Origin of the sequence: Mesorhizobium sp. NZP2234, from assembly GCF_013170765.1 — a bacterium.
In the GTDB taxonomy this organism is placed as follows: Bacteria; Pseudomonadota; Alphaproteobacteria; order Rhizobiales; family Rhizobiaceae; genus Mesorhizobium; species Mesorhizobium loti_D.
Genome location: NZ_CP033364.1, coordinates 3,849,795 through 3,906,703 on the forward strand (window position 1 = coordinate 3,849,795; position 56,909 = coordinate 3,906,703).

At 63.5% G+C, this 56,909-nt stretch carries 51 protein-coding genes and 1 riboswitch (2 of these 52 cut by a window edge); of the genes, 28 read left to right on the forward strand and 23 right to left on the reverse strand.

What is annotated here, in order from left to right; genetic code table 11:
- Positions 1-1,053, forward strand: the 3' portion of a protein-coding gene (locus EB230_RS19035) for a DUF2336 domain-containing protein (protein WP_056572265.1). 72 nt of this gene lie to the left of the window's left edge; only the last 1,053 of its 1,125 coding nucleotides appear in the window; its start codon lies beyond the left edge, outside the window; the stop codon is at positions 1,051-1,053.
- Here the strand turns inward: EB230_RS19035 and EB230_RS19040 are convergent.
- Positions 1,050-3,119 carry an FUSC family protein gene (locus EB230_RS19040; RefSeq protein WP_172373581.1) on the reverse strand — a complete coding sequence of 690 codons (2,070 nt, stop codon included), beginning with the start codon at positions 3,117-3,119 and terminating at the stop codon, positions 1,050-1,052. The two genes, EB230_RS19035 and EB230_RS19040, sit on opposite strands and share 4 nt — an antisense overlap.
- Positions 3,120-3,165: 46 nt before the next feature.
- Positions 3,166-5,223 carry a DNA topoisomerase IV subunit B gene (gene parE / locus EB230_RS19045; RefSeq protein WP_056573387.1) on the reverse strand — a complete coding sequence of 686 codons (2,058 nt, stop codon included), beginning with the start codon at positions 5,221-5,223 and terminating at the stop codon, positions 3,166-3,168.
- A 236-nt stretch (positions 5,224-5,459) separates the two neighbouring features.
- On the opposite strand from parE, the gene cpaB reads away from it, so the two are divergent.
- The 10 genes from cpaB to EB230_RS19095 all read left to right on the forward strand — a co-directional run bounded on the left by cpaB (position 5,460) and on the right by EB230_RS19095 (position 15,624).
- Entirely contained in the window at positions 5,460-6,386 is a 927-nt protein-coding gene (cpaB, locus tag EB230_RS19050) for a Flp pilus assembly protein CpaB (protein WP_246738815.1), read from the forward strand.
- Between the two features lie 30 nt (positions 6,387-6,416).
- Complete coding sequence (locus EB230_RS19055) at positions 6,417-7,862, forward strand: type II and III secretion system protein family protein (protein ID WP_056572259.1); 1,446 nt, start codon at positions 6,417-6,419, stop codon at positions 7,860-7,862.
- Between the two features lie 6 nt (positions 7,863-7,868).
- Positions 7,869-8,138, forward strand: a complete 270-nt coding sequence (locus EB230_RS19060) for a hypothetical protein (RefSeq protein WP_056572257.1) — start codon at positions 7,869-7,871, stop codon at positions 8,136-8,138.
- Between the two features lie 35 nt (positions 8,139-8,173).
- On the forward strand, positions 8,174-9,388 hold the full coding sequence (locus EB230_RS19065; protein ID WP_056572255.1) for a response regulator/pilus assembly protein: 1,215 nt from the start codon (positions 8,174-8,176) through the stop codon (positions 9,386-9,388).
- The gene (locus tag EB230_RS19070; RefSeq protein WP_056572253.1) at positions 9,385-10,806 is read left to right on the forward strand and encodes a CpaF family protein; all 1,422 of its coding nucleotides are present in this window, start codon (positions 9,385-9,387) and stop codon (positions 10,804-10,806) included. Before EB230_RS19065 ends, EB230_RS19070 begins: the two co-directional genes overlap by 4 nt.
- A gap of 5 nt (positions 10,807-10,811) precedes the next feature.
- Entirely contained in the window at positions 10,812-11,777 is a 966-nt protein-coding gene (locus EB230_RS19075; RefSeq protein ID WP_056572251.1) for a type II secretion system F family protein, read from the forward strand.
- Between the two features lies 1 nt (position 11,778).
- Positions 11,779-12,744 (forward strand): type II secretion system F family protein, encoded by a 966-nt coding sequence (locus EB230_RS19080; protein WP_056572249.1) that lies wholly within the window; start codon positions 11,779-11,781, stop codon positions 12,742-12,744.
- Positions 12,745-12,820: 76 nt separating this feature from the next.
- Positions 12,821-13,648 carry a hypothetical protein gene (locus EB230_RS19085; protein WP_056572247.1) on the forward strand — a complete coding sequence of 276 codons (828 nt, stop codon included), beginning with the start codon at positions 12,821-12,823 and terminating at the stop codon, positions 13,646-13,648.
- Positions 13,649-13,807: 159 nt separating this feature from the next.
- Positions 13,808-14,281, forward strand: coding sequence for a tetratricopeptide repeat protein (locus EB230_RS19090; protein WP_056572245.1), 474 nt, complete (start codon positions 13,808-13,810; stop codon positions 14,279-14,281).
- A gap of 167 nt (positions 14,282-14,448) precedes the next feature.
- Entirely contained in the window at positions 14,449-15,624 is a 1,176-nt protein-coding gene (locus EB230_RS19095; protein ID WP_056572243.1) for a GGDEF domain-containing protein, read from the forward strand.
- 12 nt (positions 15,625-15,636) lie between these two features.
- Here the strand turns inward: EB230_RS19095 and gcvP are convergent, their stop codons facing one another.
- Genes gcvP through gcvT form a run of 3 tightly spaced genes read right to left on the reverse strand, consistent with a single transcriptional unit; the run spans position 15,637 to position 19,940 of the window.
- The gene (gene gcvP, locus EB230_RS19100) at positions 15,637-18,447 is read right to left on the reverse strand and encodes an aminomethyl-transferring glycine dehydrogenase (protein ID WP_172373583.1); all 2,811 of its coding nucleotides are present in this window, start codon (positions 18,445-18,447) and stop codon (positions 15,637-15,639) included.
- 18 nt (positions 18,448-18,465) lie between these two features.
- Entirely contained in the window at positions 18,466-18,834 is a 369-nt protein-coding gene (gene gcvH, locus EB230_RS19105; protein ID WP_056572239.1) for a glycine cleavage system protein GcvH, read from the reverse strand.
- A gap of 5 nt (positions 18,835-18,839) precedes the next feature.
- On the reverse strand, positions 18,840-19,940 hold the full coding sequence (gcvT, locus tag EB230_RS19110; RefSeq protein WP_172373586.1) for a glycine cleavage system aminomethyltransferase GcvT: 1,101 nt from the start codon (positions 19,938-19,940) through the stop codon (positions 18,840-18,842).
- A gap of 149 nt (positions 19,941-20,089) precedes the next feature.
- Positions 20,090-20,177: riboswitch (glycine riboswitch) on the reverse strand.
- 183 nt (positions 20,178-20,360) lie between these two features.
- Between gcvT and EB230_RS19115 the strand changes: the two genes are divergently transcribed.
- The gene (locus tag EB230_RS19115; RefSeq protein ID WP_172373588.1) at positions 20,361-21,362 is read left to right on the forward strand and encodes a hypothetical protein; all 1,002 of its coding nucleotides are present in this window, start codon (positions 20,361-20,363) and stop codon (positions 21,360-21,362) included.
- Here EB230_RS19115 and EB230_RS19120 read toward each other — a convergent pair.
- The 7 genes from EB230_RS19120 to EB230_RS19150 form a co-directional block, all read right to left on the reverse strand.
- Complete coding sequence (locus tag EB230_RS19120) at positions 21,359-21,796, reverse strand: GNAT family N-acetyltransferase (protein WP_172373590.1); 438 nt, start codon at positions 21,794-21,796, stop codon at positions 21,359-21,361. The genes EB230_RS19115 and EB230_RS19120 overlap by 4 nt on opposite strands.
- Positions 21,796-22,587: a molybdopterin-binding protein gene (locus EB230_RS19125; RefSeq protein ID WP_172373593.1), complete on the reverse strand. Its 792-nt coding sequence runs from the start codon at positions 22,585-22,587 to the stop codon at positions 21,796-21,798. The genes EB230_RS19120 and EB230_RS19125 overlap by 1 nt, the downstream gene beginning before the upstream one ends.
- Before the next feature lies 1 nt (position 22,588).
- Entirely contained in the window at positions 22,589-23,470 is an 882-nt protein-coding gene (locus EB230_RS19130; protein WP_246738816.1) for a cytochrome b/b6 domain-containing protein, read from the reverse strand.
- Positions 23,471-23,567: 97 nt separating this feature from the next.
- Positions 23,568-24,245 carry a DUF1345 domain-containing protein gene (locus tag EB230_RS19135; RefSeq protein ID WP_172373595.1) on the reverse strand — a complete coding sequence of 226 codons (678 nt, stop codon included), beginning with the start codon at positions 24,243-24,245 and terminating at the stop codon, positions 23,568-23,570.
- Between the two features lie 30 nt (positions 24,246-24,275).
- Positions 24,276-24,743: a YaiI/YqxD family protein gene (locus EB230_RS19140; RefSeq protein ID WP_056572226.1), complete on the reverse strand. Its 468-nt coding sequence runs from the start codon at positions 24,741-24,743 to the stop codon at positions 24,276-24,278.
- A gap of 62 nt (positions 24,744-24,805) precedes the next feature.
- Complete coding sequence (gene gfa, locus EB230_RS19145) at positions 24,806-25,375, reverse strand: S-(hydroxymethyl)glutathione synthase (RefSeq protein WP_056572223.1); 570 nt, start codon at positions 25,373-25,375, stop codon at positions 24,806-24,808.
- 67 nt (positions 25,376-25,442) lie between these two features.
- Positions 25,443-26,570: an S-(hydroxymethyl)glutathione dehydrogenase/class III alcohol dehydrogenase gene (locus EB230_RS19150; protein ID WP_172373597.1), complete on the reverse strand. Its 1,128-nt coding sequence runs from the start codon at positions 26,568-26,570 to the stop codon at positions 25,443-25,445.
- 199 nt (positions 26,571-26,769) lie between these two features.
- On the opposite strand from EB230_RS19150, the gene EB230_RS19155 reads away from it, so the two are divergent.
- The 3 genes from EB230_RS19155 to EB230_RS19165 all read left to right on the forward strand — a co-directional run bounded on the left by EB230_RS19155 (position 26,770) and on the right by EB230_RS19165 (position 33,299).
- Positions 26,770-28,782, forward strand: a complete 2,013-nt coding sequence (locus EB230_RS19155; protein ID WP_172373599.1) for an acetyl/propionyl/methylcrotonyl-CoA carboxylase subunit alpha — start codon at positions 26,770-26,772, stop codon at positions 28,780-28,782.
- Positions 28,783-28,900: 118 nt separating this feature from the next.
- Positions 28,901-32,428, forward strand: a complete 3,528-nt coding sequence (gene dnaE / locus EB230_RS19160) for a DNA polymerase III subunit alpha (protein ID WP_172373601.1) — start codon at positions 28,901-28,903, stop codon at positions 32,426-32,428.
- A gap of 67 nt (positions 32,429-32,495) precedes the next feature.
- A complete protein-coding gene (locus EB230_RS19165) occupies positions 32,496-33,299 on the forward strand; it encodes a potassium channel family protein (RefSeq protein ID WP_056573384.1) in 804 nt (267 codons plus the stop codon).
- A 25-nt stretch (positions 33,300-33,324) separates the two neighbouring features.
- On the opposite strand, the gene EB230_RS19170 is transcribed toward EB230_RS19165, so the two are convergent.
- Positions 33,325-34,206, reverse strand: a complete 882-nt coding sequence (locus EB230_RS19170; RefSeq protein WP_056572211.1) for a DMT family transporter — start codon at positions 34,204-34,206, stop codon at positions 33,325-33,327.
- Between the two features lie 183 nt (positions 34,207-34,389).
- On the opposite strand from EB230_RS19170, the gene EB230_RS19175 reads away from it, so the two are divergent.
- Positions 34,390-34,896, forward strand: a complete 507-nt coding sequence (locus EB230_RS19175; RefSeq protein WP_172373603.1) for a hypothetical protein — start codon at positions 34,390-34,392, stop codon at positions 34,894-34,896.
- A gap of 4 nt (positions 34,897-34,900) precedes the next feature.
- On the opposite strand, the gene EB230_RS19180 is transcribed toward EB230_RS19175, so the two are convergent.
- The gene (locus EB230_RS19180) at positions 34,901-36,229 is read right to left on the reverse strand and encodes a DNA polymerase IV (protein WP_172373605.1); all 1,329 of its coding nucleotides are present in this window, start codon (positions 36,227-36,229) and stop codon (positions 34,901-34,903) included.
- A 66-nt stretch (positions 36,230-36,295) separates the two neighbouring features.
- Here EB230_RS19180 and EB230_RS19185 point away from each other — a divergent pair, with 66 nt between their 5' ends.
- Both EB230_RS19185 and EB230_RS19190 read left to right on the forward strand, forming a co-directional pair.
- Positions 36,296-36,883, forward strand: a complete 588-nt coding sequence (locus tag EB230_RS19185) for a GNAT family N-acetyltransferase (RefSeq protein ID WP_172373607.1) — start codon at positions 36,296-36,298, stop codon at positions 36,881-36,883.
- Between the two features lie 84 nt (positions 36,884-36,967).
- Positions 36,968-38,524 (forward strand): hypothetical protein, encoded by a 1,557-nt coding sequence (locus tag EB230_RS19190; protein WP_172373609.1) that lies wholly within the window; start codon positions 36,968-36,970, stop codon positions 38,522-38,524.
- A gap of 98 nt (positions 38,525-38,622) precedes the next feature.
- Here EB230_RS19190 and EB230_RS19195 read toward each other — a convergent pair whose 3' ends face one another.
- A complete protein-coding gene (locus tag EB230_RS19195; protein WP_056572203.1) occupies positions 38,623-39,276 on the reverse strand; it encodes a hypothetical protein in 654 nt (217 codons plus the stop codon).
- Positions 39,273-39,572 carry a DUF3572 domain-containing protein gene (locus EB230_RS19200; protein WP_172375127.1) on the reverse strand — a complete coding sequence of 100 codons (300 nt, stop codon included), beginning with the start codon at positions 39,570-39,572 and terminating at the stop codon, positions 39,273-39,275. The genes EB230_RS19195 and EB230_RS19200 overlap by 4 nt, the downstream gene beginning before the upstream one ends.
- A gap of 201 nt (positions 39,573-39,773) precedes the next feature.
- Here EB230_RS19200 and EB230_RS19205 point away from each other — a divergent pair, with 201 nt between their 5' ends.
- The 3 genes from EB230_RS19205 (at position 39,774) to EB230_RS19215 (ending at position 43,725) form a co-directional block, all read left to right on the forward strand.
- Positions 39,774-40,190, forward strand: coding sequence for a response regulator (locus EB230_RS19205; protein ID WP_274534579.1), 417 nt, complete (start codon positions 39,774-39,776; stop codon positions 40,188-40,190).
- 33 nt (positions 40,191-40,223) lie between these two features.
- Positions 40,224-41,597 carry a PleD family two-component system response regulator gene (locus tag EB230_RS19210; RefSeq protein ID WP_172373611.1) on the forward strand — a complete coding sequence of 458 codons (1,374 nt, stop codon included), beginning with the start codon at positions 40,224-40,226 and terminating at the stop codon, positions 41,595-41,597.
- 631 nt (positions 41,598-42,228) lie between these two features.
- On the forward strand, positions 42,229-43,725 hold the full coding sequence (locus tag EB230_RS19215) for an FAD-dependent monooxygenase (RefSeq protein ID WP_246738817.1): 1,497 nt from the start codon (positions 42,229-42,231) through the stop codon (positions 43,723-43,725).
- A 52-nt stretch (positions 43,726-43,777) separates the two neighbouring features.
- Here the strand turns inward: EB230_RS19215 and EB230_RS19220 are convergent, their stop codons facing one another.
- Positions 43,778-44,725: a GlxA family transcriptional regulator gene (locus EB230_RS19220; protein ID WP_172373612.1), complete on the reverse strand. Its 948-nt coding sequence runs from the start codon at positions 44,723-44,725 to the stop codon at positions 43,778-43,780.
- A gap of 88 nt (positions 44,726-44,813) precedes the next feature.
- Between EB230_RS19220 and EB230_RS19225 the strand changes: the two genes are divergently transcribed.
- From EB230_RS19225 to ugpC, 7 genes are all read left to right on the forward strand, one after another.
- Positions 44,814-45,515 (forward strand): DJ-1/PfpI family protein, encoded by a 702-nt coding sequence (locus EB230_RS19225; protein WP_172373613.1) that lies wholly within the window; start codon positions 44,814-44,816, stop codon positions 45,513-45,515.
- A 123-nt stretch (positions 45,516-45,638) separates the two neighbouring features.
- Entirely contained in the window at positions 45,639-46,373 is a 735-nt protein-coding gene (locus EB230_RS19230) for a FadR/GntR family transcriptional regulator (RefSeq protein ID WP_172373614.1), read from the forward strand.
- Positions 46,370-47,557 (forward strand): PLP-dependent transferase, encoded by a 1,188-nt coding sequence (locus EB230_RS19235; RefSeq protein ID WP_172373620.1) that lies wholly within the window; start codon positions 46,370-46,372, stop codon positions 47,555-47,557. The genes EB230_RS19230 and EB230_RS19235 overlap by 4 nt, the downstream gene beginning before the upstream one ends.
- Positions 47,558-47,586: 29 nt before the next feature.
- Positions 47,587-48,864, forward strand: coding sequence for a sugar ABC transporter substrate-binding protein (locus EB230_RS19240; RefSeq protein ID WP_172373630.1), 1,278 nt, complete (start codon positions 47,587-47,589; stop codon positions 48,862-48,864).
- A gap of 187 nt (positions 48,865-49,051) precedes the next feature.
- Positions 49,052-49,975 carry a sugar ABC transporter permease gene (locus tag EB230_RS19245; RefSeq protein ID WP_056572190.1) on the forward strand — a complete coding sequence of 308 codons (924 nt, stop codon included), beginning with the start codon at positions 49,052-49,054 and terminating at the stop codon, positions 49,973-49,975.
- A complete protein-coding gene (locus tag EB230_RS19250; RefSeq protein ID WP_056572187.1) occupies positions 49,975-50,823 on the forward strand; it encodes a carbohydrate ABC transporter permease in 849 nt (282 codons plus the stop codon). The genes EB230_RS19245 and EB230_RS19250 overlap by 1 nt, the downstream gene beginning before the upstream one ends.
- Positions 50,824-50,827: 4 nt before the next feature.
- Positions 50,828-51,895, forward strand: coding sequence for a sn-glycerol-3-phosphate ABC transporter ATP-binding protein UgpC (ugpC, locus tag EB230_RS19255; protein WP_172373632.1), 1,068 nt, complete (start codon positions 50,828-50,830; stop codon positions 51,893-51,895).
- Between the two features lie 103 nt (positions 51,896-51,998).
- Here the strand turns inward: ugpC and rpmG are convergent, their stop codons facing one another.
- From rpmG to rnr, 6 genes are all read right to left on the reverse strand, one after another.
- Positions 51,999-52,166, reverse strand: coding sequence for a 50S ribosomal protein L33 (rpmG, locus tag EB230_RS19260; protein WP_006201775.1), 168 nt, complete (start codon positions 52,164-52,166; stop codon positions 51,999-52,001).
- A 154-nt stretch (positions 52,167-52,320) separates the two neighbouring features.
- Positions 52,321-52,779 carry a hypothetical protein gene (locus tag EB230_RS19265; RefSeq protein WP_172373634.1) on the reverse strand — a complete coding sequence of 153 codons (459 nt, stop codon included), beginning with the start codon at positions 52,777-52,779 and terminating at the stop codon, positions 52,321-52,323.
- Between the two features lie 92 nt (positions 52,780-52,871).
- Positions 52,872-54,050 carry an MFS transporter gene (locus EB230_RS19270; RefSeq protein WP_172350319.1) on the reverse strand — a complete coding sequence of 393 codons (1,179 nt, stop codon included), beginning with the start codon at positions 54,048-54,050 and terminating at the stop codon, positions 52,872-52,874.
- A gap of 78 nt (positions 54,051-54,128) precedes the next feature.
- Complete coding sequence (locus tag EB230_RS19275; protein WP_172373636.1) at positions 54,129-54,869, reverse strand: NUDIX hydrolase; 741 nt, start codon at positions 54,867-54,869, stop codon at positions 54,129-54,131.
- 75 nt (positions 54,870-54,944) lie between these two features.
- Positions 54,945-55,379, reverse strand: coding sequence for a DUF983 domain-containing protein (locus EB230_RS19280; RefSeq protein ID WP_056572178.1), 435 nt, complete (start codon positions 55,377-55,379; stop codon positions 54,945-54,947).
- Positions 55,379-56,909: the 3' portion of a ribonuclease R gene (gene rnr, locus EB230_RS19285; RefSeq protein WP_065005644.1), read on the reverse strand. Its footprint extends 776 nt past the window's final position; the window shows 1,531 of its 2,307 coding nt (coding positions 777-2,307); the start codon falls outside the window, past its right edge — the gene reads right to left on this strand; the stop codon is at positions 55,379-55,381. Before rnr ends, EB230_RS19280 begins: the two co-directional genes overlap by 1 nt.

Genomic DNA, 56,909 nt, shown 5'->3' on the forward strand with positions numbered 1-56,909 from the left:
GCGCTGGCCCGGGCTTATGTCAATTCCGAATTGCCGTTCGAGGATCGCTGCGCCGCGGAGGCCGCGCTGACGCTGCTGCTCGACGATGCATCGTCGAAAGTGCGGCTGGCAATGGCCGAAGCGCTTTCCATGAGCCACCACGCGCCGCTGCAGATCATCAGCGCGCTGGCTTCCGACCAGCCCGAGGTCGCCGGTGTCGTGCTGGCGCGCTCGCCGCTGCTCACCGACGCCGATCTGATCAACCGCGTGGCGGCGAGCCAGAAGGCAACGCAGAAGCTGATCGCGGACCGTCCGCTCGTCTCGATGGCACTGTCGGCGGCCATTGCCGAGATTGGCGAGGCGGAAGCCTGCGCGGTGCTGCTGGCCAACAGTGGCGCCCACATTGCTTCCCTCAGTTTCCGCCGCATGGCGGAACGCCACGGGCATCTGCCTCTGGTGCGCGAGGCGCTGATATCGGATGCACGCCTGCCTGCCGACTGCCGGCATATGCTGCTGATCAAGCTTGGCGAAACATTGAAGACATCGCCACTGGTCATGGCATTGATGGGCGCCGCGCGTGCCGACCGCGTCATGCGGGATGCCTGCGTCAAAGCATCGGTGACGCTGATCGAGGGCACGCGCCAGGAAGAACACGCGGCGTTGATCGAGCATCTCAGGCTGCGCGGCGATCTCACCGCAAGCTTCCTCATCCGCACCATCGCGCATGGCAAGGTCGATTTCTTCGGCTCGACTCTGGTGGCACTCGGCCAGCAGTCTGAACAGCGCGTGAGAGCGCTGTTGGCGGGCGGGCACGATGTCGCCTTGCAAGCCTTGTTTCGCAGCGCCGGCCTTGCCGCCGCCACGCATGCGATCATCCTGCGCGCGCTGAAAATCTGGCGGGAAGTCGCCAATGGCAAGCGCGTTGCCGGCGTGCAGGAAGTCAGCTGGCTGATGCTCAAGGAATTGGGTGGGCAATCGGCGGAAGGCGATCTCGCCGCTTTGGTCAAGTCGATCCATCTTGACGCCCTGCGCGAGAATGCACGCGGCCATGCGCTGGCGATCGCCGCGGCCTAGCCTTTATCCCTGGCGAAGAAATCCGGGAAATCCTCCATCGCCGCGGCGATAATGCGCAGTGATGCCGCGATCTGCAGCGCGTCGCTGTTGGCGTTCCGCTGGGCTATGCCCGCCGCATATTGCCGGGCCACGGCGACAGTCGCCGTCTGCGGGTCACCTGGCGCGCGGAAAAGCAGCTCGCGCGCCAGCCCCCTCAGGAAGTTGGCGACCGAAAGCGCGGTCTCGGACGGGATGGCGTGGTTCTGGCTTGCGCTGCGCAACCGCAGGATTTCCAGACCGACCGTGACCGCGGCGACGCCGCCACCCAGAACTGCTTCGCCCTTCCTGCCGGAATTCTGCACCAGCGGCATCAACTGGTTGACCCGGTCATAGGCGAGACTCTCGAAGGCCGATCGCCTCGGCACGCGCTCGTGCAGGCAAAGCCGGGCCAGATCCTCGCGCATGGCCCGCACGATGCGGTTGGCCGCGAGCCACGGGTCGGCGGGGAGCACGACGATGAAGACCCCGATCGCCAGCAGGATGCCGACCAGGATCGATGCCGAGCCGGCAAGGAAGGGGCCAGGGGCATAGGTCATCGCCTGATGCGGACTGAGGAAGGCGAGAAAATTGATGGCGAAGGCGGTCGCCACGCCGACATAGCGCGGATTGGCCATGGCGAGCGCCGCCGGCACCAATATGGGAACGACAAAAAGCGTGAACCAGCCGAAACCGGGCAGCGCGGGGAGCGCGATCTGGCCGACGAGAAAGGCAAACGGCAACGCGAGCAGTGTGCCCTTGAAGAAGCCCCAGGATACCTGCACGGGGTCGGGGCGGGCGGCAAACAGGCTCGATACGACGGCAACCAGAATGACGGTGCCGGCCGCTTCCGACCATTTCGTCGTCAGCCAGAATGCGGCGACCAGCAATGTGGCAAGGGCCGCGCGGACGGCGTTACGCGCGGCGCCGGGATAGTCGCGATGCACCACAAGGGCGGGTTGCCGGCTGGCGCGGCCTTGACGGCGCGCGGCTGGCGAGCGCAGCGCGTCCAGACCGCGCAGCACCTGCTTCAGCGCCTCGGCGAAATCGGCGGCGATGGTGAGGCGGGTGATGGTGCCGACCCTGTCGTCACCCTGGTCGACCGGGGCATCGGGCATTTGCCTGGCCTTGGCCGAGATCGCGTCGAGCCGTGCCACCCAGGGCGCGGTATCATCCAAGGCGCCGGGTTTGGCCGCCAGTTCACCGACAAGCACTTGCAATTCCGAGCGTACCGGAATGAGCGCGGCGTTCTTTGGAGCGGCGTGTGAATGCAGCGCACGTGCGGCCGAGAGCGCCGAGAGCAGCTGTCCTATGGTGCGCCGGACCGGATGGGCGCGGGGCGCGAAGCTCGGCGCCTCGAGCCTGGCATAGGCGCGCATCTCGCCAAGCGTCTGGGTGTCGGCGACGAGCTTGCGGTGCAGTCCGATGAGCGTTGCCCGATCGCCGCCGGAGAACGCACCGCCGGCATAGATGGCGAGGTCGAGAATGCAGCGTTTCAGCCGCGAGATGATGGCGTCACTGGCCAGTTTCGGCAGGATCAGCCGGCTGGTCAGGCCGGCGCAGACGATACCGAGTACGATCTCGGCGCAGCGCGCGACTGCAAGATCGACGACAAGGTGCGGTTGCCCGAAGGCAGGCAGGCCGATGATCATGGCCGTGTAGCCGGCCAGGGCCGCGCCATAGGCTTCCGGGTTGCGCAGCAGTGAGGAGACGAAGGTGCAGATGCCGATCCAGACGGCCAGCACCGTCACCAGCACCCAGGGGCCCGTACCAAAGATCGTGGTGATGCCGATCGCGGCGACGCCGCCGGCGAGCGTGCCGAGCAGGCGGTAAAAACCTTTCGCCAGCACCATGCCGGCAACGGGCTGGGCGACGATGAATACCGTCATCATCGCCCATTGCGGGTGGTCGAGCCGCAGCGCATAGGCGGCGAGAAGCGCGATAAGGCCGGCCGAAACGGTGCGCAGGGCGAAAATCCAGTCCGAGCGCGTCGGCTGTGTCAGTCCGGCCAAGCTTGTCTCGAAATAAGCTTTCAGCCGTGCCCGGGTCACATGCTCGTCTCCGCAACTGGAGCCCGTGTTATGGACCGGGTGGCGCTCAGATATCCAGCACTTCCGTCTCCGCGAATTCGGCACGCTCCTGGATGAAGCGGAAGCGGGCTTCCGGCTTGGTGCCCATCAGCGCGTCGACCGCGTCCTTGGTCGCGGCCTCGGCGTCGATCACGTCGACCCTGAGCAGCGTGCGCTTCCTCGGGTCCATGGTGGTCTCCTTGAGCTGCGAGGCCATCATTTCGCCCAAGCCCTTGAAGCGGCCAAGCTCCACCTTGCCGCGTCCGGTGAATTCGGTGCGCAGGAGCTCGTCCTTGTGCGCGTCGTCGCGGGCATAGGCGACCTTGCCGCCTTGCCTGATCGAGTAAAGCGGCGGCACCGCCAGATAGAGGTGGCCGCCACGCACCAGCGCCGGCATTTCCTGGTAGAAGAAGGTGATCAGCAGCGAGGCGATGTGGGCACCGTCGACGTCGGCGTCGGTCATGATGATGACGCGGTCATAGCGCAAATCCTCGTCGCGGTACTTCGAGCGTGTGCCGCAGCCAAGCGCCTGGATCAGGTCGGATATCTGCTGATTGGCGGCGAGCTTGTCGTTGCCGGCGCTGGCGACGTTGAGGATCTTGCCACGCAGCGGCAATACGGCCTGGCTGGCACGGTCGCGTGCCTGCTTGGCCGAGCCGCCAGCCGAGTCGCCTTCGACGATGAACAGTTCGGCACCAGCGGCCGCGTTCTGCGTGCAGTCGGCGAGCTTGCCCGGCAGGCGCAATTTGCGCACCGCGCTCTTGCGCGACACTTCCTTTTCCTGGCGCCGGCGCACCCGCTCGTCGGCGCGCGCGATTACCCATTCCAAGAGCTTCGAGGCTTCCTGTGGATTGTCGGCCAGCCAATGGTCGAATGGATCGCGGATCGCGGTCTCGACAATGCGAATCGCCTCGATCGTCGCCAGCCTGTCCTTGGTCTGGCCAACGAACTCAGGCTCGCGGATGAACACCGACAGCATGCCCGCCGCCGAGATCATGACGTCTTCGGAGGTGACGATCGAGGCGCGCTTGTTGCCGACAAGATCGGCATAGGCGCGCAAGCCCCGGGTCAGCACGTTGCGGAAGCCGGCCTCGTGGGTGCCGCCTTCGCCGGTCGGGATGGTGTTGCAGTAGGAATTGATGAAGCCGTCGCCGCCGAACCACGTCACCGCCCATTCGAGCGAGCCATGGCCGCCTTGCTTTTCGCTTTTTCCCGCGAAGATTTCGCGGGTGACCTGAAAGTCGTCGCCGAGCGATGCCTTTAGATAGTCCTTCAGGCCGCCAGGAAAATGGAACTCCGCCTTGGGCGGCGTCTGGTCCTTTTCCTTGATCAGCGAGGGATCGCAGGTCCAGCGGATTTCCACGCCACCGAACAGATAGGCTTTCGAGCGCGTCATGCGATAGAGCCGCGCCGGTTCGAACGCCGCGCCCTTGCCGAAGATCTGCTCGTCGGGATGAAAGCGGATTTTCGTTCCGCGCCGGTTGTGGATCTCGCCAAGCTGCTCCAGGCCACTTACCGGAATGCCGCGCGAAAAGCGCTGGCGGTAGAGCTGGCGGCCACGCGCGACCTCGACCTCGAGATGATCCGACAGCGCGTTGACCACGGAAACGCCGACACCATGCAGACCGCCGGAGGTTTCATAGACCTTTGAGTCGAATTTGCCGCCCGAATGCAGCGTCGTCATGATGACTTCGAGCGCCGGCTTCTTGAATTTCGGATGCGGGTCGACCGGGATGCCGCGGCCATTGTCGGTAACGGTCAGAAACCCGTCGGCCGAAAGCTCGACATCGATGAAGGTGGCATGGCCGGCAACCGCCTCGTCCATCGAATTGTCGATGACCTCGGCGAACAGATGGTGCATCGCCTTGTCGTCGGTACCGCCAATATACATGCCTGGCCGGCGACGCACCGGCTCCAGGCCCTCGAGCACCTCGATATCGGCGGCGCTGTAACCCTCGCTGCCATCCTTGGTCGCTGGCGTGCGCTTGGCCGCAGCCTGCACAAGGGGATCCGCCGGGCGCGCCGGTGTGCGAACCGGCTGCGGCTGCTTGTCCATGTTGCCGAAGAGATCGTTGTTGTCGTCCATGCCTGCCATAGGGTCCGGTGCTGCGAATCACCCGCCGATACTGCCACGCTTTTCAGCGCCAAGCGACGGAGGTTCCTGTTACGTTCGGGGATTGACCCCTCTTACCTTAAAACCATTCGATAACCAAGCGGGCGGAAATAGGTCCGATACCGCTGGCCGGGATTCCTGTTTCTTTAACAAAGCGGCCTAGCGTGAGCCCAACATAACAAGAAACGACGGGCATCAGGGGTTTCGGCGTGAGGGGCAAGGCCATAACGATGATCGGCATCGCCGCCGTTTTCGGCGCGATATCGATCTTTGCCGCGGATTTCTGGGTCAAAAGCCAGGCCAGAGCCGACGCCGAGGAGAAGACGGCGTCGATCGCTGCTCCGGCTCCGCCAAGGATCGAGTTCAAGACCATCGTGGTGGCGAACGCGCCGTTGCGCTACGGCATGGAAATCGACCGTGCAAAGCTGATCGAAATCCCGTGGCCGCAGGATTCCCTGCCGCAGGGTGCTTTTGCCACCATCGACGGGTTGCTTGGCAAAGGCAGCCGCGTCGTGCTGTCGCCGATCGAGGTCAACGAACCCGTGTTGCTGACCAAGTTGTCGGGGCCAAACGGCCGCGCGACGCTCTCCAACATGCTGACGCCGGGCATGCGCGCGGTCACCATCCGCACCGACGAGATTGCCGGTGTCGGCGGCTTCGTCACGCCGGGCGACCGCGTCGATGTCGTGCTGACGCGCGATGCCGGCGAAATCCAGGAGGTCGCCAAGAATGCGCAAGGGGCGGCCGGTTCGACCATCACGTCCGAGATCGTGGTTGCGGACGCCAAGGTGCTGAGCGTCGGGCAGGGCGCCGACGAGCGCCAGACCGCGCCGCAGGTGGCCAATTCCGTGACCATCGAGGTGACGACCGAGGGCGCGCAGAAAGTGGCGCTTGCCCGCACCGTCGGCACGCTGTCGCTGTCGCTGCGCTCAGCCAGCGAAGGCGGCGACGGCAAGAATGGCGTCACCACCATCTCTTCCTTCGGCGGATCGGTAGCGGCCAAGGCTCAGGCCGCGGCCGGCTCCTTGTTCGATGCAGTGACCAAGGAGCCGGAGAAGCCGAAATTCAAGACGGTCATCGTGACGCGCGGCACGAAGGCCGAGGAATATCAGGTTCCTGCGCGGGACCAGAAGTAAAGGCCGGTGGGGACCGGTCGGGACGGGGCAATGTTGATGCGTACCCTATATCGAATGGCAGGCCGGTTGCGCTTCGTGCGCACCCTGGGGATGGCGGTTGCCCTGGCTGCAAGCGGGATGCTTGGCTTGCCCGGCGCGGCCAGGGCAGGCAATGACGTCGTCTATGTCTCGGCGACCAAGAATGCGTCGATCAAGGTCGCCAAGGGGAAGCCCAGGACGATCGTGACGAGCGCCGCTTTCTACCAGATTGTCATCGGCGATCCGGAGATCGCCAACGTCAATCCGCTGACCGACAAATCCTTCTATGTGCTGGGCAACAATCTCGGTACGACCGGCATCGCTTTGTTCGACGAGAACAAGCAGCTTGTCGGCACCGTCGACATCGAGGTGACGCTCGACACGGATCAACTGGCCAGCACCATACGCGCCAGCGTGCCGGACGCCAAGATCAAGGTCGGTTCGGCCAATGGCCGTGTCGTGCTGTCGGGCGAGGCGGATGACGCTGTCGCCGCGGACAAGGCAAGCAAGATCGCCAGCCGCTTTTCCGGCAATGAAGAAGTGATCAACTCCGTCAACATCTCGTCCTCGCAGCAGGTCCAGCTCAACGTCCGCTTTGTCGAGATCAATCGTCAGGCAAGCCAGGATCTCGGCGCCAAATACAGCGCCAATTTCGCCTACGGCATTGGTGGACGCGACGTCACCATCGCTCCGGGAACCGTGCCGCCGGCTGGAACCGGAGAGATCATCGGCCGGCTGTTGTCGAACGGCGTGTCGATCGATGTCGCGATCAAGGCGCTGGAAGAGCGCGGCCTCGCCCGCCGGCTGGCCGAGCCGAACCTGATTGCCCGGTCCGGCGAGACGGCGAGCTTCCTCGCCGGCGGCGAATTTCCGATCCCGGTTTCCGAGGACAACGGCAAGATCTCCGTCAGCTACAAGAAGTACGGCGTCAGCCTCGACTTCACGCCGACTGTGCTCAAGGATGGGCTGGTCAGCCTCGACATCGCGCCGGAAGTGTCCTCGATCGACGCGTCGGCATCCTACAACATCGGCACCATCTCCGTGCCCGGTTTCATCGTGCGCCGCGCCAAGACCTCGGTCGACCTGAAGAACGGCCAGAGCTTCATGATCGCGGGGCTGCTGCAGTCGCAGAACGACATCACCACATCGCGCATTCCCGGCCTCGGCAAGATGCCCGTGCTTGGACCGCTGTTCTCGTCGAAGTCCTACCAGCGCCGCGAGACCGATCTGGTCATCATCGTCACGCCCTATCTGGTCAAGCCGGTCGACCCATCGAAGAAGATGGCCGAGCCGACCGACGGCACGCAGCCGGCCAGCAACGTCGACTATTTCCTCAACAACACCGAGGAAGTGAAGGCATCGGACACCGGTCGCGCGCTGGCGCTGGCTGATGGCAGTGCCGCACGAGCCACTCCCGCCACCACGGTCGGGCATTTCCTCGACCTGCCGAAGGACTGAAGTGCCATGCGTCTGATCCTGAGATCGAGCATCGCCTTGCTTTTGGCCGGCTTCGCCGCCGGCTGCACCAGCGACGACTATGTGCGCAGTGAAGGGCTGACGACCGGGGCCGGTAACGCCCAGGCCGCCAATACCGTCATGCAGATGGTCGATCCTTGGAAGTACGGTGTCCAGAACACCAGGCTTCTCGTGCCTGCCAAGCGTGGCGATGCCGGACCCGTCACCCCCGATCAGGCCGCCGCGTCGAAGGCGTCGCAGACGACCACGGGCAACTGACCCCAAAGGGCGATCGAGCCCACAGGCTGATAAAAATGGCAAACGGCATCAAGACCCGGAAAATCCTGCTCGTATCGACGGACAGGACCTTCGTGCAGGACACGCGGACGGCATTCGCCGCCTCCGAGATCATCCAGCTCTCGGCGGTGGAGAAGAGTGTCACCGAGTTGCGTGGCGAGATCCAGGAGGCCGATTTCGGCGCCATCATCGTCGACATGGACGCGGCCAGGCTGGAGGAGGTCGAGTCGCTGCAGCGCATCATGCGCCGGCTGGAGGGCAAGACACCGGTTGTCGTCGTCACCCAGGAGTTCAACGCAGCCGCGGTGCGCATCCTGGTGCAGCTCAAGGTCGCCGATTTCCTGGTCAAGCCAATCACAACGGCAGACCTGGTGCGCTCGGTGGTGCGGGCGTTGCAGGGGCCGGGACGGGAGGAAAACACCGAGTCGCAGATCTACACCTTCATGCCTGCCGCCGGCGGCGTCGGTACAACGACGCTGGCGCTGCAGACCGCCTTCCAGCTGCATCATTCGGTGACGCGTGGCGCCTCGACCTGCGTGGTCGATCTCAATTTCCAGCAGGGCGCCTGTGCCGAATATCTCGACCTCGAACCACGTTTCGACATCACCGAGATCGAAAACCAGCCCGAACGCCTCGACCGGCAGTTGCTCGACGTGATGCTGTCAAAGCACGCCAGCGGTCTGTGCGTGCTGGCCGCGCCGACCCACCCGGCGGAGATGCGCTCGTTCAAGACCGATGTCGTGGTACGCATGCTGGACCTCGTCTCGGCCTATTTCGACAATGTGGTCATCGACATGCCGCGCACCTGGTTTCCCTGGACGGAGACCGTGCTGCTCGGCTCCAACAAGCTCTATATCGTCGCCGAGATGACCGTGCCGTGCCTGCGCCACACGCAAAGGCTGATCCAGGCTGTCTATGAGACCGCCGGCAAGGAAGTGAAGCCGAACGTCATCGTCAACCGCTTCGAGCAGAAGATGTTCGACAACGGCATCAAGCAGGCCGACGTCCAGGAGATCCTTGGCGAGCATTTCGTCGGCGGCATCGCCAACAACTACCGGCTGGTGCGCGAGGCGGTCGACCGCGGCGTGCCGCTGCACGAAATCGACCCCAATGCCAATGTCGTCAACGACCTGAAGAGGATCATTCTTCCGGAGGAGGCAGCCGCGACCGGAGCCAAGTCGAAGTCGCTATTCGGTCTCGGGAAGGACTTCTTGAGGAGGAAGGCCGGATGACCAGCCGTTTTTCAACCCTGCAGAACCGTGACGCACGGCCGCAGCGTCCGGCAGAATCAGCCCCGGTCGCGCATCATGCTGTCGTCATCCCGACCAGCCGAAAGGCCTTGCCGGCAAAGCCTGATATCGCACCGGCAAAGAACGCCAACAAGGTGCTCGATGCGCGCGTCCGCATTCACCGCATGCTGCTCGAGGAGATCAACCTCGTGGCGCTGGAGCGTTTGCCCAAGGAGGAGATGCGCCGGCAGGTGCATGATTTCGTTTCTGAAAAGACCCGCCAGGAGCGGATGGCGATCAACACCGTCGAATTAGAGGCGCTGGTCGACGATATCGTCGACGAGATGGTCGGCCTCGGTCCGCTCGAGCCGCTGCTCAAGGATCCGGACATCAACGACATCCTGATCAACGGTCACCAGAACTGCTTCATCGAAAAGAAGGGCAAGCTGCAGCAGGTCCATATCCCGTTCAAGGATGAGGCGCATCTGCTTAGAATCATTAACAAGATCGTCGCCGCGGTCGGCCGCCGCGTCGATGAATCGCAGCCGATGGTCGATGCGCGCATGCTTGACGGCTCGCGCTTCAACGCGGCCATCCGCCCGGTCGGCGTCGACGGGCCGCTGGTGTCGATCCGCAAATTCTCCAAGAACAAGCTCGGCCTTCACAAGCTGGTCGAATTCGGCGCCATCACGCAGAACATGGCTGAAGTGCTGGCGGCGGCGGTTCACGCCCGCAAGACGACGATCATTTCGGGCGGCACCGGTACCGGCAAGACGACGATGCTGAACGCGCTGTCGGCCTTCATCCCCGAGGACGAGCGGTTGATCACCATCGAGGACGCGGCCGAACTTCAGCTGCAGCAGCCGCATGTCGCGCGCATGGAGACACGTCCCGCCAACATCGAGGGCCATGGCGAACTGAAGCAGCGCGATCTCGTCAAGAACGCGCTGCGCATGCGCCCAGACCGCGTCATCCTCGGCGAGTGCCGCGGCGAGGAGGCCTTCGACATGCTGCAAGCGATGAACACCGGCCATGAGGGGTCGATGGCGACCATCCATGCCAACACGCCGCGCGATGCCATTTCGCGCCTCGAACAGATGCTGGGCATGACCGGTATGCCGATGACGGTGCAGTCGATCCGCAGCCAGATCGCCAGCGCCATCGATATCATCGTCCAACTGACCCGGCTTTCCGACGGCAAGCGCAAGGTGACGAGCGTCGCCGAGGTAACCGGCATGGAAGGCGACGTCATCCAGATGCAGGAGATTTTCCGCTTCGTGCGCACCGGCATGGACGCCGATGGCGGGATTCTCGGCTATTACGAGGCGACCGGCATCCGGCCGCGTTTCCTGGAAGATCTGCGCGCCATGGGCATCGAGTTTCCCGGACGCTATTTCGAACCCGGCCGACCGCAGGAGTAACCAGGGTGTTCGACGGGCTGAGCGCGATCTATGTCGTCTATGCCGGGGCAGCAGTCACCGGCATCATGATCGCCGAGGCCTGCTATCTCCTCTACGCTGGCCGCAGCGACAAGCGCACCGCCATCAACCGGCGCATGAAGCTGCAGGAGAACAAGATCAGCCAGGAGCAGGTGCTGATCCAGCTGCGCAAGGAACGGGGTCTCGATGCAGGCACCTCGTTGTTCTCGCCGGACCGGTTCCGTGCCCTGCGCACGCAGTCGGGCATGATCATGCCGCTGTCGAGATTCCTGATGATCACCTCGGGCGTGGCGCTGGCCATGGCCCTGGTCGCCATCTGGCATGGCTTGCCGCTTTTGATGGGGATTGTCCTGTTCGTGGTGCTGGTGCCGCTGTTGCCGGTGGTGGTGATGCGCTTCAAGCGCAAGCGCCGGCTCAAGCGCTTCGGCATGCAACTGCCGGAGGCGCTGGAGCTGATAACACGCGGCCTCAAGGCCGGTCATCCCGTGCCGGTGGCCATTGCCATGGTGTCGCGCGAGATGCCCGATCCGATCGGCACCGAATTCGGCGTCATCGCCGATGAGGTCACCTATGGTTCCGACCTGGTCTCGGCGCTGAATTCGCTGTTCGACAGGGTCGGCCATGAGGATCTGCCGCTGTTCATCACCGCCGTCTCGATCCAGTCCAGTTCGGGCGGCAATCTGCGCGAGATCCTCGACGGTCTGGCGTTGACGATCCGCGAGCGCGGCAAGCTGCGCCGCAAGGTGCGCGCCATCTCGACCGAAGGCCGCATGTCGGCCTATATCCTGACGGCGATACCGGCACTTTTGTTTGCCGCCATCATGGCGCTGATGCCGGGCTTCTACCGCGATGTCTGGGACGAGCCGAAAACCTGGTACCTGATCGGCGGCTCGGTGACGTGGCTGATGCTGGGCAATCTGATGATGTTCAAGATGTCGAATTTCAGGTTCTGACATGCAGGGCCTCATCGAGTTCCTCGCCTCGCTTGCTCCGACCTCGTTGATGCCGGTGGCCGTCCTGTTGCTGGCCCTGGGCACCGGTGCGGTGGCCTGGCCGATGGTGGCGGCGAAGGGCGATCGCAACGAAGTGAAGCGCCGGCTCAAGGTCGACCATGGTCCCGCGGCCGCGAAACCCGAGCCGCTGCAGAAGAAGAACGCCAATGTCGTGCGCGAGAAGGCGGTGAGGCGGGCACAGGAATTCTACGCCAAGAGCGATCCCGAAAATGTCGCCCGGTTGCGCATGAAGCTGATCCAGGCCGGCTATATGGAGCCGCGCGCCGTCGGCACGTTCTTCATCATACGCTTCTCGGCGCTGGTCGGCGCCGCGATCGGAGCGTTTGTCCTGAACCAATGGTTGGCCAATGCCGACGCGACGATGGCCAGCCGTTGGGCGTTCGTGATCCTGTCGGGCGTGGCCGGCTATTTCCTTCCTGGCCTTGTGCTGACCCAGAAGGTGCGGGAGAAGATGCGCGAATATCGCAACGGCTTTCCCGACTTCATGGACCTGATGATCGTCTGCTCGGATGCCGGCATGAGCATGGAAGCCGGCATCGAGCGTGTCTCCAAGGAACTCGCCAAGACCTATCCCGCGCTCAGCCAGAACCTGCAGCTGGTGTCGCTGGAACTGCGGGCAGGGCGCAGCCTCGACGATGCGCTGAAGGCGCTCGCCGACCGCCTCAGCCTGGACGAAGTCCGCTCCTTCGCCACGCTCCTGCAGCAGTCGAAGGAACTCGGCACCAGCCTGTCGGGCGCACTGCGCGTCTTCTCCGACGAAATGCGCCACAAGCGCATGTCGCTGGCCGAGGAAAAAGCGCACGCTCTGCCGGCCAAGATGTCGATACCGGTGACGGTGTGCATCCTGCCGGTGGTCCTGATGATCGCGGTCATCCCCATCATCGTGAAGATGACGGGTAGCCACTAGCCAATATTGATACCCTGGATCCTGGGCCGGCTACGCATCATCCGGCCCGAACGCGGCCTTGCGACGTGAGAACCCCATGCGAATAGTGTTGTGTGCCCTCGCTCTCGCCGCCGCCAGCCTGTGGCCGGCGCAGGCCGCGGCCGACGATTGTGGCGATGCCGCCTCGCTTTTGCGGCAGGCTTATCCCAAGGTCCAGAAAAGCGCCGACGGCCGCTCGTTCACGCTCGAACCGCATACCAGCATCCCTCTCGCGGTCCCGCAGGACGGTATGCCGGGCCTGGTCTGCAAGGTCTGGCCAGCGCATAACGATCTGCTGCTGGTCGCGGTGCCGCTGATCGACAGCGTCCAATCCGTCGACGGCCAGCATGTTGGCGACATCGAACTTCTGGTCGTCGACAGGAAGACCCTGCAGGTTCGCCAGCGCCTGCTCCAGCCCAGGCTGATGAACGACGATGCCGTCGCCATCCGCGGCATCGAATTCGACACCGGCCGCTATGGGCTGGCGCCCGGTGTCACCGCCTTCGGCCTGCGCATCGACATGGCCAACCATTCGCAGCCCAATCCGTTCAACGAAACCGACCTGCGGCTCTACGCCATCGCCGGCAACGCGCTGCGCGCGGTGCTCGATGGGCTCGTAGTGGCCGGCTTTGGCGGCGAAGGCGACACCAATTGCGCGGGATCGTTTCATTCGAGCCAGGTGAGCCTGGCGATGAGCCCGAAGATCCATCGCGGCTACCACGACATCATCGCGGTCGAGCGGCAGGATACCGACGAACCGTTCCCCGACAAGGATGGCGAGTGCCAGTCGCATCCCGGCAAGTCGGTGAGCCGGACCCACCGGCTGCGCTATGACGGCAGCCGTTATCCGGTTCCGGCGGCGCTCAAGGCAATGGACCCGCCGTAAGAAGGGGGTTCGCACCTGCTCGCGGCGTTGCGGCCAGTGGTTAATGGTCGGTATTGCGGAAACCAAATCTTAGGGGCATTTCGGCACCGAAGCTTAATCGCTGTGCTGTAGTGTCTTTCCCTGAAGAACGACCCGACAAATCGGGCGACGGGGCAGGGCATGCGTCAGACAAAATTTGCGGCGGTGGCCACGATGGCGGCCGTCTTGATGATCACCGGGTGCACGACGAACAACAACGTCGACACGACCAAGACCACCGCGATCCAGCCGGCTGCCAGGGATGTCGATACGTCCGATCTGGCGCAAGGCAAGGCGCAGTTTCGCGATGCGAATTACGGCCTCGCCGAACAGCATTTCCGCAAGGCCGTCGAGCTGAAGGCCGACAATGCGGAGGCCTGGATGGGGCTCGCCGCCTCCTATGACGAACTCGGCCGCTTCGATTTTGCCGACCGCGCCTACGGCCAGCTCCTGAAGGTCGCCGGCCGCAAACCGCAGATCGTCAACAATATGGGTTATTCGCAACTGCTGCGCGGCAACAAGAAGAAGGCCAGGGCGCTGCTGCTGGAGGCGAAGGCCGGCATGGCCGACCCCACGGTCGTCAACGCCAATCTGGCGCTGCTCAACAAGGGTTGATGCCGTCCTCGTGCCGGCCAAGGGTACGGTTTCGGGACAGGTGGCATCGACGCTTTGTAAACCCTAACCGCAGCTTCGGTCGAAAGATCGGCTTAAAGCCATGATCGAGGGCTGCCGCTGACCTAGAATGCGGCTAACCGCCGACGCTCGAGAGGCCCCCGCCCGATATGCTGGATTTCAGTTCGCTCCTGCTCGCGGCCGCGCTGTCGGGCACCTGTCTGGCCGTTACCATGTTTGCAATCTGGTTCACCGCGCCGCGGGCGCGTTTCGTGCTGACGGTGGCGTGCGGCATTCTCGTCCTCGTCGCGCATGTGATCCTGTTCTGGCGATACACCAAGGAGCCGGATCCGTTGCTTTGCCAGATCGCGCTGGCGCTGCTCAGCCTGGGCTTCCTGATCCTCTGCATTTCGGCCATGCAGTATCTTGGCGTGCCGGACCACAGGCGTGCGGTCGTGCCGACCCTTGCCGCCATGGCAATCTGCGCGGCCTTGACCTTCCTCGGCCTTGACGGTGTCGGCTTCATCGTCACCTACGCGACGGTGACCGTACTGCTGTCGACGATCGGGGCCATGTTCTGGGTCAATGGCAGTCATGATCGCCGCATCCTGCTGGTGGTCTCGTTCCTGAGCGGCACCTGTGCGCTGTCGTTTGCCCTTTGCGGCATGGTTCTGCTGGCCAAGGCGCAATGGACGCTCGGCGTTGCCCCCGACAATTGGGCCGAACGTCTGAATTCCGTCGTGGCGGTGGCCTGCATGACCGGCCTCGGCGCCTTGACGCTCTCGCTGCATCATCTGCAGGCACAGATCGAGCTGAAGGCCGAGACGATGACCGATCCATTGACCGGGCTGATGAACCGTCGTGGGTTGACGTCGCTCCACGGCGAGCGGTCCTTCGGTCCCTTCACGGCGATCGTCATGTTCGACCTCGATCACTTCAAGAGGACGAACGACATATACGGTCATCCCATAGGGGATCAGGTCCTGTGCCGCTTCGCCGCCGTCATCCGGAAATATGCCAGGACCGGCGTCGACGCCTTTCGACTTGGCGGCGAGGAGTTCGCCGTCGTCATGTCGCGGATGACGGAAGAGCGGGCCTATGATCTCGCCAGCAAGATTGGCGTGGCCTTTGGCACCGAAATCGTTGCCAGTCCGCTCGGTCCATTGCGTAGCACGGTCAGCGGCGGAATCGGCTTTGGCGGCACCGACGGCAGCAGCCTCGACGAAGTGCTGGCCGAGGCGGACGCCGCGCTCTACGCGGCCAAGCGCGCCGGCCGAAATTGCGTCATCAGCCGCAAGAGGATGGGCAAGGCCGAACCGGTCGAGCCGGCCTTGCGCTCAGCTTAGGCCGAGAGACCGCTATTCGGCCGCTCCCAGATAATCCGACAGCGGCGGGCAGGAGCAGACCAGGTTGCGATCGCCGGCGACATTGTCGATGCGCGACACCGGCGGCCAGTACTTTGCCGCTGTGTCGGCGTCGCTGGCGGGGTAAGCCGCTTCCAGGCGTGAGTAGGGGTGGGTCCACTGTCCGGCCAGCGTCTCGGCCGCGGTGTGCGGCGCGTTGACCAGCGGGTTGTCGGTCAGCGGCCATTCGCCCTTCGCCACCTTGGCTGCCTCGCCGGCGATCGCGATCATCGCCTCGCAGAAGCGGTCGAGCTCGCGCTTGGGCTCCGACTCCGTCGGCTCGACCATCAGCGTGCCGGCGACCGGAAACGACATGGTCGGCGCGTGGAAGCCGTAGTCGATCAGGCGTTTGGCGATGTCATCGACGCTGATGCCGGCGCTCTCCTTGAGCACACGCGTGTCGAGGATGCATTCATGCGCGATGCGATCGTGCCGGCCCTTGTAGAGCAGGGGGAAATGCGGCGCGAGCCGTGTCGCCACGTAGTTGGCCGAGATGATGGCAGTCTCCGTTGCCTGCTTCAGGCCCGCAGCGCCCATCATGCGGATATACATCCAGGTGATCGGCAGGATGGAAGCGCTGCCGAACGGTGCGGCCGACACGGCATGCGCCGAGCCTTCGGTGACATGGCCCGGCAGATAGGGCTTCAGATGCGCCTTGACGCCGATCGGGCCGATGCCGGGGCCGCCGCCGCCATGCGGGATGCAGAAGGTCTTGTGCAGGTTCATATGGCAGACATCGGCGCCGATGTCGGCAGGACGTGCGAGGGCGACGAGCGCGTTGAGGTTGGCGCCGTCGAAATAGACCTGGCCGCCATGCTCGTGAATGAGGGCACAGAGGTGACGGGCGCCTTCTTCGTACACGCCGTGCGTCGAAGGATAGGTGAACATCAGCGCCGCGAGGTTTTTGGAATGCTCGTTGGCCTTGGCCCGCATATCATCCATGTCGATATTGCCGTCCTCCAGGCAGCGCACGACGACGACGCTCATGCCCGCCATCGCGGCACTTGCCGGATTGGTGCCGTGGGCGGAAGAGGGGATCAGGCAGACGGTGCGGTGGCCTTCGCCGCGCGAGCGGTGATAGGCGCGGATGGCGAGCAGGCCGGCATATTCGCCCTGGCTGCCGGCATTGGGCTGCAGGCTGACCGCGTCGAAACCGGTGATTTCGGACAGCCAACCTTCCAACTCACCGATCATGGCGCGATAGCCGGCCGAATGGCTGGCCGGCGCGAAGGGATGCAGATTGGCGATGCTTGGCCAACTCACCGGCATCATTTCGGCCGCGGCGTTGAGCTTCATGGTGCAGGATCCGAGCGGGATCATGGAGCGGTCGAGCGCCAGGTCCTTGTCGGCCAGCCGGCGCAGAAGGCGCATCATGTCGGTTTCCGACTTGTTCTCGTTGAAGACCGGCTGGGTCAGGAACTCTTTTCCCCGCGGCTTGCCGGGCACCGTGCTGCCGGCCGAAAGCCCGGCCTTGGCGCCGAACAGGGCCGCGATCGCGTCGAGATCAGCGTCGGTCGAGGTCTCGTCGAAGGCTATGCCGACATGGTCGGCATCAAGCACGCGCAGCAGCCGGCCGGTTTTTTCGGCGGCTTCGGCAATCTCCGCGGCCTTGCCCTTTACCTCCACCGTCACCGTGTCGAAACGGCTGGCGCCGAGCACCGGCACGCCTGCCGCTTGGAGACCGCTTGCCAGACGGTTGGCCAGCGCGTGGATGCGCCCAGCAATCGCCTGCAGCCCGGCGGGACCGTGCCAGATGGCATAGGCCGTCGCCATGTTGGCGAGCAGCGCCTGCGCCGTGCAGATGTTGGAGGTCGCCTTGTCGCGGCGGATATGCTGTTCGCGCGTCTGCAAGGCGAGGCGGTATCCGGGCCGGCCCTTGCTGTCGGTCGACTGGCCGACCAGGCGGCCGGGCATCAGCCGCGTCAGCCTGTCGGAGACGGCGCAATAGGCGGCGTGCGGGCCGCCAAAGCCCATCGGCACGCCAAAGCGCTGCATCGGCCCGACGGCAATGTCGGCGCCGAGTTTCGCCGGGGCGTCGGTCAGCGTCAGGCCGAGCGGGTCGGCGATGAAGACGACCAGCGCGCCGGTGGCGCGGGCCTTGTCGATCGCCGCCTTGTGGTCGCCATAGACGCCTGATGTATCGGGCCAGGAGACGAGCAGGGCAGCCGTGTTGTCGTCGATCGTCTCGCCGTCGATCTCGATGCCGAGCGGTTCGGCGCGGGTGCGTACCACATCCAGTGTCTGCGGATGCGGCGTGCCGGCAAGTGCCACCTTGGTGCGTTTGTCGCGATGGTGGCGCAGCGCTATGCCGACCGCTTCGGCGACAGCGGTTGCCTCATCCAGCAGCGAGGCCGACGCCACCGGCAGGCCGGTCAGTTCGGTGACCAGCGTCTGGAAATTGAACAGCATTTCCAGACGGCCCTGGCTGATCTCGGCCTGATAGGGGGTATAGGCCGTATACCAGGCCGGATTCTCGAACAGATTGCGCTGGATGACCGGCGGGACGTGGACGCCGTGATAGCCTGCGCCGATGAAGCTCTTCAGCACGGTATTCCCAGCCATTGTCGCCGACAATTCGGCCAGTGCTTCGGCTTCACTCGCCGGCGCCGGCAGGGCCAGCGGCAGGTCGAGGCGAATCGATTGCGGCACGGCCTGGCTGATCAGTGTCTCGACCGAGGGGACGCCGATCACCGCAAGCATGGCTCTGACATCGCTGACATCAGGACCGATATGGCGGGCCGAGAAGGGGGTAAGTGCTGCGCTCATCGTTTTTAAGTCCTGTTATCAGCCGATATGGGCTTTGTAGGCGGCCTCATCCATGAGGCTGGCGAGCTGGCTTTCGTCGGCAAGCTTCATCTTCCACAGCCAGCCGGCACCGGTTGCCGCCGAGTTGACCAGCGAGGGGTCGGAAGACAGCGTACCGTTGGCCTCGGTGATCTCGCCGTCGACCGGCGCGTAAACGTCAGAGGCCGCCTTGACGGATTCGACCACGACTGCGGTATCGCCCTTGCTCAGCTTCTTTCCCGTTTCCGGCAGTTCGACGAAGACGAGGTCGCCCAGCTGTTCCTGCGCGTAGTCGGTGATGCCGACGGTGGCGATGCCGCCTTCGACGCGGAGCCATTCGTGATCCGATGTGAAATAGGTCTTTGCCATGCGGTCTATCCTTTGCGGTAGCGATGAGGGGTGAAGGGCAGGGAACTGATATCGACAGGGATTTTCGTGCCGCGCACGTCGGCGAAGACCCGTGTGCCGGGCTTTGCCAGCGATGCGGCGACATAGCCCATGGCGACCGGATGGCCAGCAGAGGGGCCAAAGCCGCCCGATGTGACATGGCCTGCGGGATTGCCGTCGGCGTCGAACAGGGCAGCACCGGCGCGCACCGGCTGGCGGCCTTCCGGCTTCAGACCGACACGCTTTTGCGCCGGGCCGCGTTCCACGGCGGCGCGCAGGGCGTCGGCGCCGATGAAGGCGCCAGACGCGCGGATGTCCTTGGGGATCGCCCACATCAGCGCGGCGGCGGCCGGGTCGGTCTCCGGCGTGATGTCCTGGCCATGCAGGCAAAGCCCCGCTTCCAGCCGCAGGCTGTCGCGCGCGGCAAGGCCGATCCACAGCACGCGTTCATCCTCGAGCAGCTTCGCCACAAGGTCGCGCGCATCGGCCTCGGGCAGGCCGATCTCGAAACCGTCCTCGCCGGTATAGCCGGACCGGCTCATAAACCAGTTCTTTCGCGGCTCGACACCGTGCATGAACAGCAGCGAACCGGTCTCGATGCCGGCGCGGGACAGCACGGCCCAGGCTTCGGGTCCCTGTATGGCCAGGAAGACGCGGTCGAGCGGCTCGACCTTCACGTCAAAATTCGCGGCCAGCTCGCGCAGATGCTTTTCGTCGGCGACGGCGTTGCCAGCATTGGCGACGACCATGAAGCGGTCGGCGCCGAGGCGGGTGACGATCAGGTCATCGAGGATGCCGCCTGCCTCATTGAGGAAGAACGTCAATTTGGATTGCGAGATTTCGAGCGCGCCGGCATCCAGCGGGCAGGCACGGTTGAGCAGCGCAACCGCTTGCGGTCCGCTGACCTCGAACAGTTTCATGTGCGAGATGTCGAAGAGCCCCGCATGTTCGCGGGCATGCAGATGTTCCTTCATGACGCCGGCCGGGTAGGTCAGCGGCATCGACCAGCCGGCGAAGGCGCCGAAGCGCGCACCGGCGGCTGTGTGGATATCTTCGAGAGGAAGGTGTCTTGAGTCGTCGCCCGTCATGTCGTCTCCAGAGTCGCACGCAATCGGCCGCGAATGGCGACCAGTCCGTGCCCCTCTGTCTCAAGCCTGAGAGACTCGCGCAGCCGGAACTCTGTCAGCGGCGCTTACACCTTCGGCGCGGGGGCAAGCCCCGACTTTCCAGAGTGTCTTTCCCGTCTACGGTTCTTTTTGCCTGAGAGATTTCGGGCGATTTCCCCTTCGGCGGCAGCCCTCGCTGCTCTCTCCCGCAAACAGGTAGGACTCAAAACCTCAAGTCCTCGACGCGCCATCCATAGCCCGACGGCGACACCTTGTCACCTCCCCGCGACATCAAAGGTGCGTTGCGCCGACAAGTCTTCGCTAACCACGCCGTTTGCCGGTTTTTCAAGACACTCCTGATATGGAAGGCCGATGTAGCGCTTTGGGGCGACGGGGACGACAATGGGCGAATTGATCATGAGCGCGCCGGTGGCGGGGCTGACCTCGAAGAACCGCATCGCCCAGGAGGACGTGGTGATGCTGCGCCGCGATGTGTTCGCCGATGGCGTGGTGACGCGAGGCGAGGCGGAGGCGTTGTTCGCGCTCGACCAGACGGCGCGGGACAAATGCGCGGACTGGGCACCGTTCTTCGTCGAAGCGGTGACCGATTACATCGTCCACCAGGAAAAACCGTCCGGCTACATCTCGCAGGACAATGCCGACTGGCTGATCCGCACCATCTCGCGGGACGGCATGGTCGACAGCAGAACCGAACTCGAGTTGCTGGTCCATGTGTTGGAAGAGGCAAGATCGTCGCCAGACGAGCTTTGCGTCTATGCGCTGGAGCAGGTCGCCCATGCCGTTATCGATGGCAAGGGGCCGCTGATGCTGGGTGGTGCGCTGGTGCCAGGCCTGATCGCCAGGGCGGAAGTCGAGCTGCTGCGCCGCATCCTCCACGCCCATGGCGGCGACGGCAACATCGCCATCACCCGCATCGAGGCCGAGGTGCTGTTCAGGATCAACGAACAGACCGCCCAGGCCAAGAACGATCCGTCCTGGAACGACCTGTTCGTCAAGGCGATCGCCAACTTCGTCATGTGCTCAGCCGGCTATGAAGCCCCGACCCGCGATGTGGCGCTACGCCAGGAAACCTTCCTCGAGCACGCCGATCCGGAAATCGGCGGTTTCTTCAGCCGGATGGTCTCCGGTGGCATGGCCGGCATCATCGAAGCCTATCGGTCCCCGGATGACATCGAGGCCGAGTGGGAAGCCAAGAACAGGGCGACGGAGGCTTTGGCCCGCCGCGCCGAAACGATCGATGCCGGCGAAGCCAAATGGTTGGTGGAGCACATCGCGGCGGACCGTCCCCTCTACGACAACGAGCGCGCGCTGCTGACCCTCATCAAGCATGCCTCGCCGTTGATCCATCCGGCGCTGAGGCCGCTGCTCGACAAGGTCGCCTAAGCACAGCCGTCCGCGGCGATTATCTTGCGCAGGACAATGTTGGAATGCCCTTCGGGCCATCCTGCGAACTCGGCGACGCGCTGGAAACCGGCTTTCTCGTATAGGCCCGGCGCTTGGAAGTCGTGGCTCGACACCCATATTCGCCGAGCCCCACGGCTGGCAGCCTCGGCAACAAAGGCATCGAGCAGCTGCCTTGCATACCCAAGGCCTCGATAGGCCTGGTCGACCCACATCAATTGAAGTTCCGACGTGCCTGCCCACGAGTAGCCGGCCGCCACAGCAATTGACCGTCCGGCACCGTCGCGGATCACAAAGTTCAGCCCTCGGTCATCGCCACAGCCTGTGAGTCGCCGGTTTTCGCCGCGCAGATGCTCTTCCAGCACACTCAGTTCGACGGGCGACAGGTCGTGCTCGGCGCTTATGAAGGCGGTCATCAAATCCCGCCGTACCAGTCATAGCCATTGTCTTCCCAATAGCCGCCGCGGCCGCCGCCGACATTGGCGAAACCGTCGACCAGTTCGATCTTGTAGAGATATTTCGGCATCTTGTAGCCGAGCTGGCGCTCGACCCGGACGCGCAGCGGCGCGCCGTTCTCGACCGGCAACGGCTTGCCGTTCAGGCCATAGGCCAGGATCGTCTGCGGGTGGCGGGCGTCGATGAGGTCGATCGTGCCATAGTATTTGATGTCCCCGGACAGGCTGCGGTCGATCGTATCGAGGCAGTGGAACATGACGTAGCGCGCTTGCGGCTTGACCACGGCCTGGTCGAGCACCAGCGACAGCGGCGTGCCGGTCCATTTGGCGATGCAACTCCAGCCTTCGACGCAGTCGTGACGGGTGATCTGGGTACGGCTCGGCATGTTCTGAAGCTGCTCGCGGCTGAGCGACAGCGGCTTTTCAACCAGTCCCGAGACTTCCAGCCGCCAGTCGGCGAAATTGTTGGCGAGCAGGCCCTTGTAGGTGTCATCGTCAGGAGCGGTGACGCCGTTCGGCCGTTGCGGCTGACGGATATCGGCCTCGGTGAATTCCGGCGCCAGCGCGTCACGCCCGGCAAGCCAGCGCTGCGCGCGATATGTCAGGCCATTGGCGTTTTCGAGGAAGCTGCGCAGGCCGCTGCCGATGCTCAGCTGGCTGTCGAAAGCGTCGCATCCCGACAGCATGATACCGGAGGCGCCAAGGCTGGTGGCGGTCAGGAATTTTCTGCGGCTGATCTGGAACTTCGCCATCTCAGGCACTCCTTTCGGTCGTCTTGTCGTCATGCGCGGGAGGATCCGTGCGGTACCAGCCGGTGATGATCGAGCGCAGTTCGTTGATCGGGCCGGCGGCAAGGATCATCAGGATGTGAATGATGAAGAAGCCGACAAGCAGCAGCATGACGGTGAAATGGATGGTGCGCGCCGTCTGCCGGCCGCCAAGTATCTCGTTGAGGAAGGGCAGTACCGAATTCATGCTGGGCGACATGGCAAGGCCGGTGATGATCATCAGCGGCAACAGCACGAACAGCACGCCGCCATAAGCCATCTTCTGCAGCGTGTTGTATTCGCGCGTGTGGTGGAATTTCAGCCTGGCGTGGTCGACGATATCCCGTGGCAGCCGCTTGAGATCGTCGAGCCGCGGGGCGAGATCGCGCCTGATATGGCCGTTGATCAGGCTGGCGACCAGCCAGACGATCAAGGTCGTCGTCAGGATCCAGGCGAAGAAGAAATGCACGACGCGGGCGGTGCCGAGATCATAGTAGGAAGGAATGGTCGCCCAGGATGGGAAGCCGCGCGCCGTCTCGTTGCCCGGCGGACCCGACCAGCCGAGCACGCCCGTCGTGTTGAAGCGGTGCCCGAAAATTTCGGTATAGCCGCGAGGACCGGCATCGGTGTTCTCGGCGCCGATTTCGAAGATGGTATTGTTGTATTCGAAGCCGGATTGCTTGCCGATGTAAAGCTGCGGCCGGGCGTTGAAGATCTGCAGGCCGGAAAGCAGCATGAAGAACAGCGAGATGGCCCAGATCCAGTGCGTCAGCCTTGTCCAGCGCGACTGGCGGTAGACCAGTGTGCTGTCACTCGACGCGGGAGCATCCGGTTCGGTGGCGGATTGGCTTCTGGCAACCGTTTCCATCTTGTCTCTTCTCCCGGCCTCGCGGCGTGGCCTGTGCGTTCATTGTCCTCCTGATACGTCGCGATCCAAACCGATGTTTCATCCGATCACGGATTTATTACGGACCGCCCAGGCTGACGGCGAGATTGACGGCCGCGGCGACGATGACCGTGTTGAAAAAGAACGACAGGATGGAATGGACAAGCACGACACAACGCATATGCGTCGTCGAGATGTTGGTGTCGGCGGTCTGCGCCGTCATGCCGATGACCGTCGAGAAATAGAGGAAATCCCAGCCTTCCGGACGCTTGTCACCCGGGAACAGCAATCCGCCGACCGGGATTTTTGTCTTGGTCTTGGTGTCGACCTCGTCGCCGTCCATCCAGTAGACATGCGCATAATGAAGTGCCGCCATGGCATGGATGGTGAACCAGCCGAGCGGGATCGACAGCAGCGCGAAGATGAGTTCGACCGGGTGGCCTCTGTCCTTCTGGTTGATCAGCAGGAACAAGGAGACAAGGGCAACGCCGACAACGACAAGCGTGACGGCGAAGATGACCAGCACCGGCTGGTCGGTGGCCCGCGCATTCTTGCTCAGATATTTGCCGGTGAATTTGGGCATCTGGCTGACGACAAGAATGACGTAGGCGGCAAAAAAGGCGTTGGCGCCGATCGAGTAGGCGAGTGGGGCGTGCAGCAGCAACGCCACAAGCAGCGCAAGCGCGCCGAAACACGCGGACATGGCGAACAGCATGTGGCGCTGCATGGGTTTTTGCACGGGGATTTCGGCGGCCATGGTGGTTCCGACCCTGGATGGCGCTCTGTTCTAGCTCGGTGTGGCGGATTTCAGGGCGCGCCGCAAGATACGGTCGAGTTCGCCGAGGAACCGCGAGCGGTCCTGCGGCGCGAAGGAGGCGTTGTAGCCCTTGCTCTCGCCGGTCTCGCGCAGATGCTGCTTGAGGTCGCGCATGGCCACCGCCATGCCGATGGTTTCGGGTGTGAACGGGCGTCCGGTGGGGCCAAGCACGTGCGCGCCGAGAGCCACGGCGCGCGCCGCGAGCGGAATATCCGCAGTCACCACGACATCGTTGGATTTGGCGTTCTCGACGATCCAGTCATCGGCGGCGTCAGCTCCCTTGGAGACCACGACGTTGCGGATCATCGGATCGCGCGATGGCCGCAGGCCGCCATTGGAGACGTAGGTGACGACGACGCCAAGGCGCTCGGCGACTTTCTCGACCTCGGCCTTGACCGGGCAGGCGTCGGCGTCGACGTAAATGGCGGGTGCGGGCATTGCCTCTCCGAAACGGGCAGGGGCCGGTACATGTCCGGCCCCTGCCTGAAATCTTACAGCGTTCAGGCCGGCAGCGCGCCGGACTTCTTAGCCGTCCAGGTGGCGATATAGTCCATCAAGCCGGGGTTGAGGCAGTCATAGGGCTCCAGCCCGATCGTCTTCAACTGGGCCCGGATGCCGTCCATTCGCTTCGGATCGACGCCGGATTCGATGATCGACGAGACGAAGGCGGTGAAGCCCGGAGGCGACCAGCCATCCTCGACGAAACGCTCGGGATGGATGAAGGACAGCCCCTTGAACGGATGATCGCGCTCGACCGGGCCGTGCATGTGGACGCCGCAGCCGGTGCAGGCATGACGCTGGATCAGCGCCGAGGGATCGACCACCTTGAGCTTGTCGCCGTTCTCTGTGACGGTGACGTCGCCGGTGCCGGCGACGGCAACCACCGAGAATACAGCACCTTCCGGCTTCCAGCATTTGGTGCAGCCGCAGGCGTGATTGTGGGCGATCTGCCCCTTGACCTTCACCTTGACCGGCTTGCTGGTGCAGGCGCAGACCAGCGTGCCGCCGGCAAAGCTTGCGCTTTCCTTGGGCAGGCCATTGTCGATTTTCGGGTGCAGTTTCTCCGCCATTCCATTCTCCTCCCAGTTGTGAACCACAGAGGTCGCTGGCCGGTGGTCGGCGGCGTGTGGCTTTGCTTTAATAAACGACGACGCTTCGGATCGACTTGCCCTCATGCATGAGGTCGAACCCCTTGTTGATATCCTCGAGCTTCAGCGTGTGTGTGATCATCGGGTCGATCTGGATCTTGCCGTCCATGTACCAGTCGACGATGCGCGGCACGTCGGTGCGGCCGCGCGCGCCACCGAAGGCGGTGCCCATCCAGGTGCGGCCGGTGACAAGCTGGAACGGCCGGGTCGAAATCTCCTGGCCGGCGCCCGCCACACCAATGATGACCGACTTGCCCCAGCCGCGATGCGAGGCTTCCAGGGCCTGGCGCATCACCTTGGTGTTGCCGGTGCAGTCGAACGTGTAGTCGGCGCCGCCGATCTGGTCGGCACCGCGCTTGGTCATGTTGACGAGGTAAGGGACGATATCGCCGTCGATCTCCTTCGGATTGACGAAATGCGTCATGCCGAACCGCTCGCCCCATTCCTTCTTGTCGTTGTTCAAATCGACGCCGATGATCATGTCGGCGCCGGCCAGCTTCAGTCCCTGGATGACGTTCAAGCCGATGCCGCCGAGGCCGAAGACGACAGCGGTGGCGCCTTGTTCGACCTTGGCGGTGTTGATGACGGCGCCGATGCCGGTGGTGACGCCGCAGCCGATGTAGCAGATCTTGTCGAAGGGCGCGTCCGGATTGACCTTGGCCACCGCGATCTCGGGCAGCACGGTGAAGTTCGAGAAGGTGGAGCAGCCCATATAGTGGAAGATCTTGTCCTTGCCGATCGAGAAGCGCGACGAGCCGTCGGGCATCAGGCCTTGCCCCTGCGTGGCGCGGATCGCCGTGCACAGATTGGTCTTGCGCGACAGGCAGGACGGGCACTGCCGGCATTCCGGCGTATAGAGCGGGATGACATGGTCGCCCTTCTTGACCGAGGTGACGCCCTTGCCGACGTCGACCACGACACCGGCACCCTCATGGCCGAGAATGGCCGGGAACAGGCCTTCCGGATCGGCGCCCGACAGCGTGAACTCGTCGGTGTGGCAGATGCCGGTCGCCTTGATCTCGACCAGCACCTCGCCATCGCGCGGGCCTTCGAGGTCGACCTCCATGATCTCCAGCGGCTTTCCGGCGGCGACAGCGACAGCGGCGCGGGTTTTCATCAGGCGTCCTCCAATGCGAATTTTTTTCCAAGGTTTCAGGTTTTATCGACACGATCAACTGGAAGCTGGTGCCGTGACTGGGCCACAGCGAAGAATTGGAATCGCAAATCGATTGAAAGGCAGTGATTTGCACGCTCGGCTTGACCCTGCAAGCACAGGCCATAAAAGGAACGACCGACCGGAGGGGAATGACCTCAGCATGTTCACGAAAATCCTGATCGCCAATCGTGGCGAGATCGCCTGTCGCGTCATCAAGACGGCGCGCAAGATGGGCATTGCCACGGTTGCCGTCTATTCCGATGCCGATCGCGATGCGGTTCACGTCGAAATGGCCGACGAGGCGGTGCATATCGGGCCATCGTCCGCCGCGCAGAGCTATCTCGTGCCTGAAAAAATCATCGCGGCCTGCAAGGAAACGGGCGCGCAGGCCGTGCATCCAGGCTACGGCTTCCTGTCGGAACGGGCCGCCTTCTGCGAGGCTCTGGAAGCGGAAGGCATCGTCTTCATCGGCCCGAAACCCAAAGCCATCAAGGCGATGGGTGACAAGATCGAATCGAAGAAGTTCGCCAACGCCGCCAAGGTGTCGACGGTCCCGGGTTGGCTCGGCGTCATCGAGAATGCCGACCATGCCGAAAAGATCGCCGGCGAGATCGGCTATCCGGTGATGATCAAGGCTTCGGCCGGCGGCGGCGGCAAGGGCATGCGCATTGCCTGGAACCAGTCGGAAGTGCGCGACGGGTTCGATCGCGCGCGATCGGAAGCCAAGAGTTCGTTCGGCGACGACCGCGTGTTCATCGAAAAATTCGTCGTCGATCCGCGTCATATCGAGATCCAGGTGCTGGCCGACGCGCATGGCAACGCGCTCTATCTCGGCGAGCGCGAATGCTCGATCCAGCGCCGCAACCAGAAGGTGGCCGAAGAGGCGCCGTCACCATTCCTCGATGCCAAGACGCGCAAGGCCATGGGCGAGCAGTCGGTGGCGCTGGCCAAGGCCGTCGATTATCAGAGCGCCGGTACGGTCGAGTTCATTGTCGACAAGGACAAGAACTTCTATTTCCTTGAAATGAATACACGATTGCAGGTCGAGCATCCGGTGACCGAGCTTGTCACGGGCATCGACCTGGTCGAGCAGATGATCCGTGTCGCCGCCGGCGAGAAACTCGCCTTGAAGCAAGACGACATCAAGCTGAATGGCTGGGCGGTGGAAAGCCGGCTCTATGCAGAGGATCCCTATCGCAATTTCCTGCCGTCGATCGGCCGGCTGACCCGCTATCGGCCGCCGGAAGAGGGCCAATTTGGCGACGTCGTCATCCGCAACGACACCGGCGTCACCGAAGGCTCGGAGATTTCGATGTTCTACGACCCGATGCTTGCCAAGCTTTGTACCTGGGCACCGACCCGGCTCCAGGCAATCGATGCCATGTCGGAAGCGCTGGACAGTTTTGTGGTCGACGGGATCGAGCACAATATCCCGTTCCTGGCGGCGCTGATGCAGCATCCGCGTTGGCGGGAAGGGGCGATTTCGACCGGCTTCATAGCCGAGGAATATCCCGACGGCTTTGCCCCTGTCGTACCGAACAGCGAGGAAAAGGCCGTGCTGGCATCAATCGCCACCGCCACGGAATTGTTGCGCCGCGACAGGCTCGACCGGCTGGGCGGGCGGCTGGCGCCGCATTCGGGGGCGCTGAAGCGCGACTGGGTGGTGAAGATTGGCGAGGATTATCTCCATGCGTCGATCCTCGAAGGCATGATTTCCATTCCAATGGAGGTCGACCTGTCGATCGAAGGCGGCAAGGCGCTGACCGTTTCATCCGATTGGCGGCCGGGCGATCTGATCTGGCGCGGCACGGTCGGCAAGCGCTCCGTTGTCGCCCAGATCCGGCCTGTCGCCAACGGTTTTCGCATTGCCTGGAAGGGCATGTCGGTGACGGCGCGCGCGATGCTGCCGCGTACCGCCGAGCTTGAAAGACTGATGCCGGAGAAGGTGGCGCCGGACACGTCGAAGCTGCTGCTCTGCCCGATGCCCGGCCTCGTCGTGTCGATCGCCGTTGCGGAGGGACAGGAGGTCAAGGCCGGCGAAACGCTTGCCGTGGTCGAGGCGATGAAGATGGAAAACGTGCTGCGCGCTGAACGCGATCTCGTTGTGTCCAAGCTCAATGCCAAGCCGGGCGACAGCCTGGCCGTTGACGCGGTGATCATGGAATTCGCTTGAGCAGGTCGCGCAGGGTCGCGGAAGCCTGTGGTTGTCGGTCGTTTGTGCTGGACTGGTATCGCCCGGTCCCGGACAATACATCTCCACCGACTCAAAGCCTTCGACAGCGCGAGAAACCATGGCGGACGACAGACTTCCACGCGACCCCCTGAAGCGCGAAGCCGCGATTGCGGCAGCGCGGCCGGAGGTGCCGGCGCGGCCGTTCGTCCATCTGCGCGTGCATTCGGCCTATTCGCTGCTCGAGGGTGCGCTTCAGCTTGGCAAGATCGTTGGCCACGCCGTGAAGGACGAGGCACCGGCCATCGCCGTCACCGACACCAACAACCTGTTCGGTGCGCTGGAGTTTGCACAGAAGGCGGTCAAGGACGGTATCCAGCCGATCATCGGCTGCCAGATCGCACTCGCTTTTTCCGGCGAGAACAGCGACGGTCAGCGCGACCGCCGGCGGCAAGGGCCGGAGATGCGGCCGGTCGTCCTGCTCGCCGCGACCGAGGCCGGCTATTCCAACCTGGTCAGGCTGGTCAGTCGGGTCTATCTGGAAACGCCGCCCGGCGAGGCGGTGCACCTGACGACCGAGATGCTGGAGGGAAACGCCGACGGGCTGATCTGCCTCAGCGGCGGCCCACGCGGCCCGATCGGCAACGCCTTGAAGGAGGATCGCCGCGATCTGGCAGAGGTGAGGCTTTTGGCGCTCAAGGCGCTGTTCGGCGATCGGCTCTATGTCGAATTGGACCGGGTTGCGGGTTACGACCGGACCATCGAGCACTCAACGATCGATCTCGCCTATACGCACGAACTGCCGCTGGTAGCCACCAACGAGGCCTTTTTCTCGTCGCGCGATGATTATGAGGCGCATGACGCGCTGATCGCCATCGCCGAGGGCTCGGTCGTCGCCGTCGACACACGCCGCCGGCTGTCGCCGGACAATTTCCTGCGCAGCCAGGCCGACATGGCAAAGCTGTTCGCCGACCTGCCCGAGGCGGTCGACAACACCGTCGAGATCGCGCTGCGCTGCTCCTACTATCCAAAAAACCGCAGCCCGATCCTGCCGCGTTTCACCGGCGGCGATAGTGCCGACAAGGACGCCGCGGAAAAGGCGGAGGCGGCCGAACTCGCCCGCCAGGCGCGCGAGGGGCTCGAGGCGCGGCTTGCACTGCACGGACCAACCCCGGGCTATACGGTCGAGCAATATCGCGAGCGGCTCGAATTCGAACTCGGCATCATCGAGAAGATGAAATTCCCCGGCTACTTCCTGATCGTTGCCGACTTCATCAAATGGGCCAAGGCGCAAGGCATTCCGGTCGGCCCGGGCCGTGGTTCGGGCGCCGGCTCGCTGGTCGCCTATTCGACGACCATCACCGACATCGATCCGCTGCGCTTCTCGCTGCTGTTCGAGCGCTTCCTCAATCCGGACCGCGTGTCGATGCCCGACTTCGACATCGACTTCTGCCAGGATCGCCGCGAAGAGGTGATCCGCTACGTCCAGCAGAAATATGGGCGCGACCAGGTCGGCCAGATCATCACCTTCGGTACGCTGCAGGCCCGCGCCGTGCTGCGCGACGTCGGCCGCGTGCTGCAGATGCCCTATGGCCAGGTCGACAAGCTGTCGAAGATGGTGCCACAGAATCCGGCCAATCCGGTCAAGCTCGCCGACGCCATCGCCAATGAGCCGCGCTTTGCCGAAGAGGCCGAGAGGGAACCGATCGTCCAGACGCTGCTCGACATGGCACAGAAGCTGGAGGGCCTTTACCGCCACGCCTCCACGCACGCCGCCGGCATCGTCATCGGCGACCGGCCTTTGTCGGAACTGGTGCCGATGTACCGCGATCCGCGCTCGGACATGCCGGTTACCCAGTTTAACATGAAATATGTCGAGCAGGCCGGGCTGGTGAAGTTCGACTTTCTCGGCCTGAAGACGCTGACCGTTCTGGATACGGCGGTCAAACTGATCCGCCGGCGCGGCATCGACATCGACCTGGCGACGATACCGCTCGACGATCCCGACACCTATGCCATGCTGTCGCGCGGCGAGGTGGTCGGCGTGTTCCAGGTGGAAAGTGCCGGCATGCGCAAGGCGCTGATCGGCATGCGGCCCGACTGCATCGAGGACATCATCGCGCTGGTCGCGCTCTATCGTCCGGGCCCGATGGAGAACATCCCGACCTACAACGCCAGAAAGCATGGCGAGGAGGAGATGGCCTCGATCCACCCGAAGATCGACCATCTGGTGAAGGAGACGCAAGGCGTCATCGTCTATCAGGAACAGGTCATGCAGATCGCGCAGGAGCTGTCCGGCTATTCGCTCGGCGAAGCCGACCTTCTGCGCCGCGCCATGGGCAAGAAGATCCGCGCCGAGATGGACAAGCAGCGCGAGCGCTTCGTCACTGGCGCTGTCGAGCGTGGCGTCAGCAAACCGCAAGCCGACTTCATTTTCGACCTTTTGGCCAAGTTCGCCGACTATGGTTTCAACAAATCGCACGCCGCCGCCTACGCCGTGGTCTCGTATCAGACCGCCTATCTCAAGGCGCACTATCCGGTCGAGTTCCTGGCGGCGTCGATGACGCTCGACATGGGCAACACCGACAAGCTCGCCGATTTCCGCCAGGATGCCCTGCGCCTCGGCATCGAGGTTCTGGCGCCGTCGGTCATGACGAGTTTTCGGCCTTTCGAGGTCGGTGAGAACCGCATCTACTATTCGATGGCCGCGCTCAAGGGCGTCGGCGACGCGGCGGTCGAGCACATCGTCGCTGTCCGTGGCGAGAAGCCGTTCAAGAACCTCGCCGATTTCTGCGAGCGGATCGATCCCAAGATCGTTGGCAAACGTGTCTTCGAAAGCCTGATCATGGCCGGCGCGCTCGACTGTTTCGGGCATGACCGGGCACAGATGATGGCTGGCGTCGAACGGATGATGGGGTTGGCATCGCTGGCGCAGCAGAATGCCGTTTCCGGCCAGGCCGATATTTTCGGCGCCTCGCTAGGGAGCCAGTCGCAGGCGCTCAACCTGCCGGCGACGGATCCGTGGCTCGCCGCCGATCGGTTGCACCGCGAATTCCAGGTTGTCGGCTTCTATCTCTCGGCCCACCCGCTCGACGAATACAAGGCGGCGCTGCAAAAGATGCGGGTGCAGAACTGGGCGGAGTTCTCAGCCGCCGTCAAGCGCGGCGCTTCTGCCGGCCGCCTGGCCGGCACGGTGACCAGCAAGCAGGAACGCAAGACACGCACCGGCAACAAGATGGGCGTGGTGGCCTTTTCCGACACTTCCGGCCAGTACGAGGCCGTGCTTTTTTCGGAAGGATTGGCACAGTATCGCGACCTCCTGGAAGCCGGCCGCTCCGTCGTCATCACCGTGGCGGCGGAGGACAGGCCCGAGGGCGTAAACCTGCGCATCAACTCGGTCCAGTCCCTGGAGGATGAAGCAAGCCGCATCCAGAAGGCGCTGCGCATTTTCGTCAGGAACGACGGACCCGCCTCGATGATCCAATCCCAACTCACCCAGCGTGGCGAGAGCCAGGTGAGCATTATCGTGATCAAGGAAGAGGCGCAGGGCGAGGTCGAGATCGCCTTGCAGGGCGGCTACCGCGTCTCGCCGCAGATCGCGTCGGCGATGCGCGCCGTGCCCGGCGTGGTCGAAGTGGAATTGGTGTGACCGCCATCCTCGGCAGGCGGTGGCGATCCTGCGGGCGGCATCCGCCGCTTGCGCAATCGCGGCCCGCATGAAGACCTCCGACAAGGCTTCATCCCAGGATATTTCAGCAATTGCGCGCCTGCGCGACACGCTGCGCAGGCTCTACCACGGGCGCACGCCGGCGGCTTTCCGGTTCCAACTGGCGGCAATCGTCATCGATCTGGCAATCATCGCCTTCTTCATCGCGACACCCGTCATCCAGCAATCGGCTTCGTTCCTGTGGCTGGATTATGCGGTGGCGGTGCTCGTCGGCGTCGACCTGATCGTCAGGTTGCTGGCCTCCAACGACATGCTGCGCCTGATGAAGCAGCCAACCTCCTGGGTGGATGTCTTCATCCTTTTGACGCTGCTGATGCCGACGGCGCTCGCCAATCTCGGTTTCCTGCGCATCCTGCGGCTGTGGTCATTGTCGCGCAGCGGTTCGATCTGGCGGCATTTCGAGATGCGTGGCTTGCGCCCCTGGCGCGAGGCGAGCCACGCGGTCATCAACCTTTTGACCTTTCTCTTTGTCATCACCGGCTTCGTCTACACTTTCTTCTTCCGCAATGGAGCCGGGCTGGAAAACTACATCGACGCGCTTTATTTCACCGTGGCCACGGTGACCACGACCGGTTTCGGCGACATCGTGCTGCCGGGCATGGCCGGCAAGCTGACCGCGATCGTCACCATGATCATCGGAATATCGCTGTTCGTCAGGCTGGCGCAGGCGATCTTCCGGCCGGCCAAGGTGTTCTTCCCGTGTCCGCGATGCGGACTGCAACGGCACGAACCGGACGCGGTGCACTGCAAGGCCTGCGGGCATGTTCTCAACATACCAGACGCAGGCGACTAGCGCATGAACATTCAGGGGATGACGGCTATGACGCCGCCACTTCAGCCGGCTCGGCCGGCTTGCGCTGCAGATTGAGCAGATTGCCCATCAGGATGAGCAGCGCGCCACCGGCGGTGAAGGCGTCGATCTGCTCGTGATAAAGCAGCCAGCCGACCAGCGCGGACAAAGGCACCCGCAGGAAATCCATCGGCGAAATGACGGTGGCGTCGGCATAGGTGAGCGCGCGGGCCATGCAGAAATGTGATGACATGCCGGTGAAGGCGATCAGCACGACCCATGGCCAGAGTTCGAGTGAAGGGGTGCGCCATACGTAGAGCGCCGGGATGAGGCCGAGCACCGACTGGATGATCAGCATCCAGAAAATGATGCGCACGACGCTGTCGGTGCGGGTCAGTGATTTGACCATGACCAGCGATATGCCGAAACAGACCGCGGCACCCAGCACGACCAGGTGTCCAGGATCGACAGAGCCGACGCCCGGGCGCACGATGACCACCACGCCGATCAGCCCGAGCACGACCGCCGCCAGTTTCGGCCGGCTCAGCCGTTCGCCCAGAAAAGTCACCGCCAGGATCGCCGTCCAGATCGGGGTGGTGAATTCGATCGATATCAGCACCGCCAGCGGAATCAGCGTTAGCGCGTAGAGCCATGCCGCCTGGCCGCTATAGTGAACGACATTGCGGGCGATGTGGGCGAGGGGACGTTGCGTGCGCATCGCCGCAAAGCCACCGCTCGTCAGCACCAGCGGCAGGAGAATTAGGAAGCCGAACACCGAGCGCAATTCCAGCACCTGGAAGACATTGAGCTCCGCTGTCGTGGCGCGGCCGGCGACCGACATCCCCAGGAACGAGGTAACCGACAGCGCCATCCAGAACGCAGCCTTGGGGATCGAAGGGGTGGGTTTCATGGCCGCTATCTCGCAGGCGGGAGCCTTTGCCGCAATCGCTAGCCGCTTGATTCTTCTGGACCAGTCGTGGCGACGTTGCAAACGGTCGCGTTGCCCGCGGAACCTGATACGCCAAGGGGCGTTGAGTCGCTGTATCCACCCCAAGCCTTGGTATTACATGTCTGCCCGACGAGGAGAACTTCGATGACATCACCTGCGCGGTGCGCACTTGCCGGCTGCCTGCTGGTCGCGGCCAATGCGGCACATGCCGATGAGAGCAAGTTTCTCCAATCCTTCCAGGGGAATTTTGCCGGCAAGGGGACTGTCCAGGTGACGACACAGGCGCCGACCGTCAGCGTTTCCTGCACCTTCAAATCGGATGCCACAGCGTCCTCGCTGTCGCTCGACGGCAACTGCCGCGGCCTCGTTGTGGTCTCGCGCGCCATCAGCGCCCATCTGAAAACCAGTGGTGCCAGTTACAGCGGCGTCTATGTCGGATCGCGCACCGGTCCGGCGCAGCTCAACGGCAGCCGATCCGGCAACGCGATCAATCTCGCCATCCGCTGGGCCAAGCTGGTCAATGGTGACCGCAGCGCGCACCTGACTGTGCAGAAAAAAGGCGCCAATGGCATTCTGCTCACCGTCATCGACCGCGATCCCAAAACCGGCAAGAACGTGGTGACCAGTCGCATCGATCTGAAGCGCACCTGACAGCTCATTCCTCGAGCGGCTCCGGCGGATGGGCGTCACGGCCCCTGCCGAATGTATAGCCGGTCTCCACCGCCTTGCGGCCGAACTTGTCGCGCAACGCGTCGATCGCGCCTTCGGCCATGGCGCGCTTGCGCGACTGAACGTCGACCAGATCCGGCGGGTCGGCCTTGTCGTCATCGGACAGATCGCTGACGCCAATGCCGAGCAATCGAAATTTCGTTCCGTCCGTTTCCTTGCGCAGAAGCTCCACGCCGGTCGAGAAGATGCGATCCGCGAGCCGGGTCGGGTCGCCGAGCTGGCGGTTGCGCGTGCGCAGCCTGAAATCCTGGGTCTTCAGCTTCAGCACCACGGTGCGTCCGGCAATGCCCGACTTTTTCAGCCGCGCCGAGACCTTTTCCGAAAGGCCGCGCAGCACCGAGACCAGCTCTTCCAGCGAAGCGATGTCGGTGTCGAAGGTGGTTTCGGCCGACACGCTCTTGGCGTCCTGGTCGGGATCGACGCGGCGGACGTCCTCGCCGCGCGAAAGCCGGTAGAGCCGGTCACCCATCGCGCCATAGCGGCGCATCAGGTCGCCACGCTCCATCTTCTGGAGCTGGCCAATGGTGCGGATCCCGTCGCGCTCGAGCGTGGCGTTGAACGCCTTGCCGACGCCCCAGATCATCGTAACCGGCTGTGTCGCCAGGAAGCCGACCGCCTCGGCCTCGCCGATGACCGAAAAGCCCCGCGGCTTGCGGAAATCCGACGCGATCTTGGCGAGGAATTTGCAGTAGGACAGGCCGGCCGAAACGGTGATGCCGATCTCCTTCTCGACGGCCAGCGCGAAGCGCGCCAGCACCACGGCCGGTGGCAGGCCGTGCAACCGTTCGGTGCCGGCCAGGTCGAGAAACGCCTCGTCGATCGACAGCGGCTCGACCAGCGGTGTCAGCGCCTGCATCATGGCGCGCACCTCACGGCCGACGCGCACGTATTTTTCCATGTTGGGCGCGATCACGACCGCGTCGGGGCAGGCCTCGAGCGCCTTGAACATCGGCATGGCGGAGCGCACGCCGCGGATGCGGGCAATGTAGCATGCGGTGGAGACCACCCCGCGCTTGCCGCCGCCGACGATCAGCGGCTTGTCCTTGAGCGCCGGGTTGTCGCGCTTTTCGATCGCCGCGTAGAAGGCGTCGCAATCGATATGGGCCAGATGCAGCCGGTAAAGCTCGGGATGGCGGGCAAGGCGAGGGCTGCCGCAGCGCTCGCAGCGGCGCGTCTCACTGCGCTGAAACGTCAGGCAGTCACGGCAAAAACCGTGATCGGGATTGTTGACAGGGGCCGCCATCACTGCGAACATAAAGAGAACAGAGGCAATGGTACGACAGTGCAGGGCCAGCGACAAGCTTGGCCTGGGGAGAACCGCATGAGCACGACCATAGTGCCGCTGGCGCCTGAGCTCTGGCCTGATTTCGAGGACCTTTTTGGCAAGCAGGGCGCCTGTTACGGCTGCTGGTGCACGCATTTCAGGCTGGCGCCGGCGACGCGGCGCGAAAGCAGCCGCGAACGCAACAAGGACCATATCAAGGCGCGCATCGAAGCCGGCCCGCCGCCCGGCCTGCTGGCCTTCGAGGACGGCAAGGCGGTTGGCTGGATGCAGATCGGGCCGCGCGCCGACGTGCCCGAATGGAACAACAAGGGCAGGGGCTCGGCGCCGCTCGACCCCGCCGACGCTTCAGATCCAGCCGTTTGGGCGATCTCCTGCTTTTTCATTCGCGCCAAAGCGCGCGGCAGGGGTATCACGCATCGCCTCGTTGAAGGTGGCATCGATTTCGCTCGCAGGAACGGTGCACGGCTTGTCGAGGCCTGCCCGATCGACCTGTCGCGCGATTCGCGTTCGATCGGCTTGTTCGTCGGCTCGTCGGGGGTGTTCGAGAAGGCCGGGTTCGAGAGAATGGTCGAGCGCAAGGCGGGCCGACCGCTGATGCGGCTGGTGCTGGAGCCAGGCACTTGATCACCATCGTCTTGCAGTTGTGACGGTATTTCCCTACCAGACGTACGAAACGATTTCCGCCTTTCGACCAAACGGAGAATTCCCGTGAACCGTGTGTTGCCAGTTGCCTTTACCGCGCTTGTGCTCAGCGCGCCCGCTTTCGGCCAGACCGTGGATAGTCAGGGCGCGAAGCAATTGTCCGATGACCTGTCCCGCTACGTCGGCAAACAGGCACTCGACACGGGCATTCTGAAGGTTTCGGTCGAAGGCGATGCCTACAAGATCGTGTTCGATTTCAAGACACTGGCCGGGGTCCTGCCCAAGCAGGAACAGGTGAAACTCGACTTTGCCCCCTACGCCCTTCTGGTCAAGCCGCGCAGCGACGGGACCTGGGACGTCTCGATGGATTTCTCGCAAAGCGCGTCCTTCGAGTTCAAGGGGCCCGAGGGGCCGCAGAGCACGCAGTTTTCGATCAAGGACGGCAAGGGTGCCGGCGTCTACGACCCCAATCTGGCGGCCTTCATCAGTGGCACCAGTTCGATCGCGAGCATGACGATGGCATCGAAGGATGCCAAGCAGCAGATCGACGTCAGTGCCGGCGCCGGCACCGCGACCATCGCCGCCACGAAGGCCGCCAATGGCGGCGTCGATTTCACGACGTCGCAGAAAATTTCGAATTTCGTCGAGGCGATAAAATTCAACGATTCCGAAAGCGGACTGAATTTTCCGGTCACCGTGAAGTCGCCGGAATTGTCGGTCGAGGCCAGCGGCAAGGGCGTGCGGACAAAGCCGCTGCTCGACCTCCTGGCATTTGCCGTGGCCAACGAGGACGAGAAGACGCTGAAGGCGAACCAGGCGCAGTTGAAGTCGCTTCTGCTCGCCGCGCTTCCGGTGTGGGAGCGCATCGACGGCACCTATGGTTTCAAGGATTTCGCCGTCGACAGCCCGATCGGCACTTTCGGGGCGACGCAGCTCAGCACTGCCTTCGGTGCCGATGGCGTTTCCCAGAACGGCAAGATCACCTACGGCATCAAGGTGGCGGGGCTGACCGTTCCGCAGCAGCTTTTGCCGAGCTGGAGCGTGGCGCTGCTGCCCACTGATATCGACCTGAACTTCGGCGGTGCCAATATCGATCTCGACAGCATGGCGAAGAAGGCGATCGAAGCCTTTGATCTCAATCAGGATCCACCGCTGTCGGCCGAGTTCGGCGACCAGCTCAAGGCGGATTTCCTGGCCAAGGCGCCGAAGGTCGTCATCGGCCACAGCATCGTGAAGAACAAGGACATGGAGATCGCGCTGGAAGGCGAGATGACGAGCTTCGGTGAAAAGCCCGACGCCAATCTTACGGTCGATGTCGCCGGCTTCGACAAGATCATGGCCCATCTGCAGGACGCAGCGAAGGCGGAGCCGGAGCTGGGGCAGTACGTGCCTGTCGCTCTCATGGCCAAGGGTTTTGCCAAGACGCTGCCGGACGGCCGGCTGGAATGGGCTGTCAGCACCAAGGCCGACGGCTCGGTCACGGTCAACGGCGTCATGCTGAAGCCCGCCGATCCGGCGGTGGACGACAGCGTCGACGATGGTAACGGTGCGGACGATGGCAGCGGTGGCGATAATGGCGGTGGCGCCGATAGTGGCGGGGCCGGCGCGAAGCTGAACCCTTGAGGGTTCGGCTCTAGCCCCTTGTTTTGACGCAATTCTCGAGGAAAAGCGCTACGCGCTTTTTCTCGGGAAAACCGTTTCACACTTTTCCTGGGATTGCTCTACAGCCCCAGCGCGCCCGCGATCTTCGGCGCGGCTTCATGCCAGTCCTGAACGACGATGACATCGTCCGGGACCGGCGGCAGGAACGCACGCAGCGAATTGTCGGCCATCAGGTGGAAAAGATTTGCGTCGGCGACTGATTCCCGCACCGACGCCAGATTGTGCGGCTGATCGTCGACGAAGACCACCGGCCGGCCGTTCTTGCCGCGCAGCCTGGCCACCGCCGGTCCCTTGGCCATCTCGGTGGTCAGCAGCGGATAGTCCAGGCCCAGGGCATCGAGATGGATGCGACGCACCGCACGATGCCTGTGCGGCATGGCCGTCAGCAGTATGATTTCCGCGCGCTTGCCAAGCCCCGTCAAGGCTTGTGCGGCGCCGTCGGTGATGCTCTGCCAATCGGCTTGCGCGTCGAAAAAATCGCCCAGAAGTGCCGTGACCTCGGGTTGTTCGATCAGCCGGCCGCTCGCCGTTTCGGCTATGTTGCCGGTCAGCCGGAAGGACGCCAGTGTCAGGCCATAGCCGCGCGACTTCAGGAAATGCGGGAAGGGGCGGATGAATTCAAGCACGACGTCGTCGACGTCGAGCACCAGCAGCGGCCGGTCGTCGGCCGCCAGTTCCTCGATCTGGCGGGCGGTCTCCGGATCATCGCTCATATGGAATGCTCTTGGTTGTCGTCGCCGAGCGGTAGCGCGCGCAACGCCTTGCCGACGGCGGACGGCGGCGTGCCGGTTTCCTCGGCAAAGCGCATCAGCGTCGGCTCGTGGGCGAGAATGAACTGCAACACGCCGGCCAGGAAACCCGGCTCGCTGGCGGCCTTGCGGATCGAATGCGCCTCTATTCCGGTGATCGCCAGAAAACGCGGCAACAGCTCCGGATCGGAGGCAACGAAGCCCAGCGCCTTCACGGCAATGGTTTCCGCCTCTTCGCGCATTGACGCCGCGTTTGCCATCACTACCTTCGGCATGTGGAATGAGTCTCTTCCGCAGTAATGGCAAGAGTTGTTTGCGGCAAGCCTTTACAGCGTGGCGCGCCTTTTGGACGCGTCGGGAGGCGATGTGGAATTCGCGCTGCTTTGCAGCCCGAGGGTTTCCGTTTCGTCAATCATATTGCCGTATAGTGAAGCAGGGTTTGGTGCGTTCAACCAGGGCGCATGACGGTCACCTTCGAGCGGAAGGACGGCCGGGACGGGATGTCGATGCCTAAGAAGGTCATGATCGTCGAGGACAATGAGCTGAATATGAAGCTCTTTCGGGACCTCATCGAAGCGAGCGGCTACGAGACGGTGCGCACCCGCAATGGTCTGGAGGCGCTTGACCTGGCGCGCAAGCACCGGCCCGATCTCATCCTGATGGACATCCAGCTGCCCGAAGTGTCAGGGCTGGAAGTGACCAAATGGCTGAAGGAAGACGACGATCTGCACGTCATTCCGGTCATCGCCGTGACTGCCTTCGCCATGAAAGGCGACGAGGAACGCATCCGCCAGGGTGGCTGCGAGGCCTATATTTCGAAACCGATCTCGGTGCCGCGTTTCATCGAGACCATCAAATCCTATCTGGGCGATGCCTGATGTGCCATTCCAGCCGAGCCGGAGCCTTGTGAAATGACCGCGCGGATCCTCGTCGTCGACGACATCCCTGCCAATGTGAGGCTGCTGGAGGTCCGGCTGCTGGCCGAATATTTCGAGGTGCTGACCGCCACCAACGGGCCCGACGCGATCGAGACCTGCGAGAACGGCAAGGTCGATGTCGTGCTGCTAGACGTGATGATGCCCGACATGGACGGGTTCGAAGTCTGCCGCAGGCTCAAGAGCGATCCTGCGACGTCGCATATTCCGGTCGTGATGATCACCGCGCTCGACCAGGTGTCCGACCGCGTGCGCGGGCTCGAGGCCGGCGCGGACGATTTCCTGACCAAACCGGTCAACGACCTGCAGCTGATGACACGCGTGAAGAGCCTGGTCCGGTTGAAATCGCTGACCGACGAGCTCAGGCTGCGGGCCTCGACGACGCGTAATATCGGCATCGAGGAGCTGCTCAGCCGCAATTTCGCGTCCGAGGACACGACGCCGAAAGTGCTGCTGATCGACGAACGCAAATCGTCGGTCGAGCGCATCCAGAAGATGCTGCGCGACCGCGCCGATCTCGACGTCACCAGTGATCCGCATGCAGGGTTCTTCCAGGCGGCCGAAACCCCCTATGAATGCGTGATGATCTCGACGGCCTTTGCCGATTTCGATCCGCTTCGGCTCTGCTCGCAATTGCGCTCGCTCGACCGCACCCGTTTCGTCCCGATCATCCTTCTGGCGGAGGAGGGCGAGGAGGAACGTATCATCCGCGGCCTCGAACTCGGCATCAACGACTATCTGATGCGGCCGATCGACCAGCAGGAACTGACGGCGCGGCTGCGTACCCAGGTGCGTCGCAAGCGCTACAACGACCAATTGCGCGCCAGCGTCACCCAGACCATCGAAATGGCGGTGACGGACGGCCTGACCGGGCTGCACAACCGCCGCTACCTCGACAGCCATCTGCAGACGCTGTTCGACCGCGCCGTGGCGCGGCGCCGGCCGCTGTCGGTGATGATCACCGACCTCGACCGCTTCAAGTCGATCAATGACACGCACGGCCATGATGGCGGCGACGAGGTGCTGCGGGAATTCGCCCGACGGCTGCGCAAGAATGTCAGGGGTATCGACCTTGCCTGCCGTTTTGGTGGCGAGGAGTTCGTGGTGGTGATGCCGGACACCGACGGCGCCGTGGCCGAGAAAGTGGCCGAACGCATCCGCGCCGAGATCGCCCAGAAACCTTTCGCCATCGGTGCCGACGGCAAGACGATCGAGGTCACCGTCAGCGTCGGCGTGTCGTCGGTTCTGAAGGGCGTGGATACGGTGGCCGCGTTGATGAAGCGCGCCGATCTCGCGCTCTATGAAGCCAAGAGCGGCGGCCGCAACCGCGTCGTTGCCAAGGCAGCGTAAGCGTCCGCGGCCGATTCCCCGGTCAATCCAATAAGGTTAGCTATTTACCTTAATCCAAGCAATTCCCGAGCCTTGGTTAAGAAACTGTTGATTTTCCTAAGCCCGTGCGCAAATGTGCAGGGGAAGACGAAGCCGGCGCGAGGGTAGATAGCCGGCTCGATCCTGAAATACCCCATGATGCTCAGGTCCGCCGCATCTCCTGGGTCCGTGGGGTCGGCCGGCCGGCGCTGGCACATAGTGGCCTCCTCGTACCGCTGCCAACCGCCGACCGGCCCCCTTTGTTCCGAGACCTCTGTAGCAGCCCCGAAAGGGGCTTTTTTCTTGTGCGGAAAAATCTGAGGAACGCTTGCTGACCGGGACCAGCTTCAATCGCCCGGCCATGACCCTTAGCTGCCGCTTTTGGCGGTCATCCAAGCAAGGAAAGCACCTCTCTTCACTTTGTACATATGGCGCACAAGGGGCTTGCGGCAAGACCCGCCTGTTCCCGTAAACCGCTGCCTGAAGCGCGTCGCGTTGAAACGGATTCATGCGATGCGCCTTGGGGTCTCTGTTTTCATGCGTGCCGTTCTCCAGAAACCGAAGTCACTTTTGGGCGGCATGCATTGACCAGCGGAAAACGGGAGTAACGAGAATGGGTATTGTGTCGCCTATGGACGGTTTGCGTCGAGATCATGCGGTGGTGATCGCAGGAGGCGGTCCGACCGGGCTGATGCTGGCCGGCGAACTCGCTTTGGCAGGCATCGACGTCGCCATTGTGGAGCGGCGTCCGACCCAGCAGCTGGCCGGCTTGCGCGGGGGTGGCCTTCACGCACGCACCATCGAGGTTCTCGATCAGCGCGGAATTGCCGACCGGTTTCTTTCACAGGGGCAGCGCTTCCCGACCGTCGGCTTCCACATGATCCGTTTGGACATCAGCGACTTTCCCACCCGGCACAACTATCTGCTGGCGCTGCGCCAAAACCATATCGAACGGATATTGGCCGACTGGATCGACGAGTTGGGAGTGCCAATCTATCGCGGGCAGGAAGTCAATGACTTCGCGCAGGACGATGACGGTGTCGACCTGGATTTGTCCGGTGGCCAACTCTTGAGGGCGCAATACCTCGTCGGCTGCGATGGAGGACGCAGCACGATCCGCAAGGCGGCGGGCATTGAGTTCGCCGGATGGGATCCGACGATGAGCTGGATGATCGCCGAGGTCGAGATGGCCGAGGAACCGGCATTGGGCTTCCGCAATGACGCCTACGGCATTCATGCGATAGGCAAGATCGAGGATGGCGACAGGGTGGGTGTCGTGCTGACCGAGAGGCAGTTGACCATCGGCGGCGAGCCGACGCTGAACGATCTCAGCGAGGCGCTTGTGGCTGTCTACGGCACCGATTTCGGAGTCCACGGTCCGACCTGGCTCTCTCGCTTCACCGACATGACGCGTCAGGCTGCCGCTTATCGTGACAGGCGTGTCCTTCTGGCCGGCGACGCCGCGCACATTCATCCTCCGATGGGCGGGCAGGGGCTCAATATCGGGGTGCAGGACGCGGTCAATCTGGGATGGAAGCTGGCCCAGGTGGTCAAGCGGATCTCACCGGAAGGCCTGCTCGACAGCTATCACGCCGAGCGCCATCCGGTCGCCGCCCGCGTGTTGCGCAACACGATGGCGCAGGTCGCGCTTCGCCGCACGGACGACCGCACCAAGGCCCTGGGCGATACGATGACCGAGTTGCTCGGCATGGAAGAGCCGCGCAAACGGATCGCCGCGGAGATGTCCGGCCTGGGTATCCGTTACGATCTCGGCGAGGGCCACCCGTTGCTTGGGCGGCGGATGCCCGACCTCGACCTTGTCACAGCCCTCGGTCCGGCGCGGGTCTTCAGCCTGCTGCACGATGCCCGGCCGGTGCTCCTCAACCTCGGCGAACGAGGCTGGCCGGACATTACGCCCTGGGCGGATCGGGTCCGCCAGATCGAGGCTGGATATGAAGGCATCTGGGAGCTGCCGGCCCTCGGGACGGTCGCCGCGCCCGACGCCGTCTTGATCCGGCCGGATGGATATGTGGCCTGGGTCGGGGCTGGAACGCAAATGGGGCTGACCGAAGCGCTGACCGCTTGGTTCGGGCCGCCTGCCACGCGTTAGCGACACGATCAAAGCGGGCGGCCACCTGATCGCGGCGACAAAGGCCTCTGCGTCAGAAGCGTTCGCGATAGTCGCGCGGGTTTGTGCCGAGGACACGGAGAAAGCCGCGCCGCATCGTCTCTTCCGATCCGAAGCCGCAGCGGCGGGCCGTCTGGTTAACGGCCTGGCCCCGTTCCAGCATCCGTCGCGCCGCCTCGATCCGGATCTCCTCGATCGCGCGCGCAGGTGTGCGGCCGGTTGCCTCCCGATAGTGCCTGGAGAAACTGCGCGGGCTCATATTGGCGCGCTCGGCCAGGTTCGGCAGCGAAAGGTCGCCGTCCAGATTGTCCTGGATCCAGCCATGCAGCCGGTCGAAGCGCTCGTCGCCTAGCTGCAGCTTGAGCGTCTGGCTGAACTGCGCCTGGCCACCGGGGCGCTTCAGGAAGACCACCAGCTCGCGCGCCACCGCAAGCGCCACGCGCCGGCCAAGGTCGGCCTCGACGAAGGAAAGGGCGAGATCTATGCCCGCCGTCACGCCCGCCGACGTCCAGACATTGCCGTCACGGATGAAAATCGGATCGGGTTCGAGGCGGACCGCCGGGAAGCGCCGCGCGAACTCGGCGCAGCGTCCCCAGTGGGTAACGGCACGCCTGCCGTCGAGCAGGCCTGCCGTCGCCAGCAGCATGGCGCCACTGCAGACCGAGGCCGTTCGCACGGCGTCGCGCGATCGGCCGGTTACCCAATCGATCAGCCCGGGGTCCTCGCAGGCCGCGTTGACGCCCCATCCGCCAGGCACGATCAGCGTGTCGATCCCTGGCCCGTGCGCCGGCAGCGCCGCTGCCTCCAGCACGAGACCGGCCGATGTCCTTATCCGCGGCGAGGCGGCGACCACCGTAACCTCGTAAGGCGCGGGTTCGCCGGCCTGCGTCCTGAAGTCGTTGGCGCTGGCGAAGACCTGAAGCGGTCCGCTGACATCGAGGAGCTGGACGTCGGGATAGGCAAGGATTTCGATACGGCGCATGACGCTTTGGCTTGAAACGAGGGGTGATTGGCGATCGTGCCAAAGCATGGTGCCTTAGATTGGCTGGAGTCAACCTATGGAGAGTTCCATGACCCTTCGTTTCGGCATCCTCGTCTTCCCCAATGTCCAGCAGCTCGACCTCACCGGCCCTTATGAAGTCCTGGCATCGGCAAAGGGCGCCGAGGTGGAATTGATCTGGAAGGATCGCAATCCGGTGATGTCGTCGACGCGACTGTCGCTCAACCCGACGGCGACCTTCAACGATTGCCCGCCTCTCGATGTGCTGTGCATACCGGGTGGAGGCGGCGTCAACACGCTGCTGGAGGATCAGGCAGTGCTCGATTTCGTGCGGGAGCGCGCGGCTCAGGCGCGCTACATCACCTCGGTATGCAGCGGTGCCCTGGTGCTCGGTGCCGCCGGCCTGCTCGAAGGCAAGCGGGCGACGACGCATTGGTACGCGCATGATTTCCTCGCCGAGTTCGGGGCCATTCCAGTCGACGAGCGAATTGTCGAGGATGGAAAGCTGATAACCGCCGGCGGCGTCACCTCGGGGATCGACTTCGGTCTCGTACTGGTCGCCAGGCTTCTCGGTCAGGCCGAGGCCGAGACGGTGCAGCTCTCGCTCGAATATGCCCCGGCTCCTCCGTTCCAATCGGGCACGCCCGCACAGGCTTCGCCTTCCGTTCTGGCGGAAGCAAAGGAGAGGCTCGCGGGTTCGAGGCGGTTTCGCGAGGACATGTTCGCGCGCTGGCGCGCCAAGGCCGCCACGCCGGCGCGAAGCCACGCTTGAACCGACGGGCCGAACGGCGCCATGGCGCCGTTCGGCCCGTTCTCGTTTCGGCTGTTGACACGCCTCTCCGTCTGTGCAGAAATTGGTTGGGCCATTGGACCACTTGCGCTTCGGGGAGGATGTGTGGACCAGAACAGCCTGCCACCCATTCAGACGACGGCGCGTGATGACGCCGTGCTGAAGGCATTGGTGGGCTTTGTTCGCGCCGAAGCCTTGCAGCCCGGCGAGCGGCTTCCGACCGAGCGTATCCTGGCCGAGCGGCTGAAGGTCAGCCGCAACACGGTGCGCGAGGCGCTGACGCGGTGGGAAGGGCTCGGTCTCGTCGAGCGCCGGCAAGGCAGCGGCACTTATCTCAAGGCGGCTGTGTCGCCCGACATGTTGCATATGCCACTGACGCTGGCGGGTGGCAATGATTTCACCAGCCTGATGCAGACGCTGGAAATCCGCCGCGCGCTGGAGGCGGAGGCCGCGGCTCTTTGCGCCGAGCGGGCGAGCCCGGCCGACATCGCCGAGATCGAGCGCAAGCTCGACATCATGGAGCAGGCATTCCGTACCCGCGACGGCATGTCGTCGGAAGAGGACTGGGAATTCCACCAGGCGGTCTACCGCGTCTCCGGCAATCCGCTGTTCGAACAGATCATCGCGGCCATGCACGAGCTGTTCCACCGCTTCTGGGAGCATCCGCTGGGTGTGCGCGATTTCGGCCACGCCAGCTTTCCCTACCATCGCACCATCTATGAGTGCATCGCCGCGCGCAACCCGCAGGGTGCCCGCGCCGAGGCACTCAAGCTGATCGCCACCGTCGAGGATGATCTCAAGCGCGGTGCCGCCAAACTCAAACTTCCGAGCCAGACATGAACGAGCATCAGAGCGGTTTCGACCATGATTATCTTGCCGAGGCGGCGACGCTGCTGGCGCATGACGAACCGTTCCCCGGTGGCGCGGTGGTGCCGCCGATCTACCAGACTTCGCTGTTTACCTTCGCCAATTATGCCGAGATGGCCGACACCTTTGCCGGCAAGCGAAGGCAGCCGATCTATTCGCGCGGCGACAATCCGACGGTAATGGAATTCGAGGCGCGCGTTGCCGCCCTCGAGGGCGCCGAGGCCGCGCGCGGCTTTTCCAGCGGCATGGCGGCGATCAGCGCCACGGTGCTTGCCTTTGTCGGGGCGGGCGAGCGCATCGTGGCCGTGCGGAACTGCTACGGCGATGCCTACCGGCTGTTCGAGCGGCTTTTGCCGCGGCTCAACATCAAGGTCGATTATGTCGACGGCTCCGATCCCGATGCGGTGGCGGCGGCACTTCCCGGCGCCAAGCTGCTCTATCTGGAAAGCCCGACCTCGATGATGTTCGAGCTGCAGGACCTGACGCATCTGACCCGGCTGGCAAAGGAGCAGGGCATCGTCACCACGATCGACAATTCCTGGGCGACGCCGGTGTTCCAGAAGCCGATCATGCATGGCGTCGACCTGGTGCTGCATTCAGCGTCGAAATATCTCGGCGGCCACAGCGACACCGTCGCCGGCGTGGTGGCCGGCTCCGCGGCGCATATCAAGCACATCAACGAACAGACCTATTCCTATCTCGGCGGCAAGCTGTCGCCGTTCGAAGCATGGCTGCTGCTGCGCGGCCTGCGCACGCTACCGCTGCGCCTGCCGCACCATATGAAGAGCGGGCTCACCATCGCAGAGCGGCTGAAGGCGCATGCCAATGTCGAGCGCGTCAACCATCCCGTCTATTCGAACCATCCGGGCAAGGCGACGCTGGCAGGCTATGCCGGTCTGTTCTCCTTCGAGGTGACGGACGATATCGACATCCCGGTCTTCGTCGATGCGCTGAAATTTTTCCGCATCGGCGTCAGCTGGGGCGGGCATGAAAGCCTTGTCGTGCCGGCCAAGGCGTCGCTGGAGCAGACGCCGGGACTGAATTCGATGGCGCGCTTCGGCGTCAGCCCCCGAACCATCCGCTTCAATGTCGGATTGGAAAGTGTCGAAGACCTCTGGGCCGACGTCGCCCAGGCCTTCGAAAAAGCCAGAAAATAACAAGCGGGTTCAAAATGGGAGTCTTGAACATGAAAAAACTGACCATCATGCTTGCCACCGTTGCAGGGTTGGCGATTTCCGCCGGGAGCGCGCTGGCCGATTCGACCCTGAAGATGGTCGAAGTCATCACCAGCCCGCCGCGCACCGAATTCCTGAAAAAGCAGATCGCCGAGTTCGAAGCGGCCAATCCCGGCATCAAGGTCGAGCTGATCTCGCTGCCCTGGGGGCAGGCCTTCGAAAAATTCCTGACCATGGTGCAGGCCGGCGATACGCCCGACGTGGTGGAGATGCCGGAACGCTGGATGGGTCTCTATGCCAACAATGCCCAGCTCGAGGACCTCGGCCCCTACATGGCCAAATGGGGCGACGCCAAGACGCTCGGCGACCGCGCCAAGCAGTTCGGCTCGACGGTCAACAACACGCAGTTCATGATCCCCTACGGCTACTATGTGAACGCGCTGTTCTGGAACAAGAAGCTGTTCAAGGAAGCCGGCCTCGACGGTCCGCCGGCCACGCTCGACGAGTTCGTCGCCGATTCCAAGAAAATCTCCGCCATCCCGGGCAAGTATGGCTACTGCCTGCGCGGCGGGCCGGGCGCCTTCAACGGCATGCACATGTTCATGAACATCGCCGCCGGCAAGGGCGGCTACTTCAACGAGGACGGCACCTCGACCATCAATGAGGAGGGCTCGGTCAAGGGCTTGCAGATGCTGGCCGACATGTACAAGGACGGGCTGGCGCCCAAGGATGCGGTGAGCTGGGGCTTCAACGAAACCGTCACCGGCTTCTACTCCGGCACCTGCGCCATGTTGAACCAGGACCCGGACGCGCTGCTCGGCATCGCCGACAAGATGAGCGCCGATGACTTCGCCGTCGCGCCCCTGCCGACCGGCCCGAGCGGCAAGTCGTATCCGACGCTCGGCTATGCCGGTTGGGCGATGTTCGCCAACTCGCAGCACAAGGACGACGCCTGGAAGCTGATGGCAACACTGCTTTCGCCCAAGGACAATCTGGCATGGGCCAAGGAAGTCGGCGTCGTCCCGATCCACAACGGCGCCGACCAGGATCCCCATTTCAAGACCGAGCAGTTCAAGGGCTGGTTCACGGAACTGAGCGACAGCTCCAAATATGAAATGGTGACGCCGCCGACTCATCTGGAAAATCTCGGCAACTTCGTCGATCAGGTCGCGATCAAGAATTTTCAGGAAGTGCTGCTTGGCCAGAAGACCGCCAAGGACGTCGCGGACCAATGGGCTGCCTTCCTGACCAAGGAGCAGCAGGACTGGCTGGCGAAGAACAAGAAGTAAGCGCAGCGCTTCTTTCCTTCTCCCCGTTTACGGGGAGAAGGTGGCCCGAAAGGGCCGGATGAGGGGCGGCGCCTTGTCTCGACAGGCTCACGCTGCCCCTCATCCGCCTGCCGGTATCTTCTCCCCGTATAGCGACGGGGAGAAGGACGCTATACCAACGCCGCTCCAGGGAGCCGTTCCTCAACCCATGACCTATGCCGTGTCCGAAATGCGACCCGCGGGCCAGTCGCGAAAGAAGCGGCTTACCTACGCAAATGTCGAGCCATGGCTCTATCTCAGCCCGGCGATCATCCTGCTGGTCGTGGTGCTGTTGGTGCCGCTGATCATCGGCATCAGCTACTCCTTCCGCAAATTCTCGGCCTTCAAGTCGGTATATGTCGGGCTCGGCCAGTACCAGGCGATGCTGTCGGATCATGTTCTGGGGCAAGCCCTGATCAACACGCTGTGGTGGACGGTCGCCAGCCTGTTCTTCCAATTCTTCCTCGGCCTTGGCCTGGCGCTGCTGCTCGACAAACCGTTCTGGGGCCGCAAGGTGGTGCAGGCTCTGGTGTTCCTGCCCTGGGCGGTTCCGTCCTTCCTGTCCGGGTTGACCTGGGCCTGGCTGTTCAACCCCATCATCGGGCCGCTGCCGCACTGGTTGTACGCGCTCGGGTTAAAGGCTGAGCCGACCAACGTGCTCTCCGATCCCGCCACGGCGATGTGGGGACCGATCGTCGCCAATGTCTGGTTCGGCATTCCGTTCTTCGCCATCACGCTTCTGGCGGCGCTGAAGTCTATCCCGTCCGAAATGCACGAGGCGGCGGCGATCGACGGCGCTTCGCCCTGGCAGCGCTTCACCAAGGTGACACTGCCATTCCTCGCACCGACCATCGCCATCACGGTGATGCTGCGCACCATCTGGATCGCCACCTTCGCCGACCTGATCTTCGTCATGACCGAGGGCGGGCCTGCTGGTTCGACCAATACGGTGCCGGTCTATATCTATGTCAGCGCCTTCAAGTCACTGGACAAGGGCTATGCCTCGGCGGTGGCCGTGTTGCTGCTCGTGCTGTTGATCGCCTATGCGATCGCGCTGATCGCCATCCGCCGCTCCCTTGTGAGGCACGTCTGATGATCGCGGGACGCTCTGCTTCACAACGGTTCCTAGGCGGTATCGGCCTCTACGCGGCGATCGCCGCCTATGTGATCTTCGCCCTGTTCCCAATCTACTGGACGCTGAAGATCTCGGTGACGCCGGAGCGGCTGCTCTATTCCGAAGGCATCACCTTCTGGCCGTCGCGCACGACGTTGCAGAATTTCGTCACCGTGCTCGAGGCCACCGATTTCCCGCGCTATTTCCTCAACAGCGTCATCGTCTCCGTGTCGACGGCGGCATTGGTGACGGTGATCGCCACGCTCGCCGGTTACGCCATGTCGCGTTTCACCTTTCGCGGCAAGGCGGTGCTGGCGCTGATGCTGCTTTTGACCCAGACTTTTCCGCTGGTGATGGTCATTCCGCCGATCTACCGCGTCATGGGCCAGATCGGCCTGATCAACAGCCTGACCGGGCTGATAATCATCTACACGGCCTTCAACACCGCCTTCGCCACCTTCCTGATGCAATCCTTCTTCGACGGCATCCCGAAGGATCTGGAAGAGGCGGCGATGATCGATGGTTGTACGCGTGCCCAGGCAATGCGCCGGGTGATCGTGCCGCTGACGCTGCCCGGCATGGGCGCCACGCTCGGCTTTGTCTTCACCGCCGCCTGGAGCGAGCTCCTGTTCGCGCTGATGCTGATCTCCAGCGACGACCAGAAGACCTTCGCCGTCGGCCTGCTCACCTTCATCGGCAAATTCGCCGTCGACTGGGGGCAGATGATGGCGGCGTCGATTCTGGCCCTGATCCCGGTCTGCATCTTCTTCGCTTTCCTGCAACGCTATCTCGTCACCGGCCTGACCGCCGGCGCCGTCAAAGGATAGACCGATGGCCTCTGTCACGCTCGAAAAGGTTCGCAAGGATTACGGCGCCGTCCGTGTCCTGCATGCGGTCGACCTTCAAATCGCCGACGGCGAATTCGTCGTCCTGGTCGGTCCGTCCGGCTGCGGGAAATCGACGCTGCTGCGCATGATCGCCGGGCTGGAGGAAGCCTCCGGTGGCGAGATCCGCATCGGCGAGCGTTTGGTCAACGACGTGGCGCCCAAGGACCGCGACATCGCCATGGTCTTCCAGTCCTATGCGCTTTATCCGCACATGGATGTGGCGAAGAACATGGGCTTCAGCCTGATGCTGCGCAAGGCCGAGAAGCCGGCGATCGATGCCAGGGTGGATGGCGCGGCCAAGCGGCTGGGCCTGGACGCCTACCTTCAGCGCCTGCCGCGGCAGTTGTCCGGCGGCCAGCGCCAGCGCGTCGCCATGGGCCGCGCCATCGTGCGTGATCCCAAGGTCTTCCTGTTCGATGAGCCGCTGTCCAACCTCGATGCCAAGCTGCGCGTCCATATGCGGGCCGAGATCAAGGCGCTGCACCAGCAATTGAAGACCACCTCGGTCTATGTCACGCACGACCAGATCGAGGCCATGACCATGGCCGACCGGATCGTCGTCATGCATGACGGGCTGATCCAGCAGGTTGGCGCGCCGCTCGATCTCTATGACCATCCTGCCAACATGTTCGTTGCGGGTTTCATCGGCTCGCCAGGCATGAATTTCCTGCCGGCGACGGTGCGGAAGGGCGAGGCATCGGAAGCGGTTCTGGCCGATGGCCAGGCGCTGAAACTGCCGGATGGCCTGCCGCTCGGCGCCGGCGATGCCATTACCGTCGGCCTGCGGCCCGAGCATATCCGGTTGGCCGATGACGGCGCGCTACAGGGCGAGGTGGGGGTCGTGGAGCCGCTCGGCCTCTCGACACAGTTCTACGTCGCGCTGGCCGGCCAGCAGCTTTGCGTCTTTGCCATGGGCCGCGCCGGCGTCAAGCCCGGCGATACGGTGCGGTTGGCGGCCGATCCGGCGTCGCTGCATCTGTTCGATCCGAAAAGCGGCGACCGCATCGGCTGAAGGAAATTCAGCGGGGCTGAGAGAGCGAGCCCGAGCCTCTGCCTTTGCAAACAAAAACGCCGCCCGATGGGCGGCGTTTTTGTTTGCAAGGGGAAAACCCAGATTACTTGATCTTGGTTTCCTTGAATTCGACGTGCTTCTTGGCGACCGGATCGTACTTGCGGAACGACAGCTTGTCGGTCTTGGTACGGCTGTTCTTGCTGGTCACGTAGAAGAAACCGGTGTCGGCGGTCGACAGAAGCTTGATCTTGATGTTTGCGGCTTTGGCCATGGTATCAGTCCGTTTGTTCGTGGAGTTTTGGCCGCTGGAGCACGGGGAAAACACCCGGACGCGGGAAACTTGGCGCGACACATAAAGAACGTGCCTGGAAAGTCAAGCCCGGCGGACCTGATGTGGCTCGTCCGGGTAGCCCATTACGCGTAAATCAGACGTTTTCCGTCTCCGGCACGCCAACCTTCTTCCAGTCTCCGGTCGTGTTCCACCAACGATTCGGATTGGCGCGGTCATCCAGCCCCTTGGACCGGCTGGCGAGGATCGGCTGGAGGCGGATCACCGGCTCCTGATAGGAATGGGCCTGGAAAATCGCCTCGACGACGCGGCTTGCCAGCGCCTGGTCATCAGGCAGTTCGAATGAAACCTCGACCGTGCCCGGGCGGCGGCGCAATTCGATTTCGGCGCCGGCCGCGGCCCCTTCAAGCGGCCTGTAGCGCTCGATGCCGTGTCCCGACTGATAGGCGTTGCGGTCGTATTTGCCCATGGCCAGCGGTGCGATCGCCACGACCGCGTCCATGATGCGGTCGACATCCGCGGCAGGCGCCTGGAAGGTCACAAGCAGCAGGAGCGTCATTCGCAATGATGTGGTTTCAAAGCCGCTGTCGATCATGGGAGTGTCCTCAACTTCCTTTTTTGGGGGACACTCTTTTAACCCGGCGCTGCTGACACGGTTCTGTCAGCAGCGGTCGCCGTCTCAAAGGGTCAAAGGAGAATCTTGCGGACGAGCCTGACGCCAACCAGCGCCATGTAGGCGCCAAAGAACAGGCCGAGCGACCAGCCGAAACCGGACGGACCGAACGCGTCCATGCCGATGCCGATCGCCTGCGGGCCAAGCACCATGCCGACACCATAGCAGAGCACGAAGGCGGCGTTGGCGGATGCCAGTTCATGGCCGGAAAGCTGCGAGCCGAGGTGGGCAAGGCCGATCGTGTACATGGCGGCGACAACGCCGCCCCAGACGAAGAGAAGGGCGGCCATCAGGTGCCAATTCTGGGCGAAGAAGGGCATGAAGACCGTGCCGGCAAGGCCGACGGTGGCGCAGGCGAGCAGCAGATAGCGGCGGTCGCTGACCCGGTCGCTGATCATGCCGATCGGGATCTGCAGCAGCACATTGCCGAGACCGATCATGGTCAGCAGCAATGCTGCGTCGGCTTCCGAATAGCCGATGCGGTTGCCGTAGATCGGAAACAGCGCGAAGCCGCCGGTTTCGACCGCGCCGAACACCAGTACGGCGGCGGTCGCCGATGGCACCAGCCAGATGTAGCGAAGGAAGTTGCTGGTTTCGCCATCGGCAACGATGGAGGGGCTTTCATTGCGCGCGGCCAGCACCGGTATCGCGGCCAGCGTCACCAGTACGATGATGACGCCGAACGGCCTGAAGCCGGAGCTCCCAAGATGCGCGAACAGCCACGGTCCGGCGGCAAAGCCGAGCGACAGGACGGTGGCGTAGATGCCAAGCACGAGGCCGCGCCGGTGCGGCGGTGCCGACGTGCTGATCCAGAATTCCGACAGGATGAACAGCACCGTCAACGCGATATGCAGCACGATACGCAGCGGAAACCACATCCAGAAGTCGGGCGCGAAATGGAAGCCGACGAAGGCGAGGGCGCCGGCGGCAATCATCCCGATCATGGTCCAGGCGACGCCGAAGCGCATGGCGAGCGGTGTGGCCAACGGCGCACCGGCGATCGAGGCCAGGCCGGCGACGGCGGTGTTGAGGCCGATCATCGAAGCCGAGTGGCCCCGCGTTTCCAGGATGACGCTGAGCAGGGGCATGCCGAGGCCGATGGCTATGCCGACGACGCTGATCGACGAGATCGCCGCCACCATCGGCAGCCAGTGTACGCGTTCGTCGCCCTTGGGTTGGGTATCGACCGTCATGGGATGCTGAATACTCTGTCTCTTTGATCTTACGCAATTCCGGGCGGAAAACCGCGTCACACTTTTCCTGGAATTGCCCTACAGAAGTTCGCGGGTGAAGCGGTTGCGCACAAGCCGGTAGAAGGGGACGGGACCGCCCGGTCGCAGCAGCGGATCATGGGCGAGGCGCTTTTCCAGCTCGTCCAGGATCATTCGGGTGATGTCGGGTATGTCGGCTTCCCGGGCCTTGGCGAGCGGCAGCCAGACCAGTTCCTCGAGTTCGTTGGTCGGCCCTCCGCCCGGCAATTCGACGGCGACATCGCTGCGCCAGGCGCTGAAGAAACGGGTGTCGAAGCGGCGTATCCGGTTGGGTGGGGTGATGGCGCGAGCGATGAAACGCAGCGTTTCCAGTGACGGTCTTACGCCGTGTTCGACAAAACCCTGCCAGTCACGCTTGTCGGTGGCAAAGGCGGCCTTCTGGCCTATCAGCAGTCCGGCTTCCTCATAGGTTTCGCGGATCGCGGACAATGCGACAGCCCGGGCTCGCGCGGCACTGGTGCGGCCGGGACCAGCAAGCAGCTTTGCTTCCTCATCGCGGTGCAATGCGGTGGCGGTGGCGACGCGGCTGTCCGCCGGATCGGTGCGGCCGCCGGGAAACACGAACTTGCCGGGCATGAACGCGTGGCCGGCGTGACGCCGGCCCATGAGCACCAGCACCTCATCGCCCTTGCGGTCGAGCAGGATCAGCGTCGCGGCGTCACGCGGGCGCAGGGGCCTGCCGCTATGTGCGGCAAGACCCTTGTCGAGCTTGTCGACGTCCACCTTGGTCATTGCTTCCATGCGCAGGGACCTAGCGGAAACTTCTGGCAAGCGAAAGTGGCCTTTCACGGTCGGTATGTTGCGCCAGCCAGAGCTCTAGGCTCCCGGATGAGGCTCAATCCCATCCTTTTCGCCGCCGAAGCCGTGCATATAGAACGCCCATTGCAATCCGATGACGGCGCCTTTGACAGGCTGCAGCAGCGCCACCGACAGCAAGATGGTCAGGGGCACCCAGATGAGGATGTGCTGCCAGGTCGACAAGGTCGACGTCGCTTCCACGCCCATGAAGGCACCGAGAACAATGTGGCCGACGATGACGATGACCAGATAGGCCGGCAGGTCGTCGGCGCGATGGTGATGGATCTCCTCGCCGCAGACGCCGCAGGTCTCGACGGTCTTGGTGAAGCCGCGAAACAGCTTGCCTTCGCCGCAGTTCGGGCAGCGCCCCAAAAAGCCACGCTTCATCGCCGTCCACAATGGACGGGCAACCCGGCCCGACTGATGTTGGCCGCCGAAAACCTGTTGTTCCATCATCGTCTCCTGCCGCGCGACCCCGGTCGCGATTGCGACGCACGGGCGCGGCCCTTAGCCTTGTGAAACGACCTGGTGGAGCCTGGCAGGGGCTTCGGGTCGGTCAACATCTCGAAACGCATCGCGCCGGCCATGGGTGCCACCTCGACCAGCCGAACCTCGACGCGGTCCGCGAGCTGGTAGCCTTTTCCCGAGCGTTCTCCGAACAGGGAGCGGGCCGTTTCGTCGTATATATAGTAATCGCCGCCCAGGGTTGAGACAGGGATGAAACCATCGGCGCCATATTGCGGCAATTGGACAAATAGTCCTGATTTGGTGACGCCGGAGATGCGGGCGTCGAAGCGCTCGTCAATGCGCTCGGCGAGATAGGCCGATATCAGCCGGTCGACCGTGTCACGCTCGGCCGCCATGGCGCGCCGTTCCGTGCCGGAGATCAGCACAGCGACATCCTCGAGCCGCGCCTCCTCGTCTTGCGTCAGCCCGCCAAGGCCGAGGCCGAGTGCGGCAATGAGTCCGCGATGCACGATCAGGTCGGCGTAGCGGCGGATCGGCGAGGTGAAATGTGCGTAGCGCCTGAGGTTGAGGCCGAAATGGCCGATATTTCCAGGTGAATATTCAGCCTGGCTCTGCGAGCGCAACACCACCTCGTTGACCAGCGCCTCGTTGTCGGCGCCATGCACGCGCTCGAGAATGCCGTTGAACTGGCTGGGCCGCATCTGCGCCCCGCGCGCCAGCGACAGGCCAAGCGTTGCCAAGAATTCGCGTAGCGATTCCTGCTTGGCGAGCGAAGGCGCGTCGTGGACACGGTAGACCAGCGCCTGCTTCTTCGCCTCCAGCGTCTCGGCGGCGGCGACATTGGCCTGGATCATGAATTCTTCGATCAGCTTGTGAGCATCGAGCCGTTCCGGCACGATGACGCGATCGACCGTGCCATCCGGCTTGAGCAGGATCTTGCGTTCCGGCAGGTCGAGTTCGAGCGGCTGGCGGCCGTCGCGACCTCGCTTGAGGATCGCATAGGCATCCCATAGCGGCTTCAGCACCGTGTCGAGGATCGGGCCGGTCTTGTCGTCCGGCGCGCCGTCGATCGCCGCCTGGGCCTGGGGGTAGGCGAGCTTTGCCGCGGACTTCATCATCACGCGGTGAAAGGAGTGCCTGATCTTGTGGCCGTCGGCGGAGAAGGTCATGCGCACCGCCAGCGCCGGCCGGTCCTGGCCTTCGCGCAGCGAACAGAGGTCGTTGGAAATGCGCTCGGGCAGCATCGGCACGACACGATCGGGAAAATACACCGAATTGCCACGCTTCAGCGCCTCGCGGTCGAGTGCCGTGCCGTAGCGGACATAGGCGGCAACGTCGGCGATCGCGACGGTGGCGATCACGCCGCCCGGATTCTTTTCGTCCAGGTCAGGCGTCGCGAAGACCGCATCATCATGGTCCTTGGCGTCCGCCGGATCGATGGTGACCAGCGGCAGGTCGCGCCAGTCCTCGCGATTGGCCATCGTCGCGGGCTTCACCGCCTCGGCCTCGGCGATG

Bases quoted from the DNA above. Each gene is read 5' to 3' on its own strand.
- gcvH (WP_056572239.1), bottom strand. From the start codon at position 18,834: ATGGCAAAGACCTATTTCACATCGGATCACGAATGGCTCCGCGTCGAA.
- ugpC (WP_172373632.1), top strand. From the start codon at position 50,828: ATGGCCTCTGTCACGCTCGAAAAGGTTCGCAAGGATTACGGCGCCGTC.
- EB230_RS19085 (WP_056572247.1), top strand. From the start codon at position 12,821: ATGCGAATAGTGTTGTGTGCCCTCGCTCTCGCCGCCGCCAGCCTGTGG.
- EB230_RS19170 (WP_056572211.1), bottom strand. From the start codon at position 34,206: ATGAAACCCACCCCTTCGATCCCCAAGGCTGCGTTCTGGATGGCGCTG.
- EB230_RS19165 (WP_056573384.1), top strand. From the start codon at position 32,496: ATGAAGACCTCCGACAAGGCTTCATCCCAGGATATTTCAGCAATTGCG.
- EB230_RS19060 (WP_056572257.1), top strand. From the start codon at position 7,869: ATGCGTCTGATCCTGAGATCGAGCATCGCCTTGCTTTTGGCCGGCTTC.
- EB230_RS19115 (WP_172373588.1), top strand. From the start codon at position 20,361: ATGGGCGAATTGATCATGAGCGCGCCGGTGGCGGGGCTGACCTCGAAG.
- EB230_RS19210 (WP_172373611.1), top strand. From the start codon at position 40,224: ATGACCGCGCGGATCCTCGTCGTCGACGACATCCCTGCCAATGTGAGG.
- EB230_RS19065 (WP_056572255.1), top strand. From the start codon at position 8,174: ATGGCAAACGGCATCAAGACCCGGAAAATCCTGCTCGTATCGACGGAC.
- EB230_RS19280 (WP_056572178.1), bottom strand. From the start codon at position 55,379: ATGGAACAACAGGTTTTCGGCGGCCAACATCAGTCGGGCCGGGTTGCC.
- EB230_RS19155 (WP_172373599.1), top strand. From the start codon at position 26,770: ATGTTCACGAAAATCCTGATCGCCAATCGTGGCGAGATCGCCTGTCGC.
- EB230_RS19080 (WP_056572249.1), top strand. From the start codon at position 11,779: ATGCAGGGCCTCATCGAGTTCCTCGCCTCGCTTGCTCCGACCTCGTTG.
- EB230_RS19240 (WP_172373630.1), top strand. From the start codon at position 47,587: ATGAAAAAACTGACCATCATGCTTGCCACCGTTGCAGGGTTGGCGATT.
- gcvP (WP_172373583.1), bottom strand. From the start codon at position 18,447: ATGAGCGCAGCACTTACCCCCTTCTCGGCCCGCCATATCGGTCCTGAT.
- EB230_RS19180 (WP_172373605.1), bottom strand. From the start codon at position 36,229: ATGTTCGCAGTGATGGCGGCCCCTGTCAACAATCCCGATCACGGTTTT.
- EB230_RS19120 (WP_172373590.1), bottom strand. From the start codon at position 21,796: ATGACCGCCTTCATAAGCGCCGAGCACGACCTGTCGCCCGTCGAACTG.
- parE (WP_056573387.1), bottom strand. From the start codon at position 5,223: ATGGACGACAACAACGATCTCTTCGGCAACATGGACAAGCAGCCGCAG.
- EB230_RS19245 (WP_056572190.1), top strand. From the start codon at position 49,052: ATGACCTATGCCGTGTCCGAAATGCGACCCGCGGGCCAGTCGCGAAAG.
- EB230_RS19270 (WP_172350319.1), bottom strand. From the start codon at position 54,050: ATGACGGTCGATACCCAACCCAAGGGCGACGAACGCGTACACTGGCTG.
- EB230_RS19070 (WP_056572253.1), top strand. From the start codon at position 9,385: ATGACCAGCCGTTTTTCAACCCTGCAGAACCGTGACGCACGGCCGCAG.
- EB230_RS19135 (WP_172373595.1), bottom strand. From the start codon at position 24,245: ATGGCCGCCGAAATCCCCGTGCAAAAACCCATGCAGCGCCACATGCTG.
- EB230_RS19055 (WP_056572259.1), top strand. From the start codon at position 6,417: ATGTTGATGCGTACCCTATATCGAATGGCAGGCCGGTTGCGCTTCGTG.
- EB230_RS19205 (WP_274534579.1), top strand. From the start codon at position 39,774: ATGACGGTCACCTTCGAGCGGAAGGACGGCCGGGACGGGATGTCGATG.
- EB230_RS19130 (WP_246738816.1), bottom strand. From the start codon at position 23,470: ATGGAAACGGTTGCCAGAAGCCAATCCGCCACCGAACCGGATGCTCCC.
- EB230_RS19220 (WP_172373612.1), bottom strand. From the start codon at position 44,725: ATGCGCCGTATCGAAATCCTTGCCTATCCCGACGTCCAGCTCCTCGAT.
- EB230_RS19185 (WP_172373607.1), top strand. From the start codon at position 36,296: ATGAGCACGACCATAGTGCCGCTGGCGCCTGAGCTCTGGCCTGATTTC.
- rpmG (WP_006201775.1), bottom strand. From the start codon at position 52,166: ATGGCCAAAGCCGCAAACATCAAGATCAAGCTTCTGTCGACCGCCGAC.
- EB230_RS19090 (WP_056572245.1), top strand. From the start codon at position 13,808: ATGCGTCAGACAAAATTTGCGGCGGTGGCCACGATGGCGGCCGTCTTG.
- EB230_RS19200 (WP_172375127.1), bottom strand. From the start codon at position 39,572: ATGGCAAACGCGGCGTCAATGCGCGAAGAGGCGGAAACCATTGCCGTG.
- EB230_RS19235 (WP_172373620.1), top strand. From the start codon at position 46,370: ATGAACGAGCATCAGAGCGGTTTCGACCATGATTATCTTGCCGAGGCG.
- EB230_RS19175 (WP_172373603.1), top strand. From the start codon at position 34,390: ATGACATCACCTGCGCGGTGCGCACTTGCCGGCTGCCTGCTGGTCGCG.
- EB230_RS19250 (WP_056572187.1), top strand. From the start codon at position 49,975: ATGATCGCGGGACGCTCTGCTTCACAACGGTTCCTAGGCGGTATCGGC.
- EB230_RS19150 (WP_172373597.1), bottom strand. From the start codon at position 26,570: ATGAAAACCCGCGCCGCTGTCGCTGTCGCCGCCGGAAAGCCGCTGGAG.
- EB230_RS19195 (WP_056572203.1), bottom strand. From the start codon at position 39,276: ATGAGCGATGATCCGGAGACCGCCCGCCAGATCGAGGAACTGGCGGCC.
- EB230_RS19265 (WP_172373634.1), bottom strand. From the start codon at position 52,779: ATGATCGACAGCGGCTTTGAAACCACATCATTGCGAATGACGCTCCTG.
- EB230_RS19225 (WP_172373613.1), top strand. From the start codon at position 44,814: ATGACCCTTCGTTTCGGCATCCTCGTCTTCCCCAATGTCCAGCAGCTC.
- dnaE (WP_172373601.1), top strand. From the start codon at position 28,901: ATGGCGGACGACAGACTTCCACGCGACCCCCTGAAGCGCGAAGCCGCG.
- EB230_RS19215 (WP_246738817.1), top strand. From the start codon at position 42,229: ATGGGTATTGTGTCGCCTATGGACGGTTTGCGTCGAGATCATGCGGTG.
- gcvT (WP_172373586.1), bottom strand. From the start codon at position 19,940: ATGACGGGCGACGACTCAAGACACCTTCCTCTCGAAGATATCCACACA.
- gfa (WP_056572223.1), bottom strand. From the start codon at position 25,375: ATGGCGGAGAAACTGCACCCGAAAATCGACAATGGCCTGCCCAAGGAA.
- EB230_RS19095 (WP_056572243.1), top strand. From the start codon at position 14,449: ATGCTGGATTTCAGTTCGCTCCTGCTCGCGGCCGCGCTGTCGGGCACC.
- EB230_RS19275 (WP_172373636.1), bottom strand. From the start codon at position 54,869: ATGGAAGCAATGACCAAGGTGGACGTCGACAAGCTCGACAAGGGTCTT.
- EB230_RS19140 (WP_056572226.1), bottom strand. From the start codon at position 24,743: ATGCCCGCACCCGCCATTTACGTCGACGCCGACGCCTGCCCGGTCAAG.
- EB230_RS19125 (WP_172373593.1), bottom strand. From the start codon at position 22,587: ATGGCGAAGTTCCAGATCAGCCGCAGAAAATTCCTGACCGCCACCAGC.